The following is a 47,385-nucleotide window of genomic DNA, read 5'->3' as shown; positions in this document are numbered from 1 at the left end:
TCGGCGTGGGGCGCGGGGGGGGGGGGGCGGCGCGGCGGGCCGGGCGGGTCGGTCGGGGCGCGGCCTGCGGCGGGGCTGGCGGGACCCCGGGAGGGGGCCCGCCGGCTCAGATGAGGGTCGGCTTGACCTCGGCGATCCGGGCGAGCAGGCCGTGCACGAAGCGCGGCGACTCGTCGGTGCTCAGCTCGGTCGCGAGCGCCTTGGCCTCGGCGATCGCCACCGACTCCGGGACGTCCGCGGACCACAGCACCTCGAAGGTGCCGATGCGCAGGATCGCGCGGTCGACGTCGGGCATGCGCTCGACGCTCCAGCCCTGGCTGTACGTCGACAGCAGCTCGTCGATGTCCTTCCAGTGCGCGACGACGCCCTCGACGAGCTCACGGGTGTAGTCGGGCAGCGGGTGCTCGGTCACCGGCGTCTCGACCCGCTGCGAGAGCAGCGTCGAGACGTTGAGGCCACGCGACTCGGCCTCGAAGAGCAGGTCGAGCGCGCGCTTGCGGGCCTTGGTGCGAGCCGCCACTCAGCTCACGCGGCCGAGGTAGCTGCCGTCGCGGGTGTCGACCTTGATCTTCGTGCCCTGCTCGACGAAGAGCGGGACCGCGATCTCGGCGCCGGTCTCGACGGTCGCCGGCTTGGTGCCGCCGGTGGAGCGGTCGCCCTGCAGGCCCGGCTCGGTGTAGGTGATCTCGAGGACGACCGAGGCGGGCAGCTCGATGAAGAGCACCGAGCCGTCGTGGCGGGCGACGACCGCCTCCTGGTTCTCGAGCATGTACTTCGCGGCGTCGCCGACGGTCTCGGGCGGGACCGGGATCTGGTCGTAGGTGTCCGGGTCCATGAAGACGTAGTCGGTGCCGTCGTTGTACAGGTACTGCATCGTGCGCTTGTCGACGTTGGCCGTCTCGACCTTCGTGCCGGCGTTGAAGGTCTTGTCGACGACCTTGCCGGTCGTGACGGACTTCAGCTTCGTGCGGACGAAGGCCGGGCCCTTGCCGGGCTTGACGTGCTGGAACTCCACCACCGACCAGAGCTGGTTGTCGATGCGGAGGACCATGCCGTTCTTCAGGTCGTTCGTGCTAGCCACGTGGGGATGCGCCTTCGTGCTCGGGGTCGCGCGGGAGGAGCCCCCGCGCACGGGACGTCGTGCATCCTATCGGCTGCGGGCCGGGGCCCGGACCGCGTGGGCGGGGGACGGGCGGGACGTCCGGGCGTCAGGGCAGGGCGGGGGCCGTCTGCTCGAGCCAGCGGTCGACGGAGGTGCGGGCGTCCTCGAGCACGTCGACGTGCCCCTTGCCGGCGACGCGCCGGTAGGTGAGGTCGACGTCGTCCGCGCGCCACTGCCGGGCGAGGGCGTCGGTGAGGATCACCGGCACCGTCGTGTCGGCCGTGCCCTGGACGACGAGGACGGGCACCTCGGGGGTGAGCGCGCTCGCGTCGTTGTCGGCGACGACCCTCTCGACCTCGGTGAGACCGACGCCCGGTCGGACGAGGTCGCCCGTGCGCACGCCCCCGAAGGAGTCCTGCGCGGACAGCCCCTCGAGGCACCGGTCCTCGAGCTGGGGCAGCAGGGCGACGCCACGGGCGCTGAAGACCCGGTCGCGCGGCACCCCCGCGACAGCGGCGGCGGAGGAGAGCAGCGGGCCGAGGAAGGTCGAGCGGTCGAGGTCGTCCCGTATCGAGGTCGTGAGGGCCCGGCGCAGCTGCGAGGGCGGCGCGATCGCGGCGATGCCCTGCAGGTCGAGGTCGGGGGCGTACCCGTCGACGGACTGCGCGGTGAAGAGCGCGGCCTGGCCGCCCTGCGAGTGCCCGGCCGCCAGCCATGTGCCGGAGACCCGGTCGTCGAGCTCGCGCGCGGCGCTGACGATGTCGGTCATCGCCCGACCCGCGCTCTCGCCGAGCAGGTAGGGGTGCGGACCGGGCGTGCCCAGCCCCTCGTAGTCGCTCGCGACGACGACGTAGCCGCGCTGGAGGTAGGTGTCGAGCACCCGCTGCGTCAGGCTCGTGTAGAAGCGGGCCTGGCCCTGCAGCGTGGTGAGCGAGGGCGCGCACGTGTCGGCCGTCCCCGTCGTGCCGTGCCCCCACGAGATGACCGGCCAGCCGCCCTCCGGCGGCTCGCCGGGCGGCAGGGTGACGGTCCCGGAGACCGCGACGGGCTCCCCCTTCGCCCCCACCGAGCGGTAGAGGACGAGGTGGGTGCGGGCCCCCTCGAGGCCGGTCCCGGCCTCCTCCCGCGACCAGATGAGGCTGCCGTGCTCGCCGTCGCGGATCTCCTGCGCGTCGGCGCGGTAGAAGTCCGCGCCGGCCGGTGCTCCCGAGAGCCCGGCCGCGACGTCGGCGGCAGACCCGTCGTCGCGCGCGACCCACCAGCCGGCGGCGCCCGCGAGCAGGGCCACGGCGAGCAGCGCCGCGAGCAGGACGCGGGTGCGCGCAGGACGATCGGGGGTCGGGCTCACCGTCGGCTGCCTCTCGTCATGGAGATGGACCGGCGCATCGTCCCACGCGCACCTGCGCGGGGGCAGACTGCGGGCATGTCACGCACTCCCCTGTGGGCCGGACTCGGCGGTCTGGGCGCGGTGGCCGCGGTCGCCGCCCGCGACCTCACCCAGCGCACCCATGCGATCCGGCGCAACTACCCCGTCGTGGGCAACCTGCGCTACGCCCTCGAGCGCGTCGGCCCCGAGCTGCGCCAGTACATCGTCACGAGCAACGACGAGGAGCGGCCCTTCAGCCGCGACCAGCGCTCGTGGGTCTACGCGAGCAGCAAGCTCGAGAACAACTACACCGGCTTCGGGACCGACAACGACGTCGAGCGCGGCGAGTCCTACGTCATCATCAAGCACCGGACCTTCTCCGACGTCGCCCCCTCCTCCGCGCTCGCGCACGGGGCGAAGGGGGAGCACGACGACCTCGTCCGCCTCCCGGCCGCCAAGGTCATCGGCCGGCCGCGGGGCCGGCGGCACGCCTTCCGCCCGGAGTCGGTCGTCAACGTCTCGGGGATGAGCTTCGGCTCCCTGTCCGGTCCGGCGATCCAGGCCCTCAACCGCGGGGTCGCCCTCGCCGGCGCCTACCAGAACACCGGCGAGGGGGGTCTGTCGGACCACCACCGCCAGGGCGGCGACCTCATGTTCCAGGTCGGCACCGCGTACTTCGGGTGCCGTGACGAGCACGGCCGCTTCGACATCGAGCGGCTCGTCGACCTGTGCGCCTCGGCTCCCGTGCGCGCCGTCGAGATCAAGCTGAGCCAGGGCGCCAAGCCGGGGCTGGGCGGCATGCTGCCCGCGGCGAAGATCACGCCGGAGATCTCGCAGATCCGCGGCATCCCCCTCGGGCAGGACTGCGCGAGCCCGTCGCGGCACACCGCCTTCACCGACGTCGACTCGATGCTCGACGTCGTCGAGCAGATCGCCGAGCGCACCGGGCTGCCCGTCGGCATCAAGTCCGCCGTCGGCGACCTCGTCTTCTGGGAGCAGCTCGCCGAGGCGATGGTCGACCGGCAGCGCGGGGTCGACTTCGTCACCGTCGACGGGGGCGAAGGGGGGACCGGCGCGGCCCCGCTCATCTTCACCGACAGCGTCGCCCTGCCCTTCCGCCTCGGCTTCGCCCGCGTCTACGCGACCTTCGCGCGGGCCGGGCTCGCCGACGACGTGACCTTCATCGGCGCCGGCAAGCTCGGCCTGCCCGACAACGCGATGGTCGCGATGGCGATGGGGTGCGACGTGCTCCACGTCGCGCGCGAGGCGATGCTGTCGATCGGGTGCATCCAGGCGCAGAAGTGCCACACCGACCACTGCCCCACCGGGGTGGCGACCCAGTCGCCGTGGCTGGCCCACGGCCTCGACCCGCAGCTCAAGGCCGTGCGTCTCGCGAGCTATCTCAACACCCTGCGCCGCGACCTGCTCAAGGTCTCAGAGGCCGTCGGCGTGTGGCACCCGGGGCTCGTCGACGCCGACGACATCGAGCTCGTCAGCGAGGCGCGCACGGGTGTGCCGCTGCGCGAGATCTACGGCTACGAGCACGGGTGGGGCTCGCTCGGGCCGGACCTGACCGACGAGGTCGTCGACCTCATGCGCGGCCTCGTCGAGCCCGAGGAGCGCCGGCCCGAGGACGCCCCGACCTCCTGACCTGGCGCCGCGCCGGGCCACCCCGCGCAGACTCCCGTCGGCAGACCCGTGCGCCCGCCGTCCCCCTGTGGACGACGGGCGCACGGGTGGTTCGATGCGCCGGGCCGGCTCCTACTTCACCTCGCGGGTGAGGACCCGCCACGTGCCGAGCGCCATGGGCAGACCCAGCCACAGCAGGCTCGAGGTGGCCAGACGCCCCCAGTCGTCACCGGCCATCTGCCCGGCGAGCAGCGGCTCCGTGACCCGGCTGAGGTCGAGCCAGCTCGCCGCGGTCTCGAAGCGCTCGTTGAGCGTCGAGACGATCGTCCACACGGTGGGCAGGACGAAGGAGGCGACGATCGCCAGCGGCGTGCTGAGGAAGACCATGCCGAAGGCGAGCCCCTGCAGCAGGTAGATCCCCATGGCGAGGACCACCCCGCCGGCCATCGCTCCCGGCAGGTCCCACGCCTGCGGGCTGGTCGAGAAGAGCGTCGCGACCGCGCAGGCGAGTGCGGCGGCGGCGAGGACGACGACGCCGAGGACGAGCGCGGCGAGCGACTTCGCGAGGACGACCCGGCCGCGCCGCGGCTCGAGGGTGAAGGTCACCAGACCCGTGCGCTGCGTCCACTCCTGGGTCGCGGACATGATGCCGAGGACGGGCAGGAGCAGGGCGAGCGGCAGGGCGGCGAAGGAGAGGTAGGTCTGCAGGCTCTGCTCCTGCGCATCGCCCCAGATCGCGACGGCGGCGACGGCCGCCCCGCCGACCGCGGCCATGACGACGAGCAGCCAGCGGCCCGCCCGGGTGTCGACCATCTTGCGCAGCTCGACGTAGGTGGTCGTGGCGAGGGCGCTCATGCTGCCACCTCCGCCCGGTCCTGGGCCGCCTGGTCGTGCCCGGAGCGGGCCTGCGCCGAGGTGAGCTCGAGGAAGATCTCCTCGAGCGCCCCTTCGCTCGCCGCGGCCAGGGACACGAGCGGCACACCGGCCGCCAGGGCCACCCGTCCGACGACCTCGCTCTCGCCGGCCACCTGCAGCCCCCCTGCGGCTGCGGTGACCTCGAGACCCTGCTCGCGCAGGGCCGCGGCGAGAGCGTCGTCGTCGGCCGAGCGGACCCGGCTCCCGCGCCCGCTGAGCAGCTCCTCGACCGAGCCCTGGGCGACGACCCGGCCGTGGCCGATCATCACGAGCTCGTCGGCGATGACCTGCACCTCGTGCAGCAGGTGCGAGGAGAGCAGCACGGTCCCGCCGTCGTCGGCGAAGTCGCGCAGCAGCGTGCGCATCCAGTGGATGCCCTGCGGGTCCAGGCCGTTGGCCGGCTCGTCGAGGACGAGCACCTCGGGCTCGCCGACGAGGGCCGCGGCCAGCCCGAGACGCTGACGCATCCCGAGCGAGTAGTTGCGCACCCGGCGCGAGGACTCCTTCGAGGTGAGCCCGACGAGGTCGAGCACCTCGTCGACCCGCCCGCGGCGCGCGCCCATCTGGATCGCGGCGAGACGGATGACCTCACGACCGGTGCGGCCGGGGTGCTGCGCGGAGGCGTCGAGCATGACGCCGACGTGACGCCCGGGCTGCTCGAGCAGCCGGTAGGGCCGGCCGTGGACGAGCGCCCGGCCCGAGGTGGGGGGCGTGAGCCCGACGAGCATGCGCATCGCCGTGGACTTGCCCGCGCCGTTCGGGCCGAGGAAGCCGACGACCCGGCCGGGCTCGACGGCGAAGGAGACGTCGTCGACGGCGGTGAAAGAGCCGTAACGCTTCGTGAGGTGCTCGATCTGGATCATGGCTCCACCCTCGCCCGCCGGCCTCCCCCGGCGCATCGGCCGGACGGATGACCCTGTGTCATACCTGGGTATGGCCCGCTCGGCCCGCCCCGAGCCCTGGGTCGCTGCCGCGGACGGTCGGGGCTGCCTAGGGTTGGTCGCGTGCCCAGACCCGCGCCCGTCCAGCAGCCCCGCATCTCGTGGTGGGGCCATACGTGGCGCCTGGCCGTCGTCGGCATCACCTCGATCGTCCTCTTCGCGATCCAGGTCAGCGAGCTCGGCCGCACCCTCCCCGACGGGACCTGGACGTGGGACCCCGCGAACGACGCCCGGCTCTGGCTCGACCTCGTCGTCGGCGTCCTCACCGCCCCGCTCGTCCTCTTCCGCCGGCGCTGGCCTGTCGCCGTCGCGCTCGTCCTCTCGCTCGTCTCGGTCTTCTCCACCGTTGCCGCCGGTCCCGCGATGCTCGCGCTCATGTCGCTGGCGACCCGGCGTCGGTGGCGCGAGGTCGTCGTCGTCCTCGCGCCCACGGGTCTGGCGACCTTCGTCTTCGAGGCCTTCTTCAGCAGCACCGAGCTCGGCATGCCGCTGCTCGTGTACGTGGCACTCAGCCTCGTCATCACCGCGCTCTTCGTCGCGATCGGCTTCTACATCGGCGCACGCCGCGAGCTCGTCGGCTCGCTGCTCGCCCGGGCCGAGGCCGCCGAGCGCGCCCAGCACGCCCGCGAGGAGCAGGCGCGCACGGGCGAGCGCAACCGGATCGCCCGCGAGATGCACGACGTGCTCGCCCATCGCATCTCCGTCGTGACGATGCACGCCGGCGCCCTCGCCTCGCGCACCGACCTCACCCCCGACCAGGTGAGGGACGCCGCGCGCGTCATCGAGGACGGCTCGCGCGCCGCGATGCGCGACCTGCGATCGGTGCTCGGGGTGCTCCGCGACGGCGACCCCGGCGTCGGGGCCGCCGAGAAGGAGCCGCCGCAGCCGACCCTCGCAGTCCTCGACGCGCTCGTCGCCGACGCGCGCGAGCACGGCCCGGTCGACCTCGTGCTCCCCCTCGGCGGACGGGCGCACGACGACACCCTCGTCGCCCAGGTGCCCGAGGAGGTCTCCCGGGCCGCCTACCGCGTCGTCCAGGAGGGGCTGACGAACGTGCGCAAGCACGCCCCCGGCGCGCCGACCGTCGCGCGCGTCGACGTCACGCCCGGGGAGGATGTCCTCGTGAGCGTCGTCAACATCGCCCCGGCGAGCCCTCCCCCGTCCGGCACCCCCTCGGGCCTGGGCCTGCTCGGCATCCGCGAGCGGGCCGAGCTGCTCGGCGGCAGCGCCCGCGCGGGCGCCCGCCCCGGCGGCGGCTTCGCGCTCGAGGTCCGGCTGCCGTGGCCGGCATGAGCAGCGAGGTGGTCCGCGTCGTCGTCGTCGACGACGACCCGCTCGTGCGCGCCGGTCTCACCCTCATGGTCGGCGGCAGCCAGGGCGTCGAGGTCGTCGCCGAGGCCGCCGACGGGCTCGAGGCGCTCGAGGTCGTGCCCCGGCACGAGCCCGACGTCGTGCTCATGGACATCCGCATGCCGCGGATGGACGGCATCGCGGCGACGCAGGCCCTGCTCGCCCGACCCCGTCCGCCGCGGGTGCTCGTCCTCACGACCTTCGACGCCGACGAGCTCGTCCTGCGGGCGCTGCAGGTCGGGGCGGCCGGCTTCCTGCTCAAAGACACCCGCCCCGACGCGCTCGTCGCCGCGATCCACTCCGTCGCGCGGGGCGAGCCCACCCTCTCGCCCACGGTCACGGCCCAGCTCATCGCGGCGGTGACCGACGGCGAGGGCCAGGGCCCGGTGCGCGACCGGGCCCGCGAGCAGCTGGGCCGGCTCACCGAGCGCGAGCTCGACGTGGCCCGCGCGGTCGCGCGGGGACTGTCGAACACCGAGATCTCGCAGCAGCTCTACCTCTCCGTGCCCACCGTGAAGTCGCACGTCGGGCGGATCTTCACCAAGCTCGACGTCGAGAACCGCGTGCAGGTCGCGCTCGTCGTCCGCGACGCCGGCGACGACCGGGTCTGAGGTCAGCCGGAGATCGCGGCGTAGGCCTCGCGCAGCAGCTGCTCCGAGGGCCCCTCGAGACGCGTCGGGCTCGCGAGCGCGTCGAGCACGACGAAGCGCAGGGTCGCTCCCCGCGTCTTCTTGTCACGACGCATCGCCGCGTGCAGCTCGTCGAAGGTCGCCCCGTCGTACCCGGTCGGCAGGTCGAGCGACGTGAGCACCTCGCGGTGGCGCGCGAGCACCACGGCGTCGAGCAGACCGCTGCGGTGCGCGAGCTCGGCGGCGAAGACCATGCCGACGGCCACGGCCTCGCCGTGGCGCATCCGGTAGTGCTCGTGGTGCTCGATCGCGTGGCCGAGGGTGTGCCCGTAGTTGAGGATCTCGCGCAGGTGCGACTCCCGCAGGTCCGCGGCGACGACCCGCGCCTTGACCGCGATCTTGCGCTCGACGACCTCGCGCAGCCGCGCCGAGCTCGGGTCGACGACGTCGACCGGGTCGGCCTCGACGAGCTCGAGGATGCGCGGGTCGGCGATGAAGCCGCCCTTGACCGCCTCCGCGAGACCGGCGCTCAGGTCGGCCGGCGGCAGGGTCCGCAGGGTGTCGAGGTCGCACAGGACCCCGACGGGCAGGTGGAAGGCACCGACGAGGTTCTTGCCCTCGGGGGTGTTGACCCCGGTCTTGCCGCCGACGGCGGCGTCGACCATGCCGAGGACGGTCGTCGGCACGTGGATCACCGGCACGCCGCGCAGCCACGTGGCGGCGACGAAGCCCGCGAGGTCGGTGACGCTGCCACCGCCGACGCCGACGACGACGTCGGTCCGGGTCATCTCGGCCTCGCCCATGAGCGACCACAGCCGGGCCGCCACCGAGATGTCCTTGGCCGCCTCGGCGTCCGGGACGGCGGCGGGCAGCACCTCGAGCCCGAGGGAGCGAAGGGAGGAGATCACCGGTCCGGCGAGCTCGGCGAGCGGCTCCGGGTAGACGACGAGGGCGCGCCGCGCCCCCTTCGGCACGAGGCCGGCGACCTGGTCGCTCACGCCGTGGCCGACGAGGACGTCGTAGTCCTGGCCGACGGGGATCGTCGTGACGCTCACGACGCGTCTCGCACGAGGGCCTCGACCTCGGCGACGACGCTGTCGACGTCGCGGCCGGCGGTGTCGACGACATCGGTCGCGAGCCGCTCGTACGTGGGTCGACGCGTCTCCATCATGGCGATCCAGGAGGCGCGGGGGTTGATGGCGAGGAGCGGACGCGACTGGTTGAGGCCGATGCGCCGCGCGGCGTCGGCGATGCCGACGTCGAGCATGACGACCCGCGCGCCGGCCGACGCGGCGGCGGAGACGGCCTCGTCGACCGCCGGGGTCATGACCGCCCCTCCCCCGAGGCAGACGACGGCGCCGGGCTCGGCGAGGGCCGCGGCGGCCGCAGCGGTCTCGAGACCGCGGAAGTACTCCTCGCCCTCCTCGACGAAGATGTCGGCGATCGGGCGGCCGGCGGCCGCCTCCACGTCGGCGTCGCTGTCGCGCAGTGGGGCGCCGACGCGCTCGGCGAGGAGCGCGGCGACGGTGGACTTGCCGACCCCGGGAGGGCCGACGAGGACGACGAGCGGGGCCGTGCTCACGGCGCTCACAGCGCGTCCTGCTCGTCCCACGAGCGCATGAGCTCGGGGATCGAGTCGAGGTAGGCGCGGTGGTTGCGCGAGGTCTCGGCGAGCGAGTCGCCGCCGAACTTCTCCAGGCAGGCCTGGGCGAGGACGAGGGCGACCATCGCCTGGGCGACGACGCCGGCGGCGGGCACGGCGCACACGTCGGAGCGCTGGTGGATCGCCGTCGCGGAGTCGCCGGAGGTGACGTCGACGGTCTGCAGCGCGCGGGGCACGGTGCTGATCGGCTTCATCGCGGCTCGCACGCGCAGCTCCTCGCCGGTGCTCATGCCCCCTTCGGTCCCGCCTGCACGGCCGGTCCGGCGACGGATGACGCCGTCCTCGCCGCGCACGATCTCGTCGTGCGCCGCCGAGCCGCGGCGACGGGCGGTCGTGAAGCCGTCGCCGACCTCGACGCCCTTGATCGCCTGGATGCCCATGAGGGCGGAGGCCAGCCGGGCGTCGAGACGGCGGTCCCAGTGGACGTGGCTGCCCAGGCCCGGCGGCAGGCCGTAGGCGAGGACCTCGACGACGCCGCCGAGGGTGTCGCCGTCCTTCTTGGCCGCCTCGATCTCGGCGACCATCGCGTCGGTGCCGGGGCGCGAGAGCGAGCGGACCGGGCTCGCGTCGAGCGCGGCCGTGTCGTCGGGGGTCGGCAGGTCGGCGTCCTGCGGCACGGACGCCTCGCCGATGGCGACGGTGTGCGCGACGAGGCGGATGCCGTAGGCCTGCTCGAGGAAGCGCTCGGCGATCTCGCCGAGGGCGACGCGTGCGGCCGTCTCGCGGGCGGAGGCGCGCTCGAGGATCGTGCGGGCGTCGTCGACGCCGTACTTCTGCATCCCGACGAGATCGGCGTGACCGGGCCGAGGGCGCGTCAGCGGCTTGTTGCGCGCGATCTCCTTCTCGGCACCGATGTCGTCGGAGGCGGCGAGGGCGTCGGCCGCGACCGGGTCGGCGCTCATCACCGTCTGCCACTTGGGCCACTCGGTGTTGCCGATCATCACGGCGACCGGGGAGCCGATGCTCGACCCGTGGCGCACGCCGCCGAGGAAGGTCACCTCGTCCTGCTCGAACTTCATCCGCGCGCCCCGGCCGTAGCCCAGGCGTCGACGGGCGAGCGCACCGGCGACGTCGGAGGTGGTCACCTCGACGCCGGCGGGCAGTCCTTCGAGGGTCGCGACGAGCGCCTGCCCGTGCGACTCACCAGCGGTCAACCAACGCAGCATGGGGCCAATCCTCGCACCCGGTGCGGGGTGCTCCGCGCACGTGTCCGTCAGGTGGGGGGCAGCGGGGGCAGCGCGGCCGACATCGCGGCGAGGACGTCGTCGTCGACCGACCGGCCGGTCATGAGCTCGACCTGGCGGGCGGCCTGGTGCAGGAGCATGCGGGTGCCGGGCACGACCGTGGCTCCTCCCCGCGCCGCCGCCCGGGCGAGGGGGGTCGGCCAGTCGGCGTAGACGACGTCGAGGAGGACGCCGTCGGCGATCTCGCTGACCCGGCCGCGGCGCTCGTGATCGCGGCCGGCCCCCGTGACGACAGACGCGGCCGCCTCGTTCGCCGGTCCCCCGGGCAGGGTGCTCACGACGACGTCGGCCGGTGGCCAGTCGTAGACCCAGGTGTCGAGGCCACGGATCTCGACGAGCACGTCGAGATCCATGCTGCGGACGAGACGGGCGGCCTTCATCTCGTCGCGGGCGGCGACCATGACCTCCTGCACGCCGAGCTCCTGCAGGGCCGCGAGGGCCGAGCGAGCGGTCGCCCCGGCGCCGAGGACCCGGGCCCTGCGTGCGCCGGCGGCTCCCCCTTCGCGCAGCGCGGCGACGACGCCGTGCACGTCGGTGTTGTCACCCGACCACCCAGTCTGCGTGCGCACGAGGGTGTTGATCGCGCCGGTGGCCCGGGCGAGCGGGCTCACCTCGGTCGCGACGTCGAAGGCGGCGACCTTGAGCGGCATCGTCAGGCTCAGCCCGGCCCACGACGGGTCGAGGCTCGCGACGAAGGGGGCGAGCCCCCCTTCGTCGACCTCGTGCCGCTCGTAGGCCCAGTCGTCGAGGCCGAGCGCCGCGTAGGCCGCGTGGTGCAGCGCCGGTGAGAGCGAGTGCGAGACCGGCGAGCCGAGGACCGCCGCCCGCCGGGTCACCGGCCGCGTCACTCGCAGCTGCCCGTGTTGCGGCAGAACTCCTGGACGTTGCGCTCGTGCTGCGCGGTCGTCGTGGCGAACTTCGTCTCGCCCGTGTCGGGGTCGACGGTGACGAAGAAGATCCACTTCCCCGGCTCCGGGTCGGCGGCGGCCTCGATGGCCGCGGCGCCCGGGTTGTTGATCGGGCCGGGGGGCAGCCCCTTGTTCTTGTACGTGTTGTACGGGCTGTCGGACTCGCGCTCCTTGTCCGACGTCGTGATCGTGCCGCGCTTCTTCAGCAGGTAGTGGATCGTGCTGTCCATCTGGAGCATGCCGACGGTCGGCCCGGTGGGGTCGGCCAGGCGGTTCTCGACGACGCGGGCGACCTTGCCGCGGTCCGCGGCACCGGACTCGCCCTCGACGATCGAGGCGACGGTGAGCGTGCGCTCCCAGCGGGCGCGCGGCACATCGGCCTTCTGCAGCTCCTCCTGGGTCTTGGCGATCATCGTGTCGAGCTGCTGGACGGGGGTGGAGTCCTTGGGGAACTCGTAGGTCGAGGGGAAGAGCCAGCCCTCGATCGAGCCGCCGGCCTCCGTCGGGAGCTTCAGCTGCTCCGACGTCGCCGCGGCCTCGTAGCGGGCGACGGGGATCTTCGTCGCCTTGGACAGGCGCTCGTAGATCTCGACCGCCCATAGACCCTCGGGGATGGTCACGCCCTGGGCGACGCGGTTGGCGTTGTCGGCGAGCCAGGTGAAGGCGTCGGAGGCCTTCATCTCCTTCTTCAGCTCGTAGGTGCCGGGCTGGATCTTCGCGGCCTTGTCGGGCTCGGCCGCGGCGGCCTGGACGAAAGCGCCGGAGGACTTCACGACCCCGGCCTCCTCGAGCGCCGACCCGATGTCGGAGCCGGTCGCGCCCTCCTCGACGGTGATCTCGACCTGCCCGGCGCCGGGGCCGGCGAAGTCCTCGACGGCCTCGGAGCCGAAGGAGGGGACGATGCCGCGTAGCGAGCCGAAGGCGAGGTACCCGCCGCCGGCGATGACGGCGACCGCCAGGAGCAGCGCGACGGCGGTCCGTCCGCGCCGCTTCGGCCGACGGGCGCGGGATGCGTCGCGGCGGCTGCGGTGGGAGTGGTGGTGCCGGTCGTCGTCGAAGATGTCGTCCTCGAGATGGGCGTTCATGCTCGTCGTTCCTTACGTCGCGGCTTGCGAGCAGGGGGTCCGGCGAAGAGCTCCCCGAGGGGCTCGCCCAGGCTGCGCTCGCGATCGATGGCGGCCTGGAGGATGAGGACGGCGGCCGCCTGGTCGACGACCCGGCGGTGCGCGCGCCCCGGCAATCCGCTGGCGTGCAAACCACGGTGAGCATCCACCGTCGTCAGGCGCTCGTCCACCAGGCGGACCGGCGTGTCCGGGATGCCGCCCGGTCCGGTGAGGGCCTGGTGCAGCTGTGCGCACCACGCCCGGACGTGCTCGGCGGCCGGTCCCTCGGTCCCGTCGAGGGACCGGGGCAGGCCGACGACGACCTCGACCGCCTCGCGCTCGCGGACGATCTCGACGAGCTCACGCACGTCGGACCCGGTCTCCATGTCCCGGGCCAGGGTGGCGACCGGGGTGGCGAGGACGCCGTCCCGGTCGCACGCGGCGACGCCGACCCGGGCAGCGCCGACGTCGACGCCGACCCGGGTCCCCGGTCGCCAGGCGGCACTCAGGAGAGCGCCCCGATCTCGCGCTCGACGGCGGCGAGCGCGTCCCCGACCTTCGCCGGGTCCGCGCCACCGCCCTGGGCGATGTCGTCCTTGCCGCCGCCACCGCCGCCGAGGGTCTGGGCGGCGACGCGCACGAGCGCGCCGGCCTTGATCCCCCGCCCCCGGGCCGACTCGTTCGTCGCGACGACGACGACCGGCTTCGCGCCGCCGTCACCGGTGAGGGCGACGACGACCGGACGCTCCTCGCCGAGCTTGCCGCGCGTGTCGAGCACCATGCGGCGCACGTCGTCGGCGCCTCCCCCGGCGACATGGGCCGCGACGACGGTGACGCCGGAGATGTCCTTCGCGTCGTCGGTGAGCGAGCCCGCGGCCGCGGTCACCTGGTCACGACGCATGCGCTCGAGCTCGCGCTCGGTCTCGCGCAGCCGCGCGACGAGCTCGGCGACCCGCTCGGGCAGCTGCGGCCCGGGGGCCTTGACGATCTCGGAGAGCTCGGCGACGAGCGCGCGCTCGGTCGCGAGGTAGGACAGCGCGTTCATGCCGACGAAGGCCTCGACGCGGCGCACCCCGGAGCCGACGGAGGACTCACCGGTGAGGGTGATCGCCCCGATCTGGGCGGACCGACGCACGTGCGTGCCACCGCACAGCTCGCGCGACCACGGGCCGCCGATCTCGACGACGCGGACCTTCTCGCCGTAGGTCTCGCCGAAGAGCGCGAGCGCGCCCTGCTCACGGGCCTCGGGGAGGGTCATGTAGGCCGCGGAGACGGGCAGGTCGTCGCGCACCGCGAGGTTGGCGACGTGCTCGATCTCGGCGCGGGCGTCGGCCGAGAGCGCCTGGCCCCACGCGAAGTCGAGCCGCAGGTAACCGGGCTTGTTGTACGAGCCGGACTGCAGGGCCGTGGGGCCGAGCACCTGGCGCAGCGCCGCGTGGACGACGTGGGTGCCCGAGTGCGCCTGGCAGGCGTCGACGCGCCACTGCGGGTCGACCTCGGCGAGCACCTGGCCACCGACGCGCAGCGGACCGGTGACGACCTCGACGGTGTGCGCGACGAGGCCCTTGACCGGGCGCTGGACGTCCTTGACGACGAGGTGGCTGCCGTCGCCGCCGATGACTCCTGCGTCGGCGACCTGGCCGCCGGACTCGGCGTAGAAGGGGGTGCGGTCGAGGACGACCTGGCCGGACTCGCCCGGCAGCAGCTCCTCGACGCTCTCGCCGTCGCGCACCAGGCCGACGACACGGGCCTCGGAGCTCAGCTCCTCGTAGGCACGCCAGTCGGTCTCGCCGGCGGCGCGCAGCTGCTTCCACACCTCGGTGTTCGCGTGACCGCCCTTCTTGGCGCGGGCGTCGGCCTTCGCGCGCTGGCGCTGCTCGTCCATGAGGGCGACGAAGCCCTCGCGGTCGACGGACAGCCCCTGCTCGGCCGCCATCTCGAGGGTGAGGTCGATGGGGAAGCCGTAGGTGTCGTGCAGCCGGAAGGCCTCGCCGCCGGACAGGGTGTCGCCGCCGCCCCCCTTCGTGCTCTCGACCGCCGTGTCGAGGATCTGGGTGCCCTGCGCGAGGGTGCGCCGGAAGGCCTCCTCCTCGGCGTAGGCGATCTGGGCGATCCGGTCGAAGCCGGTGCGCAGCTCGGGGTAGGACGCGCTCATCCGCTCCATCGAGAGGGGCAGCAGGTGCGGCAGCGCCGGCTCGTCGTAGCCGAGCAGGCGCATCGAGCGGACCGCGCGGCGCAGCATGCGGCGCAGGACGTATCCGCGGCCCTCGTTGCCCGGGGTGACGCCGTCACCGATGAGCATGAGCGAGGAGCGGACGTGGTCGGCGACGACGCGCAGCCGCACGTCGTCAGGGTGCGACTCGCCGGCGGTCTTCGCGCCGGTCGCGCCGTAGGTCTTGCCGGTCATCTCGGCCGCCTTGGCCAGGACCGGCGCGACCTCGTCGATGTCGTAGAGGTTGTCGACGCCCTGGAGGATGCTCGCGATGCGCTCCAGACCCATCCCGGTGTCGACGTTCTGCGCCGGGAGCGGGCCCGCGACGTCGAAGTCGTCCTTCGCGCGGACCGCGGACAGCTCGTACTGCATGAAGACGAGGTTCCAGATCTCCATGTAGCGGTCCTCGTCGACCTCCGGACCGCCCTCCTGGCCGTACTCCGGCCCGCGGTCGTAGAAGATCTCCGAGCACGGCCCGCCCGGACCGGGCACGCCCATGTGCCAGTAGTTGTCCTTCTTGCCCCGGCGCACGACGCGCTCGGCGGGGATCGACGTGTGCTCGAGCCACAGCGCCGCCGCCTCGTCGTCGTCCTGGTACACGGTCGCCCACAGGCGCTCGGGGTCCAGGCCGTAGCCGCCGTCCTCGAGGCTCGAGGTGAGCAGCTCCCACGCGAAGGTGATGGCGTCGCGCTTGAAGTAGTCGCCGAAGGAGAAGTTGCCGTTCATCTGGAAGAACGTGCCGTGACGCGAGGTCTTGCCGACCTCCTCGATGTCACCGGTGCGCACGCACTTCTGCACGCTCGTGGCGCGCTGCCAGGCGGGCGTCTCCTGCCCGAGGAAGTAGGGCTTGAAGGGCACCATGCCGGCGTTGACGAAGAGGAGATTCGGGTCCTCGTGGATGAGCGGGGCGGACGGCACGACCGTGTGCCCCTTGCTCTCGAAGAAGGCGAGCCAACGACGTCGGATCTCGGCAGTTTCCATCTCGGGTTTCAGTCCTTGTCTGGTGCAGGCGGTGAGGGGTTCGGTGAGGGTGCGAGCAGGGGCGAAGGGGGTCAGCGGACCGATCCGGGTCCGGCGACCCCCGTCATAGCTCGCGCGGCGCTCGCCGCACCGGGGTGCACAGTCATCCACGACAGGGTACTCGGCGTGCTCGGCCGGGCGGTTGCCCATTCGGGCACCACCGGCCCGACCTGGGTCAGCCGGTGTCCTGCCACCAGGTGTCGGTCCACTCGTCGTCCCACTCGTCCTGCCAGACGTGGGGCTCCGCTCCCTGCTCATCCCCCTCACGCGCCCGGGACTCCTCGTCCCTCCACGAAGCCTCGCCGCGCCGGAGGTCGTCGTCCTGCTGCCGGCCCCCACGCCACTGCGCCAGCTCCGTGACCGGGGGCACCGGGCTGCGGTAGTGATGTCCCGTCGGGGTCGTCGTCACGACGACGGCCTCGGTGCCCGACGCGGACACCACCGCGGCCCAGCCCGGGAGCGCCTTGACGAGGTTGTGGCGGGCGCACAGGCCCTGGCCGTTGGCGGCAGAGGTCGACCCGCCGAGCACGACACCGACGACATGGTCGGCGTGGCGGACCGGTGCGTCGCAGAAGGGGAAGCGGCAGACGCCGTCACGCACTCGGAGCAGGCGCTGCACCGCGGCGGGGAAGAGCCGTCGGCGGCTGTCGACGTCGCAGACCCGACCCATCTCGTCCGTGAAGACCCGCCGCAACCAGACCCTGGCTGCAGGACGTCCGCCCCAGACCTCGCCAGGGTCAGCCGCGTCTGTGTCTGCGTCTGGCTCCGCGTCGATGTCTGCGCGGGGGCCAGCGTCGGTGCCTGCATCTCTCCCCGCGCGGGCACCTGCTCTCCCCGCGCGAGTGCCTGCGTCTCTCCCCGCGCGAGTGCCTGCGTCTCTCCCCGCGCGAGTGCCTGCGTCTCCCCCCGCGTGGGTACCTGCTCTCCCCGCGCGGATACCTGCGTGAGTGCCTGGGGGCACGTCGTCGCCGAGCACGAGGACCCGGGCCACCTCCGCCGGGAGCAGGCCGTGCCCCGGCAGATCGGCGGGGGCGTCCGAGAGGCCGAGCAGGGTGCCCGGGGTCATGACGAGCTGCACCTCGACGGGGACGGCGTCGGCCGTGCCCTGCCCGGTCACCCGCTCGACGAGGAGGTCGGCCATGAGCTGACCGATGCCACGGTCGTCGCCCGCCGCCTTGCGGGCCTCTGCGTCGCGCCGCAGCACCGCCCAGGCGGCGACCCCCTGCTCCATCGGGACGAGCCCGGTGAGCGAGGCCATGGCGTCCGGCTGCGGCCGAAGGGAGACCCGCCGCTCGGCGACCGCGCGAGCGCGTCGGCGGACCACTGCCGCCGCGTCGAGCGCCTGCGCCCTGGCACGAGTGGCCCGCTCGACCTGCCGCGGGGTCATCTCGGACAGACGACCGGCGAGCTCGGCGTCGACCTGACGTCGGTCGTCGGGCTCGAGCACGGCCGTCTCGCGGGCCATGACGGTCGCCGTCCACTCGCTCGTGGTGCCGGTGGCGAGGTGGTCGAGGGTGCGCGGCAGCTCCTCGACGAGGGCCCGTGCGAGGCCGAGATGACGCGAGCCCCGGCTCGGGTGCTCGCGCCGGGCCAGGGCGATCTCGTCGGCCAGACCCCGGCCGCGCTGGTCGGCCGGCACCCCCGCGTCGGTCTCACGAGCGACCCGTGTCTGCCACAGGGTCGCGGTGACCCGCGCCTGGGCAGCCGCCGCCGCGGACTTCAGGCGCTCGAGAGCGGCGACCTGCTCGATCGCCTCGTCCTCGGGGACAGGCTCGCCGAGGACGCGCAGCGCCTCGCACCACGACGCCACCACGGTCGCGTCGATCGCGTCGAGCGGTGGCCGCGTCGCCACCGGCACCCTCTCCACCAGGTCCATGTCACGACGCTACGGGTGACCACCGACAACGCTGCGCCGCCGCTCCGATGCTGCTCCGACATGGTGTCCGGAGCCTGCTCCGGACACGGGTACGGGTACGGGTACGGGTGGAGGTGATCGTCGCAAGCGGTCCGTCGCTCAGCCGGCACCAGATGAACGGTGGTCCTCGGGAGACGACCCCGCCGTCGGTGCCAGCTCGGGACGCTCGCCGGAGACGGACCGCCCGCTCCACCGGTGCCGACCCACGACGGTTGCCGCAGACGGACCACCCGCGCTCCCGCAGCCTCGGACCCTGACGGCGGCGGTCGCCGGAGACGCCCCCGAGCCGCCGCTGCCACCCGACGCCGGGTCAGCGGTGGTCGCCGGAGCCGGCGACGGACAGACCCACCCCGATGATGCAGGCGCCGCCGGCTCGACCCACGGTCGTCATCCGCCGCGGTGACCGCGCCAGCCACGTGCGGGCACGACCCGCCGCGAGCGCCCACGTCGTGTCCGTGACGAGCCCGATGAGCATCGGGACGACGCCCAGGACGAGCATCTGGACCGCGGTGCCCCCCGCTGCGGGGTCGACGAACTGGGGCACGACCGCGGTGAAGAGGACGAAGGTCTTGGGGTTGGTCACCCCGACGACGACGCCGGTGTGCACGGCGCCCCAGGCGCTGCGGTCACGGGGGCGGACCGCGCGCCCGTCGTCCTCCGTCAGCGGCCCGGCGTGGCGGATCGCCTGCACGCCGATGTAGAGCAGGTAGGCGATGCCCACCCACTTGATCGCCTGGAAGAGCAGCTCGGAGCGCTCCAGCAGGGGCCCCAGACCGACAGCGATGGCGATGCCGGCCAGGTAGCAGCCGGCCGTGTTGCCCACGACGCTCGCCAGGGCGTTGCCACGGCCGTGGCTCAGCGCGCGACCGACGACGAACATCACGGACGGCCCCGGGACGGCGATGAGGACGACGCTCGCCAGCGCGATGCCGACGACCTGCTCGATGGTCACCATCTGGGCACTCTAGGACCCCGCCCCGGCTCAGTCCCCGTCCGTGGCGGTGTGGCAGACCGCCTCGACGTTGTTGCCGTCCGGGTCGCGCACGAAGGCGCCGTAGTAGTGCTCGTGGTACTCGGGCCACATCCGTGGTGCGTGGAGGCTTTCGGCGCCGTGCCGCAGGGCCGCGTCGTGGAAGGCGCGCACCGCCGCCGCGTCGGGCGCCGAGAAGGCGACGTGCACCTCACGGACCGGCCCGTCGCCCTCGGCACGAGCGACCCAGAAGGCCGGCTGGTGCGTGCCGTACCCGATGGCGACGCCGTGGTCCATGAGCCGGCGGTGACCGAGGACCGCGAGGACCTCGTCGTAGAAGGCAGCCACGGCCGGGAGGTCCGCGCAGGTGATCCCGAGGTGGTCGATCATCTGCCGACCGTAGGGCGAAGGGGTGACAGCCCGGGCAGGATCGGTGCATGAGCGACGAGACGGGCCCCGAGGAGACCACCGACCTCGCGCGACGGTGCGCCGAGGCCGCGCAGGACCTCGTGACCAGCCCGCCGACGGACGGCTGCGTCGTCGACGAGGTCCGTGCCGAGGGCGAGCAGGTGGCGATCGTCTTCCGCTGGCACGACGCGCCCCACCCCTTCGTCATCCGGCTGGCGACTGACAGCTGGGCCTACGGGCTCGACCTGGACGGGGCGAAGACGCACGAGATCGGCTGGCCCGCCGCCTGGGCAGACGACGTGCGCTTCTGGCTCATGGAGGAGCTCGCGACCGGCTACGTCGGGCGGGCCAGTCGGCGTGCCGACGGCGACCGGGTCGAGCTGGTGCCGCCCGACCCGGCATCCGGCGAGCGCACGACCACCGGCGCTCCCGTCTACGTCACGGACGTGCCCCAGTACCCGCCGTCGCCTCCCGCCGAGATCGTCGAGCGGTGGGACCGCATGGTCGAGTCCGGGGTCGACACACCGACGTCCTTCGGCTGGATCTCGTACGGGCGGGGAGAGCCAGGTGACGGCCTCACCGACGGAGCCCACCTCACCGAGGCCGGTCTCGACGCGGCGGCCGCCCGCCGGCTTCGGCAGGAGGGTGAGCTGGGTGCCTGGCTGCAGGCGATGCCCGACGACGAGCACGCCGGGTGGGCGGGGCACGTCGTCCTCGGCACGGTGCGCGACGGCGTCGTGCCCGTGCTCCTCCTCGAGACGACCCCCGGCGCGCCGCAGGGCACGCATGACGCCCTGCTCGCCGGCGCCGTGGTGCAGGCGGAGATGCTCGGGGGCCGCACCCTCGTCGTCGACGACGAGGACGGCCACCGCGAGATCAGCACCTCACGGCTCGACGGCTGAGCCGGGGCGCCTGGGGGCCCTACCGCCCCCGCAGCCGTCCGCGCAGCCAGCTCCACCGCTCCTGCAACCGGGCCTCGAATCCCCGGTCGGTCGGCCGGTAGTACGAGCGGTCGGCGAGCTCGGCGTGCAGCTCGTCGGGCAGGTACTGCTGCGTGGCGACGCCGTCGGTCTCGTCGTGCGAGTAGACGTAGCCGGCCACCTTCTGGCCGCCGCTCGCCCCCTTCGCCCGGTCCGACGCCTGGGTGTACCCGCTCCCCCGCAGGTGCGGCGGGACCGCGCCGACCTTGCCGGCGCGCACGTCGGCGATCGCCTCGTTGATGCCGGTGTAGGCGGCGTTGGACTTCGGCGCGAGGGCGTTGTGCACGACCGCCTGGGCGAGGATGATGCGCGCCTCGGGCATGCCGATCTGGGCGACGGCGTGCATCGCGGCGACGGCGGTCTGCAGCGCCGTCGGGTCGCCGAGACCGACGTCCTCGCTCGCGGAGATGACGACCCGCCGCGCGATGAACCGGGGGTCCTCGCCGGCCTCGAGCTGGCGTGCGAGGTAGTGCAGCGCGGCGTCGACGTCGGATCCGCGCATCGACTTGATGAAGGCAGAGGCGACGTCGTAGTGCTGGTCGCCGGTGCGGTCGTAGCGCACCGCCGCCCGCGCGACGGCCTGCTCGACGTGGGCGAGCGTGATCGGCAGAGCGGTGGAGGTGTCGAGGCGCACCCCGGCGTCGTCGAGGGCCACCCCGGCCGCGGCCTCGAGGCTCGTCAGGGCGCGGCGTGCGTCGCCCCCGGCGACGGCGACGAGGTGGTCGCGGGCGTCGTCCTGCAGGACGTACTCGCCCTCGAGCCCGCGCTCGTCGGCCACCGCTGAGTCGAGCACCTCGGCGACCTCCTCGCGGGTGAGCGACTCGAGGGTGACGAGGATCGAGCGCGAGAGCAGCGGCGCGATGACGGAGAAGGACGGGTTCTCCGTCGTCGCCGCGACGAGGATGACGTCGCGGTTCTCGACGCCGGGCAGCAGCGCGTCCTGCTGCGCCTTGGTGAAGCGGTGGATCTCGTCGAGGAAGAGGACCGTCGCCCGCCCGTAGAGGGAGCGCGACACCGCCGCGTCCTCCATGACCTTGCGGACGTCCTTGACGCCGGCGGTCACCGCGGACAGCTCGACGAAGTCGCGGTCGGCGGCCGTCGCGACGAGGTGGGCGAGGGTCGTCTTGCCCGTCCCCGGAGGCCCCCAGAGGATCGCGGAGATGGGGCCGGCCGACCCGGACGCCCCCTCGATGAGACGGCGAAGGGGGGACCCGGGGCGCAGCACCTCGGCCTGGCCGCGGACCTCGTCGATGGAGCGCGGCCGCATGCGCACGGCGAGCGGGGCGCGCAGGTCGCTGCGGCCACCGGTGTCGTCCGCGGCGGCGGCGAAGAGGTCGTCTGGCACGTCCCGCAGGCTAGCCGCCGGCACCGACGGCCCGGGCGGGCCGTCCCCTTCGCACCGGGCGGGCCGTCCCCTTCGCCCTGGCGTCGTCGGACCTCGGGCGTAGCGTCGCCGCATGCCCCGCACGAGCGCCGGACTCCTCCCCTACCGTCACGACGGCGAGCGCACGCTCGTCTTCGTCGCCCGGATGGGCGGACCGCTGTGGGCCCGCCGAGAGCGTGCCTGGAGCGTCGTCAAGGGCGAGCACGACGCCGACGAGGAGCCGTTGGCCGCCGCCGAGCGCGAGTTCCGCGAGGAGGTGGGCGTCGACCCACCGCCCGGTCCCCGCACCGACCTCGGCGAGGTCCGTCAGTCCGGCGGCAAGCGGGTGCACGTCTGGGCGGTCGAGGCGGGCGCCGAGCTCGCCTTCGTCGCGAGCGAGACCTTCGAGATGGAGTGGCCGCCCCGCTCCGGTCGACGCCAGTCCTTCCCCGAGGTCGAGACCGCGCAGTGGCTCGACCTCGACGCCGCCCGCGAGTGCCTCGTCGCGGCACAGACCGACTTCCTCGACCGGCTCCCGCGCTGAGCCGCCAGCGCCGAGCCACCCGCGCCGAGCCACCCGCGCCGGGCGACCCCCGCCCACCTGGCACGATGTCCCGGTGACGCGCACCCCCACCCGCCGCTCGGCGCTCTACCGGTGGGGCGTCCTCACCGGCCGCCGCCCCTGGGCGGTCGTGACGACCTGGCTGGTCCTCGTCGTCCTCTCCTTCGCCACCGCGCTCGGCGCGGTGACGGGCGAGGGCCTCTTCGACCGGCTGCACTCCGGCGACATCGTCGCCCCCGGCGAGGCCGACCGGGCGAGCGCCCTCCTCGACAGCGCGGGCGGGGGCGGCTTCACGACCGACACCCTCCTCGTCGAGGGCGTCGCCGACCTCGACGACCGTGAGGTCGCCCGCGGCAACGCCGACGCGGTGCAGGCCATCGCCGACGTCGACGGCGTCGCCTCCGTCGTCAACCCCTTCGTCTTCGAGCAGGGCCCGCGCGACCCGGCGGCCGCCCCCTTCGTCACCGGCCCGGCCGACGACCCCGACGGCTTCGCGACGGTCGTCACCTACGACGACGGGCTCGGCGACGCCGAGCTCGAGACGGCCCGCGCCGAGGTGAGCACCCAGCTCGACGAGGTCGTCAGCGCGTCGCGGGCCACCGACAGCCAGCGCGGCAGCGTCCAGGCTCTCGTCGACGCGATCATCGGCCAGGTCGGCTCGGACATGAAGACCGGCGAGGGTCTGGCCCTGCCCGTCTCCTTCGCGATCATGGTCGTCGTCTTCGGCGGCTTCCTCGCCGCCGGGCTGCCGATCCTCGGCGCGGTCGCCTCGATCGGCGGCGCGCTCGCCACCCTCTTCGGCTTCGCCCACGTCATCGACCTCGACGCGACGGTCGTCAACATCGTCACCGTCCTCGGTCTCGGTCTGTGCATCGACTACGGGCTGCTCGTCGTCTCACGCTTCCGCGAGGAGGCGCGCGGGGTCCTCGACGGCGCCCCCGCCGACACCCTCACGCCCGCCGACGTCGCCCACATCACCGGGCTCACCCTCGACCGTGCCGGACGGACCGTGATCTTCTCCGCGGTCACGGTGGCGATCTCGCTCACCGGCCTGCTCTTCTTCCCCGTCGTCTTCATGCGCGCGTCCGGCGCCGCCGGCGTCTCCATCGTCGTCCTCGCGCTGCTCGTCGGCGTCAGCCTCATCCCGGCGCTGTGCGCGCTCTCCGCGCGCCGCCTCCTGCGCCGCGGCACCGAGCAGGCTCCAGACGAGGGTGTCTTCTCCCGTCTGGCGAGCGGGGTCCAGCGGGTGCCGTGGGCGGTCATCGCCGTCGTCCTCTCCCTCCTCGTCACCCTCGCCCTGCCGGCCCTGCGCCTGCACCTCACCTCCTCGGGCCCGGAGATGCTGCCGAAGGGGGCGCCCGAGCGGACCTTCTTCGAGACCTTCCGCGAGGACTACCCCGACCTCGCCGGCGCCGACGTCACCTACGTGACGACGGCCCCCGAGGCGGAGGTCACCCGGTGGGCGAAGGGGGCGGCGAGCGACCTGCCCGGCCTCGTCACCGACCCGGTCGTCGAGACCGTCGGCGAGGCGGGCTCCGGCACCCAGGTGCGCGTCGTCGAGCTGCGCACCGGCGACGGCGGGCTGGGCGACGCGAGCCGAGACCTCGTCGACGCCCTGCACGAGGAGCGGCCCCCCTTCGCCGGGCACATCGGCGGCCAGGCCTCGGGGCTGCACGACTTCACCGACGTCATCGCCGAGCGGGCGCCCTACGCGGTCCTCACCGTCGTGCTCGCGACCTTCCTGCTCCTCTTCCTCATGACCGGCTCGCTCGTCGTGCCGCTCAAGGCGCTCGTCATGAACGTCGTCTCCCTCGGCGCCTCGCTCGGCGCGCTCGTGTGGGTCTTCCAGGACGGCCACCTCGAGGGGCTCCTCGGCTTCAGCTCGACGGGCGGGGTGGAGGCCTCGATCCCGATCCTCGCCCTCGCCTTCGGCTTCGGGCTGTCGATGGACTACGAGGTCTTCCTGCTCTCGCGCGTCGTCGAGCTGCACGAGCAGGGGCACCCGACGGACGAGGCGGTGCGGCTGGGCCTGCAGCGCTCCGGGCGCATCATCACGAGCGCCGCGCTGCTCATGGTCGTCGTCTTCTCCGGCTTCGTCCTCGCGCAGGTGCTCGCCGTCAAGCAGACCGGCGTCGCCCTCGTGCTCGCCATCGTCATCGACGCCACGCTCGTGCGGATGCTCCTCGTGCCCGCGACGATGTCGGTGCTCGGCGAGTGGAACTGGTGGGCGCCGCGGTGGATGAAGGGCCTGCACGAGCGCGTCGGGATCACCGAGTGAGCCGGGTGCAGGACATCGGCTCGAAGCCCGATCTGCTCGCGCTCACCGACGACCTGCCCTACGTGCGCTGGGACACCGACCCGCGCGTGGAGGCGAAGGGGGTGCGCACACCGGCCGGGTGGGCGGCAGCCTTCGTGCGGCCGACCCATGCCCACGGCACGGCGATGAACCTCGTCGCGAGCTGCGACGAGCTCGCCGTCGAGGTCATGACCGACCCGGCGACGAGCCGGTGGCTCGACCGCACGGGCTGCACCGGTGTGACGATCCAGACCGAGCGGGCCGCGGCGGTCGTCGCCGGGCTCGGGGGCGACCTCGGCGACTTCGTGCAGTGGGAGTGGATGGTCACCACCGAGGTGCCCCCGGCGCCGAGGGTGCAGGTGGTCGACCTGCCCGAGGAGCACGCCGCGGAGATCACCGACTTCATCATGCGCGAGAACCCTCGCACCGACGGGCGACCCTTCGCCTGGCCCGGGCAGCGGTGGCTCGGGGTGCGGGACGACGCCGGCGAGCTGCTCGCCGCGGGCTGCCGCGCGCACACCGGAGCCGGTCACCCGCTCCTCACCGGCATCGTCGTGCGCGGCGATGCGCGGGGGCAGGGCCTGGGTCGCGAGCTCACCGGCGCGCTCACCCGCCTCGGGCTCTCGGAGGCGCCCGTGTGCACCCTCGAGCTCTACAGCGACAACGCCGTGGCGCGCCAGCTCTACACCGATCTCGGCTACGGGCAGACCGCGGCCTGGACCTCGGGCGCGAGGCCCTGACCTGGGCAGACGCGACCCTGGACAGGGGGCCTCACCCATCCAGGGGCGAGGCCGGCGCCGAACTAGCGTCGTCAGAGCACCGCCCCGCACCCTCTGCCCTAGGAGCACCTGCATGCCCGACATCACCGTCGACAAGCGCACGATCCGCCCCGACGTCTCCGTGCACGTCGAGGACACCGGAGGGACCGGCCGGCCCGTCGTCCTCATCCACGGCTGGCCCCTCTCCGGAGCCTCCTGGTCGGAGCAGGTCCCCGCGCTCACCTCGGCCGGGTACCGCGTCATCACCTACGACCGCCGCGGCTTCGGGCAGTCCGACAAGCCCAAGACCGGATACGACTACGACACGCTCGCCGGCGACCTCGACGCGCTGCTCGTCGAGCTCGACCTGCGTGACGTCACCCTCGTCGGCTTCTCCATGGGCGGCGGCGAGGTCGCCCGCTACGTCGCCAATCACGGCGAGGAGCGGCTGCGCAGCGTCGTCTTCGCGGCGGCGGTGCCCCCGATGATGATGAAGACCCCGGGCAACCCCGACGGGCCGCTCGAGCCCGCCGAGGCGGCGAAGATGACCGCCTCGCTCACGGCTGACAAGGACGCCTTCTTCGACCAGTTCACCACCGACTTCTTCTCGGTCGACGGCGAGCTCAAGGTCACCGAGGAGCAGCGCCAGGAGGCGATCGCGCTGTGCCAGCAGGCCGACAAGGTCGCCGCGCTCGAGGCGATGCAGTCCTTCGGCATCAGCGACTTCCGCGAGGACCTGCCGAAGGTCACGGTGCCGACCCTCGTCGTCCACGGCGACGGCGACGGCACCGTCCCCTTCGAGGGCTCGGGCGCCCGCACCCACGCGGCGATCCCGCACAGCGAGCTGCACGTCATCAGCGGTGGGCCGCACGGCATCAACGTCTCGCACGCCGACGAGCTCAACCGCGTCCTCGTGGACTTCCTCTCGCGCTGACGCGACTCGCACGAGGCCCGGTCACCGCTCCCGGTGGCCGGGCCCGCGCGCGTCAGGCTCCCCGTGGACGAAGGGCGGTCGCGACCTCCTCGACACCGCGCACCCCCGCCTCGACGAGGCGGGACGAGCCGCCCCGGGCGGCGAGGTCGACCCGCTCGAGGACGTCGACGTCGTGGGTCGCGCCGAAGAGCCGCTCGACCTCCTCGACGGGCACGCTGAGCGGCGGGCCCTCGAAGGACCCCTCGTCGTACTCGAAGGTGATGACGAGCATCGGCACCGGGGCGGGCAGCACCGAGCGCAGGTGCTCGGCGTACCGGTCGCGCAGCGTCTCGGGCAGCGCGACGAGGCTGGCCCGGTCGTAGACGGCGGCGACGCCCTCGACGTCGTGCGGCGTGAGCTCGAAGTGGTCGCCCTGGTAGATCGTGATCCCGGGCGCCGCGTAGACCTGCCGCTCCCCCACCTGCTCGACCCGGGGCTCGAGGCCGCGCGTGGCGAAGAAGGAGTCGACGGCGATCTCGCTCAGCTCGGTGCCGACGACCTCGTGGCCGGCCGCGAGCAGGTGGTCGAGGTCGACGCTGCGACCGCACAGCGGCACGAGGACCCGCGAGCCGGGCGCGAGGTCGAGCGCCGGCAGGTGCTCGACGAGCAGGTCGTTCGGACGCGGCTGGTCGAAGGCCGTGCGGCCCTCGGCCCACGCCTGGCGCCAGAAGTCGAGGTCGATCTCCACCTGCTCATGCTCCCACCGCGACCAGCCCCGGCACGAGGGGCTCGAGGTCGCGTCGCAGCCCGGCGGCCCCGGTCGCGGGGTCGTGGCGCACGGCGCGGATGCCGAGCGCGGCCGCCGCCTCGACGTTCGCCGCGACGTCGTCGACGAAGCCGACGTCGTGGGCGGGCACGCCGAGCGCGTCGAGGACGCGCTCGAAGAAGACCGGGTCCGGCTTGGCCACCCCGAGCAGCGAGGAGTAGAAGGAGCCGTCGACGAGCGCGTCGTACCCCATGACCTCGCGCATGTGGCGCACGCGGTGGTCCTGCTGGTTGGTCGCCAGGTGGCAGCTCACGCCGCGCGAGCGCACCTGCTCGAGCACCTCGACGGCCTGCGGGTCGAGCTCCACGCTCTCCCACATGGCGAGCAGCTCGGGCACCTCGACCGGGCGCGACCCGGTCGCGCCCTCGTGCTCGACGAGGGCGATCTCGAGCGCGGCGGCGAGGGTGGTCTCCCCGCGCAGGGCCGGACCCTCTGCCGCGAAGACCCGGCGGGCCAGACCGGGGCCGCCGCGCTCGTCGAGCGCGGCGCCCCAGTCACGGGCCGTGTGCTGCAGGACCCCGTCGCAGTCCCACAGCAGGACCGAGATCACGACTGCGTCGGCGACACCTCGGGCGCACCGAGCGGGGCCTCGTCGCTCTCGGGGGTGGCGTCGATGCCGGCCTCGGCGCGCTGCTCCGGGGTGATCGGGGCGGGCGCGTCGGTCAGCGGGTCGTAGCCGCCGCCCGACTTCGGGAAGGCGATGACGTCGCGGATCGAGTCGGCCCCGAGGAGCAGCATGCAGATCCGGTCCCACCCGAAGGCGATGCCGCCGTGCGGAGGGGCGCCGAACTTGAAGGCCTCGAGGAGGAAGCCGAACTTCTCCTGGGCCGACTCCGCGTCCAGGCCCATGACGGAGAAGACGCGCTCCTGGACGTCGCGGCGGTGGATACGGATGGACCCGCCGCCGATCTCGTTGCCGTTGCACACCATGTCGTAGGCGTAGGCGAGCGCCTCACCGGGGTTGGTGTCGAAGGTGTCGAGGTACTCCGCCTTCGGGCTGGTGAAGGCGTGGTGGACCGCGGTCCAGGCACCCCCGCCGACGGCGACGTCACCGGCGGCCACGGCCTCGCTCGCGGGCTCGAAGAGGGGCGCGTCGAGCACCCACACGAAGGCCCACGCCGACTCGTCGATGAGTCCGCAGCGCTTGCCGATCTCGACGCGGGCGGCGCCGAGCAGGGCGCGGCTGCTCTTCGGGGCACCGGCGCCGAAGAAGATCGCGTCGCCCGGGGCCGCACCGACGTGCGCCGCGAGACCGGCCTTCTCCTCCTCGGAGATGTTCTTGGCGACGGGACCACCGAGCTCGCCGTCCTCGCCGACGGTGACGTAGGCCAGCCCCTTCGCGCCGCGCTGCTTGGCCCACTCCTGCCACGCGTCGAACTGACGACGAGGCTGGCTCGCGCCGCCGGGCATGACGACGGCGCCGACGTACTCGGCCTGGAAGACCCGGAAGGGCGTGCCGGCGAAGTACTCGGTGCAGTCCGTGAGCTCCTGGCCGAAGCGCAGGTCGGGCTTGTCGCTGCCGTAGCGCGCCATCGCGTCGGCGTAGGTCATCCGGGCGAAGGGGGTGCTCAGCTCGACCCCGATGGTCGCCCAGACCGCCTTCGCCACGGCCTCGCCGAGCTCGAGGACGTCGTCCTGCTCGACGAAGCTCATCTCGATGTCGAGCTGGGTGAACTCCGGCTGGCGGTCGGCGCGGAAGTCCTCGTCGCGGTAGCAGCGCGCGATCTGGTAGTACCGCTCCATGCCGGCGACCATGAGCAGCTGCTTGAAGAGCTGCGGGCTCTGCGGCAGCGCGTACCACTCGCCGGGCGCGAGGCGCGCGGGGACGAGGAAGTCGCGGGCGCCCTCGGGCGTGGAGCGGGTGAGCGTCGGGGTCTCGATCTCGACGAAGTCGCGCTCGGCGAGGACCGAGCGGGCCGCGGCGTTGACCTTGCTGCGCAGGCGCAGACCGGCGCCGGCGGAGGTCGCACCAGGGCGGCGCAGGTCGAGGTAGCGGTGCTTGAGGCGCGCCTCCTCGCCGACGGTGACGCGCTCGTCGATCTGGAAGGGCAGGGGCTCGCTGGCCGAGAGGACCTCGATGGTGCTCGCGACGACGTCGACCTCACCGGTCGGCAGGCCGGGGTTGACGTCCTTGGGCTCGCGCGGGGTGACCTCGCCGACGACCTTGATGCAGTACTCGCCGCGCAGGCCGTGCGCCGCGCCGGTGAGCACCTCGTCACGGGCGACGACCTGGACGACACCGCTCGCGTCGCGCAGGTCGACGAAGGCGACGCCGCCGTGATCGCGGCGCCGGGCCACCCATCCGGTGAGGGTGACGGTGGTCCCGGTGTGCTCGGCGCGCAGCGTGCCGGCCTGGTGGGTGCGAAGCATGTCGTCCTTGTCGAGGCGGAGGGTCCTGACCGCGGTCGCGGGCAGCACCGGCCAGTCTACGGACAGCGCGAAGGGGTTTTCGGCCACGCCTGACCGCCCACCGCACGGGGCCGTCCCGCTGCGGCGGGGCGCCGACGCCAGGCCCCGGCCGCATCGTTAGCGTGGGCCCGTGACCTGGCCCGACACCGCATCCCCGTCCGCCCGGCCGACCCGACGAGCCGTGCTCGGCTGGGTCGCCGGTGCCGGCGCGGTCGGCGCTGTCGGCCTCGCCGGCTGCACCTCGGTCGACCTGCCCGGTGGCTCGCCCGACGACGAGGCCGCCGCGGGAGCGGTGCCCGTCCCCGACCCGACGTGGCCCGTCGTCGCCGCCGGCGACGCGGCCGCGAGCGCGATCGCGGTGTCCGCGGCCCTGCTCGACTCCTCCCCCGCCGCCGTCGTCCTCCACCCGGACGCACCGGAGCAGGCCGTCACCGACGCAGCCGCGGCAGCGGTCGCCGCCGGGGTCCCCTGCCTCGTCGACGGCCCCGACCTCGGGGCCGAGCTCGACCGGCTCGGCGTCGAGTCGGTCCTGCGGATGGGTGCGCCGGACGAGGAGGCGGGCGGGACCCCCTTCGGGCCGGCCGTGACATCCCGGGAGGGCGTCGACGACCTGCCCCCGGTGACCCGTGACGCCCCGCTGCGCGTCGTGGTGACGACGCCCGACGAGCCCGCCCACGCCGCTGCGCTCGCCACCGTGCGCGCCGTGCTCGGCCAGCACGGGGACAGCGAGGTCCTCACGGCCGACGATCCGCGCGAGGACGAGGTCATGACCTCCCTTCGCCGCCTCGACGACACCCCCCTCGTCGTCCTCGGCGAGGGAGACGACCTCGGTGGCGACGCGCTCGTCGTCGCCGCGGCGATGGCGACCCGTGCCACCGAGCTGCCGACCGGCGGGGTGCTGCCGCTCGGCGGCGACCGCCGGATGATCGCGCTGTACGGCCACCCCGGTGTGCCCGGCCTCGGGCTGCTCGGCGAGCAGGACGTCGACGCCTCGGTCGAGCGGGTCAGCGACCTCGTCGAGGAGTACGCGCAGACGACGGGCGACACCTTCCTACCGGCCTTCGAGATCATCGCGACGATCGCCGACTCCTCCCCCGGCGCCGACGGCGACTACTCCTCCGAGGGCGACCCGTCGACCTACCGGCCCTGGGTCGACGCGGCCCACGACGACGGGGTCTACGTCCTGCTCGACCTCCAGAGCGGGCGGGCCGACTTCCTCAGCCAGGCGAAGCGCTACGAGGAGCTCCTGCTCGAGCCGCACGTCGGTCTCGCCCTCGACCCCGAGTGGCGCCTCGAGCCCGGGCAGCGGCCGCTCGAGCAGATCGGGCACGTCGAGGTCGACGAGGTCGAGGAGGTCGCCGACTGGCTCGCCGAGCTCGTGCGCGAGCACGACATGCCGCAGAAGGTCTTCATGCTCCACCAGTTCCAGCTGCAGATGCTGCGCGACCGCGACCAGCTGCGCACCGACCGCCCGGAGCTCGTCACCGTCGTGCACGCCGACGGGCACGGCACCCCCGAGCTCAAGCAGCAGACGTGGGACGCCGTGCGGGCCGAGCTGCCCGACGGGGTCGAGCTGGGGTGGAAGAACTTCATCGACGAGGACACCCCGACCTTCACCCCGCGGCAGACGATGCTCGACGTCCGGCCGCGCCCCCGCTTCGTGTCGTACCAGTAGACGCGCTCGACTCCTGGCGCGTGCTCACGCGTCGGCGATGAGCCCGCTCCAGAAGTCGACCTGCATCCGCTCGAAGGCCAGCCCGAAGCGCAGCGTGCGACGCGGCCCGGGGTCGAGCCCCTCGGCCTGGCCGGCGATCTCCTCGTACCGGGCCAGCAGCTCCTCGTGGGCGGTGAGCTGCTGGCGGGCCAGACGCTCCGGGTCGGCCTCGAAGTACAGCTTGAGCAGCGCGATGTCGCGCGCCTCGACCTGGGTGTCGACGCCGCTGTCCGCCCAGTCGCGCAGCGCCGCCTGCCCCTCGGGCGTCACGGTGAGCAGCCGGCGGCGGCGGCCGTGCTCCTCCTGCTGCTCGTCGAGGTAGCCCACGGACACGAGCCGCGTGCACTGCACGTAGATCTGCGTGTGCGGCAGGGCGAAGAACGCATTCGTGTGCTGCGCCGCCTGCTTGACGTCATAGGGGGTCGCCTCGCCCAGTCGGTCGATCAGACCCAGGACGAGGTATCCCGCGGTCGAGACCTTCTCCACGCCGTCAGCCTAGGACGGGTGATCCCCTCCGCGTGGCGGGTTTGGACAAAGTCGAGACGACCCGTGACGACGGGCCCGTCAGGCCTGCTCCGCGAGCGCCCCGACGTACACCCATCGCCCGCCGCGGCGGGCGAAGTCCGAGCGCTCGACGAGCTCGCCGTCCTGGCGGTGCTCCCCCTCGCCGGTCGTCCACCGGGCGACGAAGGCGACGACCCCGTGGTCGTCCTGCGGGCCGCCGGCCCGGGTCTGCGTCACCTCGAGGCCGACCCAGCGCAGACCCGGTCCGGGCTCGACGACCTCGGGCCGGGTGCGCGGGTGCCAGGTCCGCCACAGGTGGTCGGCAGCGCGCTGGTCACCCTGCTGCAGCAGGACGTAGGCGGTGTAGCGCGACCGCATGAGGGCCTCGGCGGTGGCCGCGGGCGTGCCGTCGAGGACGGGCCCGCAGTGCTCGGCGAAGGGGGTGCCCGCCCCGCACGGGCAGGCCTGGGCCTGGTCCGCGGCCGGGGTCATCGGCGGCCCGGGTGCTCCGGCCACGGGCTGTCAGCCGGGCGCAGCCCGCTCCAGCCCTGGGCCCGTTGCGCATGGGCCGCGAGGACGGCGATCATGAGCGTCGAGTTGTGCACCGTCCCGGCGAGGACCGCGGCGTGGACCTCGTCGAGGTCGACGCGGCGCACGACGAGGTGGGCCTCTTCGTGCTCGCGCTCGAAGCGCTCGGCCTCGGGCACGGGTCGCAGACCGCGCGCGAGGTAGATGCGGATCGCCTCGCTCATGCCGCCCGGCGAGGTCCACAGGTCGGTGAGCACCGCCCACTCGTCGGCGACGAGGTCGACCTCTTCGGCGAGCTCTCGGCGCGCGCCGACGACGGGGTCCTCGTCGGCGACGTCGAGCAGCCCGGCCGGGATCTCCCAGTCCAGCGCGGCGACGGGGTGGCGGTACTGACGGATGAGGACGACCTGGTCGTCGTCGTCCACGGCGAGCACGGCGACCGCCCCCGGGTGGTCGACGACCTCCCGGGTCAGCTCCTGGCCCTCGTAGACGAAGGTGTCGGCCCGCACGTCCCACACGGCGCCGTCGTGCAGCACCTCGCTGCGCCGGACGTCGGGCGTGACGAGCTCGTCGTGCAGGCCGGGGCCCGCGCCGTCCGTGCTCACGCGGGGGTGACCTCGGCGTCGTCCTCGCGGGCGGCGCCCTCGTCGCGACGGGGGCGCTCGACCTCGACGAGCCGCGCATCGCGCTGCGCCTGGACGGCGGCGCCGACGAGCCCGGCGAAGAGCGGGTGCGCGGCGTCGGGACGGGACTTGAACTCGGGGTGCGCCTGGGTCGCGACGTAGTACGGGTGCACCGAGGTCGGCAGCTCGACGAACTCGACGAGACCGAGCTCGGGGTGCGTGCCGCTGACGACGAGACCGGCCTGCGTCAGCTGGTCGACGTACTCGTTGTTGACCTCGTAGCGGTGACGGTGGCGCTCGGTGACCGACGTGGCGCCGTAGGCGGTCGCCGCGACCGAGCCCTCGAGCAGCTGCGCCGGGTAGGAGCCCAGGCGCATCGTGCCGCCGAGGTCGCCCGCGCCCTCGACGAAGCTCTTCTGCTCCTCCATCGTCGACACGACGGGAGCCGGGGTGCCGGGGTCGAACTCCGTCGAGCTCGCGCCCTCGATGCCGGCGACGTCGCGGGCGTACTCGATGACCATGCACTGCAGGCCCAGGCAGATGCCGAGCGTGGGCACCTGCTGCTCGCGGGCCCAGCGCAGTGCGCCGAGCTTGCCCTCGATGCCGCGCACGCCGAAGCCGCCGGGCACGAGGACGGCGTCGACCCCGCCGAGCGCCTGCTGGGCACCCGCCGGCGTCTGGCAGGTGTCGGAGGCGACCCAGCGGATCGAGACCCGCGCGTCGTGGTGGAAGCCGCCGGCGCGCAGCGCCTCGGTCACCGACAGGTAGGCGTCGGGCAGGTCGACGTACTTGCCGACGAGGGCGACCTCGACCTCGTGCTCGGGCTCGTGGACGCGGCGCAGGAGCAGGTCCCACGACGCCCAGTCGACGTCCTTGAAGGGCAGGCTGAGCCGGCGGATGACGTAGGTGTCGAGCTGCTCCGCGTGCAGGACCTTCGGGATGTCGTAGATGCTCGGCGCGTCGATGCACGCGGCGACGGCATCGGTGTCGACGTCGCACATGAGCGAGATCTTGCGCTTGATGTCGGCGGGGATCTCGCGGTCGGCGCGCAGCACGAGGGCGTCCGGCTGGACGCCGACCTGGCGCAGCGCGGCGACGGAGTGCTGGGTGGGCTTGGTCTTCAGCTCGCCGCTCGGCGCGAGGTAGGGCACGAGCGAGACGTGGAGGAAGAAGGAGTTGTCACGCCCGATCTCGTGGCGCACCTGGCGCGCGGCCTCGAGGAAGGGCAGCGACTCGATGTCGCCGACGGTGCCGCCGATCTCGGTGATGATGATGTCGGGCGCGTCGACGTCGGAGATCCCCGGGCTGCCCGCTGCCGCGGCTCGCATCCGGTCCTTGATCTCGTTGGTGATGTGCGGGATGACCTGCACGGTGTCACCGAGGTACTCGCCGCGACGCTCACGGGCGATGACGCGGTTGTAGACCTGCCCCGTCGTGACGTTCGCGCTGCCGAGCAGGTCGACGCCGAGGAAGCGCTCGTAGTGGCCGATGTCGAGATCGCACTCCGCACCGTCCTCGGTGACGAAGACCTCGCCGTGCTGGAAGGGGTTCATCGTCCCCGGGTCCACGTTGAGGTAGGGGTCGAGCTTCTGCATCGTCACGCTCAGACCGCGAGCGCGGAGCAGATGTCCCAGGCTTGACGCCGTCAGACCCTTGCCGAGGGAGGAGGCTACGCCTCCGGTCACGAAGATGTGCTTGGTGAGTGCCGCCACGGGCTTCCACCTTACGGCACGTCCGGGCCGCCCTCGTACCAGGTGTGCCAGCGGGCCGCCCGCTCGTGCGTGCTCGGCCACGTGCGCGCCCGCTCGCGTCCCCGCTCCCCGGCCTCACGCCGGGCCTGCGTGTCTCGCAGCAGGTCTCGGACGCGGGCGGCGAGCGCGTCGACGTCGCCGACGGGGGCGAGCGCACCGACCCCCTCGACGAGACCGGGCAGCCCCCCGGTGCGGGTGGCGACGACGGGCAGACCGGCCGCCATCGCCTCCTGCACGACGAGGGCCCGAGCCTCCCATTCGCTCGTGAGGAGGAAGAGGTCGGCCGCGAGCAGCCAGCCGACGACGGAGTCGCTCGGCCCGAGGAGGTGGACGTCGGGTCCGGCCGTGGACACGAGGCGACGGCGCAGGTCGTCGTCGCCCCCGCCGACGACGACGAAGGGGGACCCTCCCCGACCCCCGGACCGGCGCGCGACGAGGTCGGCGACGGCGAGGACGTCCTCGAGCCGCTTCTGCGGCGCGACGCGGGCGACGGTGAGCACGACGGGCCGGTCGGTCGGCAGGCCGTGGGCACGCAGGAGAGCGTCACGACGGGCCGCCCGCCACTCCCCTCGGTCGGTGGCGAGGAGGCCCGGCACGAGGGGCGAGGGCACCTCGTCGATCGCGGCACGCCGGGCGCCGAGCTGCTCGGCGAGGTCGACGAGGTCGGTGGACGCCCCGGTGACGAGGTCGGCGCGCAAGAGAGCGGTCCGCACCGCCAGGGTGCCGAGCCGGTGCCGGGCGGAGCGCGGGTCGCCCCGCAGCTCGTTGTGCAGGCTCGTGGCCAGCCGTGGCCTGGCACGGCCGACCCCCGCGAGCAGTGCGGCCGCGACGACGCCCGCCTGGTGGCCGTGGGCATGGACGGCGTCGGCACCTGAGAGCAGCCGGCGCACGGCCGTCGTGCTCTGGACGGTGGGGCCCGCGCCCGTCCGGCCGGGCCACCACGGCACGGCACCGGGCAGGTCGAAGACCGCGTGGGTGCTCTCGGGAGCCACGACCCGCACGTCATCGCCCAGGGCGAGGAGCTCGGCGGCGAACGAGCGCACGTGCGCCCCGATGCCCCCGGCGCTGCGGCCGAGCACGAGGACGACCCGGCTCACGGGCGCCTCCTCACGGCCTCGCGCAGCGTGGGGTCGACCGCGAGGGCCAGCGCCGCGCACACGGCGGCGCAGACGACGCCCAGGCCCGCCGCGGCCCCGACCTGGGCGGCGCCGGTCAGGTCCGCTCGCACGAGCGCCAGCGCGCACACGCCGCCGAGCACGACACCGGCGGCGACGGCACCGGTCAGCCGCAGCAGGCCGCTCGTGCTCTCCTCGCCCCACGCCCGCCGTACCCCGTGGAGGAGCAGCGCGGCCGACAGGGTCATCCCGACGGCAGACGACGCGCCGATGACGGTGAGGGTCTCGGCCGGTCCGTCGGCACGGCTGAGCCACAGCGCGGGCACGACGGCGAGCACGGCCCACCCGGCGGCGACCGACCAGCCGGCGCGCCGGGCGCTGCCGCGCACGAGGAGGGCCCGCAGGGCGAGCGCGACGAGGCTGAAGCCGACGAGACCGACCGCGGTCGTCGCGAGGGCCTGGGGCATCGCCTCGAGCGGCGCGCGACCCGGCTCGCCCCGGCCGGCGCTGCGGTCGAGCATGCCGAAGACCGTGCCGACCCCGGGGGCGCCGGCGACGAGCGCGGCCGCGGCGGCCCCGGACAGCGCGAGGACGACGCGCAGCGCGCGGTTGAGCGTGCGCGCCGCCCCCTCGCCCTCCGGGTCGCCGGCGAGACGGGCGAAGGCCGTGGTGGCGACCGGCACGGCGAGCACGGCGTAGGGCAGGAGGTAGACGGTCTGCGCGTACTGGTGCACGACGAAGGTGCCGTCACCGCCCGAGCGGTTCGCGACGCGCAGGACGGCGAGGAGGGCGAGCTGCTGGGCGACGAGCCCGACGAGCCCGGCACCGGCGAGCTGGCGGGCCCGCGTGCGGTCCTGCGGGGTGAGCGCCCAGCGCGGCCGCAGCCTGATCCCGGCGCGGGCGGCGACGACGAGCAGCGGCAGCGACAGGGCGACCACGCCGAGGGTCGTCCCGATGCCGAGGACCAGCCATCCGGCAGTGGGCAGGACCGCGGTGTCCGCCGGGGTGCTCTCGACACCCCAGGCGTAGGCGAGATAGGTCCCGATGACGACGAGGCTGGACAGCAGCGGCGCGAGCGCGGCGGCGAGGAGGCGCTCGTGCGCCTGGAGCACACCGGCGACGACGACGCCGATGCCGTAGAGCACGACCTGGGGGCTGAAGAGGACGAGCAGCCGGGTGCCGAGCTCGGCGGCCCCGGGCGCCTCGACCCCGTCGAGCAGGACCCTGCTCAGCCACGGCGCGCCGAGCGCGAGGACGAGCGTGACGGGCAGGAGCAGCACGACGGCGAGCGTCAGCAGGCTCGAGCCGACCTCGTCGGCCCGACCGGTGCGTCGGGCGGAGGCGACGAGCGGCACGACGACCGCGGCGAGGACGCCCCCGGCGACGACCTCGTAGACGAGGTTCGGCACGGCGTTGACGCTCTGGTAGACGGTGCCGACGCCGGAGGCCCCGACGGCCAGGGCGAAGGCCACCCAGCGCAGCAGGCCGGCCACGCGAGCGGCGACGGTGACGAGGGCGACCTGCGAGGCGGTGCGCCGCAGCCCCGGGGCCGTCCTCACCTCGGTCACGGCGTGACCGGTGTGACCGGTGCAGGGGTGGGGCGCCCCCACGCGTCGAGCGCCCGCAGCGCGGGCGTGCGGTCGATGACCCGGCTGAAGCTCACCCGCTCCGAGGCCAGGGTGAGCGCCGTCACCGCGGCGAGCACACCGGCGCGTCCGGCGAGCGGCAGCGAGCGCACGAGACCCTGGCCGACGAGGGCGCCGGCGGCGTTCGCGCCGCAGTCACCGAGCATCGAGCGACCCGCGAGGTCGCCCGGCAGCGCTGCGGCCGTCGCGGCGAGACCGGCGACGAGGGCGGGCCGGGCACGGCCCGGAGCGGCGACGAGCAGCGGCGCCCCGATCAGCGCCGCGACCTTGAGCGCCCGGCCGGGGCGCAGGTCGAAGAGGTTGAGGAGGTTCGCGGTGCCCGCGACGACGCCGGCGTCGACGACGAGAGCCGGCAGCCGCGAGGTGAGCGGGGCGTCGTGGTCGTGCTCGACCACCGCGACGACGAGGGCGGTCGCGCCGAGGACGGCGACCTTGACCGCACCGCTCGTGACCCGGCCGCGCCGCAGCGCGCCGAGGTGACCTCGGATCCCCTTCGTCGAGCGGTCGCCCACGAGGTCGTCGACCAGGCCCACCGCACCGGGCACGGCGACGGCGGCCGCGGCCACCGGGTCGGCGGCGAGGAGGGCGCCGAGGGCGACCCCGCCGACCCACGCGGGGCCCTGCGCCAGGGTGACCGGGTCACCCGCGAAGTTCGTGCGGCCGAGCGCGCGTCGCACTCGGGCCGGACCGCGCTCGACCGCGCGCAGCACCCCGTGCACCCCCAGCACCGCCGCCCCGGCGGGCAGGGCCAGGGAGCGCAGGTCGGTCACGGGGCCTCCGGGATGGCGGCGCTGGCGTCGTCGGCGAGGCCGTAGTGGCCCGCGTCGCCGCGGGTCTGCTCGTCGAGGCCGAGGACGACGTCGGCGCGACCCACGGCGCTCTCCGGGGTGTCGACGGTGCTCAGCCCCTCGCTGAGACCGCTGTCGGCGCGTGCGACGGTGACCGGCGAGGCGTCGCCGGAGCCGTAGGTCACCGGACCGGACGTGAGGACCGCCCCCGCGGATCGGGCGTCGAGCGCTGCGGCGAGCTCGACCCACCGGGTCGCCGAGGCGGTGGCTGCTGGATCGGCGTCGGCCGGGGAGTCCTGGGGGTCGCCCGCCACCGGACCGGCGACGACGAGGACGACGTCGGCGGCCGAGGTCGGGGCGTCGCCGCTCACGAGACCGGCGTCGGAGAGCCGCTCGAAGGCGTCGGTGCGCTGGCTGTCGGTCGGTGCGGGCATCCCGTCCTCGCCGCGACCGCCGAGCACGGCGCCGAGCGCCTCGTCCAGCCCCGCGCCGTCGGCGTCGCTGCGCCCGAGCGCGGAGAGCGCCTCGGAGGCGGCGCGCTCTCGCGAGGCCTGGGCATCCTCTCCGCCGGCGACCCAGGAGGCGGCGACGGAGACCGTCGGCTCGACGCTGGCCCCGGAGAGCTCGAGGGTCTCGCGCAGCTCGGCGACCTCGGTGTCGTCGGACTCGGGCAGGCGCACGACGGCGACGGACGTGCCGTCGAGCACACCGGAGACGAGCTGGGGCAGGACCTCCTCGCCGAAGGACTCCTGGGCCTCCCCCGTGCGCTGCTCCTGGGTCAGCTGACGACGCAGGTCGTCCTTGTCCTGGCGCAGCCGCGTGACCTCGTTGGTCAAGGTGTTGCCGATGTCGTCGTTGAGCGGCCCGGCGCCGAGCACGACGCCCATGGACAGCGCGATGAGCACGGCCGCGAGCGAGACCATGTGGTAGCGGAAGTCGATCATGTGACGATCCCCGAGAGTGCGGCCCAGAGGTCGTCCCACCAGGCACCGATGATCTGGAGCAGAGCACGCCCGGTGGGCGTGGCGGACATCGCGACGAGCACCGCGAGCAGCCCGACGAGTGCGAGCCCGACGATCGACCAGGCGGAGATCCTGCTCCGGTAGAGCCGGCTCACCCCCTTCGCGTCGATGAGCTTGCCGCCCACCCGCAGCCGGGTGAGGAAGGTGCTCGACATCCCCGCCCGCCCCTTGTCGAGGAACTCGACGAGGGTGGCGTGGGTGCCGACGGCCACGATGAGGCTGGCCCCGCAGTCGTCGGCGAGGAGCATCGCGATGTCCTCGCTCGTGCCGGTCGCGGGGAAGACGACGAAGTCCTCGACGCCGAGCTGCTCGACCCGCTCGACGCCGGGCGCGCGGCCGTCGCGGTAGGCGTGGACGACGACCTCGGCGCCGCACGTGAGCGTCGCGTCGGAGACCGAGTCCATGTCGCCGACGATCATGTCGGGGCGCAGCCCGAGCTCGAGGAGCGCGTCGGCGCCGCCGTCGACGCCGATGAGCACCGGCTTGTACTCGCGGATGTAGTGGCGCAGCGCCTGCAGGTCTTCCTTGTAGTGGTAGCCGCGGACCACGACGAGAGCGTGCCGGTCGGTGAAGTCCGTGCGCACGTCGGGGATGCCGACGCCGTCGAAGAGGAGGTCGCGCTCCTTGAGCATGTACTCCATCGTGTTCTCGGCGAAGGCCTCGAGCTGGGTGGTGAGGCCGGCGCGCGCGGCGACCATCGCGTCGGCCACTCCGCTGCTCGTGAGGAGCGTTCCGGGGATCTCGACGTCGCCGCAGCGCAGCACCCCGTCGACGACCTGCCCCTCGTCGCCCTCGCTCACCTGGTCGAGCACGTCGCTGCCGACGTCGTCGAGCAGCGGGATGCCGGCGTCGACGATGACCTGGGGACCGAGGTTCGGGTAGCGCCCGGTGATCGACGGCGAGGCGTTGACGACGGCTGCCGGTCGGCACGCGACGAGGGCCTCGCCGCTCACGCGGTCGATGTCCTCGTGGTCGATGACGGCGATGTCGCCGGGGCGCAGCCGCTTCGTGAGGTTCTTCGTGCGGCGGTCGACCCGCACCGTGCCGTGCAGACCGGAGGGGTCCACGTCACGGGAGCGAGATCGGTTCGGGCGCAGCGTCATCCCGGGCATCGTCCCACGAAGGGGGACCGTGCCCGTCCAGGCTCGCGCGCGCAGGGCGAGGGTGTGCGGCCTCACCCTGCGGGACGGCGGCAGGCGTCGAGCAGCTCCTCGGCGTGGCGCAGACCGGCGGAGGTGCCGGCCCCGCCCATCATCCGCGCGAGCTCGGCGAGGCGGTCCTCGCCGCTCACCTCGCTGACGTCGCTCGACGTCACCTCGCCGTCGGTCGACTTGCGCACGACGAGATGGCGGTCGGCGTGGGCGGCGACCTGGGCGAGGTGGGTGACGACGAGCACCTGGGCGTTGCGGGCCAGGGCCTGCAGGCGGGCGCCGACGTCGATCCCGGCCTTGCCGCCGACGCCGGCGTCGACCTCGTCGAAGACGAAGGTGGGCACGCTGGCGCCCGCGTCGGCGACGGCGACCTCGAGGGCGAGCATGATCCGGGAGAGCTCTCCGCCCGACGCGGCCTGGGTGACTGGACGGGCCGGGCTGCCGGGGTTGGCGGAGAGGCGGATCTCGACGACGTCGACGCCGTGGGCGCCGACGACGACCCGATCCCCCGGCTCGAGATCGGCGGCCGGGACGCTGTCCGGACCGTCGCCCGTCGTCGGCGTCACCGAGACCTCGACGACCGCCTGGGGCATGCCGAGGCGGCGCAGCTCCTCCTGCACGCGGGCGCCGAGCCGCTCGGCCGCGGCCGTGCGGGCCGCGGTGAGGTGGGCAGCGCGGCGGGCGACCTCGGCGGCCGCGGACTCGACCTGCTCGGCCATGCCACCGAGACGGTCGTCGGCCTGCTGCAGCTCGAGGACGCGGGCGCGGGAGCGGTCACGACGGGCGAGCACCGCGTCGACGTCGCCCCCGTAGCGCCGGGTGAGCTCGGTGAGGGCGGCCCGGCGGGTGTGCACGGCGTCGAGCCGGGCGGGGTCGACCTCGATGGAGGCCGAGTAGGAGCTGAGATCAGCGGCGACGTCGGCGACGAGCGCGCGCAGCTCGACGAGACGGTCGCGCAAGGGGGCCAGCCCGGGGTCGGCGTCGACGAGCGGGCCGAGCGACTGCTCCGCGGTGGCGAGCAGGGCGAGGGTGTCGGGTCGCTCCGGCAGCTCGCCGTCGGCGAGGGCGGCATGGGCCCGGGCGGAGCCCAGACGCAGGTCGTCGGCGTGGGCCAGGCGCTCGCTCTCGGCGCGCAGCTCGAGGTCCTCGCCCGGGCGGGGGTCGACGGCGTCGACCTGCTCGAGCTGGTAGGTGAGGGCGTCGAGCTCCTGCGCCCGGGCCTGCTCGCTCGTCGTCAGCTCGTCGAGCTCACGGCGCGCGTCGACCCAGGCCCGCCGCGCCTTCGCGAAGGCGGTCGCTGCCTCCCGCACCGGGTCGCCGCCGTAGGCGTCGAGCACCTCGCGGTGCTGGGCGCTCTGGCGCAGCCGCCACTGGTCGGCCTGGCCGTGCAGGGCGACGAGGCCCTGGGTGATCTCGCCGAGCGTGCCGACGGGCACGGTCCGCCCGCCGGCGTAGGCCCGGCTGCGTCCGGTCGAGCGCAGGACACGGCTCACGGTGAGCTCGCCGTCCTCGACCGAGGCGCCGGCGTCGTCCGCGGCGCGCGCCAGCTCGGGGTCGGCGACCTCGAGGACCGCGTCGATCGCGGCCTCCTGCGCCCCGGTGCGCACGAGGGCCGCGTCGGCGCGCGAGCCGAGGAGCAGCTCGATGCTCGAGACGAACATCGTCTTGCCGGCCCCGGTCTCACCGGTGAGCACGGTGAGCCCCGGGTGGAGCGAGACCGTCGCCTCCTCGATGACCCCGAGGTCACGGATGCGGATCTCCTCGATCACTGCGCGCTCTGCCGTCCTCGCCAGCCGGCGACGCTGAGGTCGAACTTCGCGACGAGCCGGTCGGTGAAGGGCGAGCTCGTGAGGCGGGCGAGGCGCACCGGCACGCTGGAGCGGGTCACCTCGACCCGAGCGCCCGGGGGCAGGTCGACGGCCCGACGACCGTCGCACCACAGCACCCCGTGACCCTCGGTGCCGGCGACGAGGTCGACGGCGAGGTGGGCCTGCGGGGCGAGGACGAGCGGCCGGGCGAAGAGGGCGTGGGCGCTGATCGGCACGACGAGGACGGCCTCGACACCTGGCCACACGACCGGACCGCCGGCGCTGAAGGCGTAGGCGGTCGAGCCCGTGGGGGTCGCCATGACGACGCCGTCGCAGCCCCACGTCGACAGCGGACGGCCGTCGATCTCGACCGTGAGGGTGAGCATCCGCTCGCGCGAGGCCTTCTCGACCGTCACCTCGTTGAGCGCCCAGCTGCTGCACAGCAGCTCGCCGTCGAGAGTCCCGGTGACCTCGAGGGCCATCCGCTCCTCGACGGTGTAGGCGCGCCGCACGATGTGCTCGACGGTCGCCTCGAGGTCGTCGCGCTCGGCCTCGGCGAGGAAGCCCACGTGGCCGAGGTTGACCCCGAGCAGGGGCGCCTCGCTCCCCCGGGCGATCTCGGCGCCGCGCAGGATCGTGCCGTCGCCGCCGAGGACGACGACGAGCTCGACGCCGGCCGCGCAGCCCCCGGGCTGGTCGGCATCGGCGGGCACGACGTCGTGGTCACGGCCGAGGGGTCCGTCGAGGAGCTCTCCCGTGGGCAGAGCCACCTCGATGCCCGCCTCGCGCAGGCGGTCGATGACCTGGCCGGCGATCTCGAGCGCCTCCGGCCGGCCGGGGTGGGCGACGAGGAGGATGCGGCGCGTGCTCATCGGGCTCCCTTCGTGTCGGTGCGGGTACGGGTGCCGGTGAGGGCGGCGACCTGCTCGAGCTGAGCCTGCCACGGCATGCCGACGTCGGCCCGCGCGCTCAGCCACAGCAGGTACTCGACGTTGCCCACTCCCCCGGCGATCGGGCTCTGCGCGATGCCGAGGACGCCCAGGCCGAGCTCCGCGGCGTCGGTGAGGACGCCGTGCAGGGCGTCGGCCCGTGCTCGGGGGTCGGTGACGACCCCGTGCTTGCCGAGCCGGGCGCGTCCGACCTCGAACTGCGGCTTGACGAGGAGCATCGCCTCGCCCGCGCCGTCGAGGCAGTCACGGACGGCGGTCAGCGCCAGGCGCAGGGAGATGAAGCTGAGATCGGCGACGACCCGGTCGACCCGTCCGTCGATGTCCGCGGGGACGAGGCCGCGCACGGTGGTCCCGCTGAGGTCGACGACCCGGGGGTCCGCGGCGATCTCGGGGTCGAGCTGGTCGTGCCCGACGTCGAGCGCGAGGACCTCGGCGGCCCCCTGCTCGAGGAGCACCTGGGTGAAGCCCCCGGTGCACGCCCCGAGGTCGAGGCAGCGAGCCGAGGTCACCTGCCAGCCCTGCGGCCCGAAGGTGGTGAAGGCGCCCTGCAGCTTGTGCGCGGCTCGGCTCACGAGGCGGGCGTCGTCGCCCTCGACGAGGATCTCCTCGTCGGCGCGGACCCGCAGGGAGACCTTCGTGGCGGGCCGACCGGCGACGGTCACGGCGCCGCGCGCGACGAGATCGGCCGCCTGACCACGGGACCGGGCCAGCCCCCGGGCGACGAGCGCGACGTCGAGCCGCGCGTCGGCTGGGCTCGTCGGCTCAGTCACCGATGTCGCGCAGCCGGTGCTGCAGGGTCGCGAGCACCGACTCGGCGCTCGAGAGCACCGCGTCGAGATCGGCCGGGTCGGCGGCGTCGAGATCGGCCAGCGCCGCGTCGACGGCGGCGTCTCCCTCACCGGGCGGGGCGACGTCGGCCGGGCTCGGCACGCCGGGCGGCCGTGGCGTCGGCGGCCCCGGCACCGGGTGCGAGCTCATGCCTGGCTGTCGGCACCCGTCGACGGGGCGGCCGACGAGGTCGTGGTCGTGGAGGTGCTGGGGGTGGAGGTGCTGGGGGTGCTGGGTGCGGAGGAGGCCGTCGCCGCGGCGGACGAAGGGGGCGCGCCCGCCCCGGTCTTCGTGGTGGGGGCCGTCGACGTCGAGGCCTTCGTGGAGGTGGCCTTCGTCGAGGCGGCCTTGGTCGCCGGAGCCTTCTTCGCGGGACGGTTCGCCGTGGACGTCGTCGCCGACGCCTTCGAGGCGGAGCGCTTGGCCGGGGTGGACTTCGCCGGGGTGGTCGCCGACGCCGGAGCCTTCTTCGCAGTGCTCTTCGTGGCAGAGCTCTTCTTCGCGGTGCTCTTCGTCGACGGCGTGGCCGGGCTGGTCGTCGTCGCAGCGCTCTTCTGGGCCGTGCTCTTCCTGGCCGTGCTCTTCTTCGGCGTCGTCGTCTTCGGCGTCGTCGTCTTCGGCGTCGTCGTCTTCGGCGTCGTCGTCTTCGCCGGGGTCGTCGCCGCCGCCCGAGCCCGCCGGGGGGTGCTCGAGCTCGTCGTCGTGGCGGCGCGCCGCGCCGGGGTGCGGACCGGTCGGGCCGGTCGCGCCGACCCGTCGGCACTGGCAGAGGAGGGCTCGATGCGGGTCCGCAGCGCCGCCGACGCCCCCGCGAGGTCGCCCTGCTCCTCTTCCGGCCAGCGTCGCACGGACTGCTCCCGGGACGAGGCGGCGTTGGCCTGGGCGCCCGAGACGAGCAGGCCGTCGACGAGTCGGACGACGTCGAGGGTGCGGGAGAGCACCCCGTCCGCCACCGTCAGCGAGAGGTGTACGAGCTGTCGAGCGGGATCCACCGGTCATCTCCTTCGTCGGTCGCGGCACCCGGGCGGGCACGTCGTGCGATCACGCTACCCCGCGGTACCGACGAGCTCGGCCATGGAGTCCCGGCACCACTGCTCGCTCGCTCCTGCGTCTCGAGCGGCCCAGATCGCGTCGAGCGCGGCGCGGAGCGCGTCGACCCCGTCGCCCTCGACATGCAGCTCGCCGCCGTGGACGGCAGCCACGGCCGAGCCCCGGTGATGCCGGCCGTCCTCCACGCGTCCGTAGGGGTAGGGCTCGAGCAGGCCGCGCAGGTCCTCGACGACGTGGTCCGGCCGGGTGGACGGCCCGGCTGCAGCGGCATCGGCCCACCCGTGGACACCGGTGAGGACGAGCAGACCAGCCGTACCAGCAGCCACGGCCCCGCCGAGATCTGTCTCGAGCCGGTCGCCGACGGCGAGCACCCGGTCGGGCGAGATCTCGAGGGACCGGGCAGCGATCGTGTACATCGGGGCGGCGGGCTTGCCCATCACCTCGGGCTCGACGTCGACGGCCAGACGGACGGCACCGACGAGCGAGCCGTTGCCCGGGGCGACACCGCGATCGGTGGGCAGCGTCCGGTCGACGTTCGTCGCGACCCAGCGTGCGCCGTCCTGGATCGCGTAGGCAGCCTCGGCGAGGTCCGCGGCCGTGACGTCGGGGCCGTAGCCCTGCACGACCGCGGCGACGTGCCGTCCTGCACGAGCCGACGGCGCCACGGGGACGAGCCCGGCAGCGGTCAGCGCGTCCGCGACCCCAGGACCCCCGACCGCGAGCACCAGGGCTCCCGGGTCGAGCTCTACGGCCAGCACTCCCGCGGCGGCGGTGGAGCTCGTGACGACGGCGTCGTCCAGAGCGCTGAGCCCTAGCTCCCGCAGGTGCGCCGCGACGTCAGCCGGTGTGCGCGAGGCGTTGTTCGTCGCGTAGACGACCGGCTGGCGCAGCGACTCGAGGACGTCCACCGCGTGCGGCACGGCGATCGCGCCCTTGTAGACCACCCCGTCGAGGTCGCAGATGAGTGCGTCGTACCGCTCGACGAGGGGACGCGCGTCGGTCATGCCGGCGAGCTGTCCTCGTCGACCTCGACGCCGGCCTCGACACCGTCCTCGATGACCTGGATGCCGTCGAGCTCGTCGAGGCGCTCCGCGGCGTCGGTCTCGCCGTCGGCGTCGGCGACGGCTGCCTTGCCGAACCACTCACGAGCCTCGTCACGACGGCCGGCGTCGAGCAGGGCGTCCGCGTAGGCGTAGTAGAGACGGGCCGACCACGGGCGGGGCGGTCCGGCGAGCTTGCCCTGGAGGGCGAGCACCGCAGCCTGGGGCGCGCCCATGTCGCGACGGATGCCGGAGCCGATGATGAGCATCTCGACCTGGTCCTCCGGGCCGAGCGCACGAGCCTCCGGGGAGCGGAGCAGCTCCAGGGCTCGCTCGGGCCGTCCGAGACCACGCTCGCAGTCGACCATGAGGGGCAGGAGGTGGGAGGACCCGCTGAGCCGGCGCACCGTGCGGAACTCGGTGAGCGCACGGGCGTAGTCGCCGGAGCGGTACGCGACGAAGCCGAGGGCCTCACGAGCCGCGGGCACCCGGCCGGCACGACGCACGACCGTCTCGGCGTGCGCGAGAGCTCCGACGTAGTCCTCCTCCTCGAGGCGACGGGCCACCATGACGAGGTGCTGGGCCACCCCTTCGGCGTTCTCCTTGCTCAGGGTGCGCAGCTGACCGCGCACGGAGCGGTCGAGCTCGCCACCGGTGACGTCGTCGTCGATGGCCGGCTCGGGCCTGCGCCCCTGCTTGGGCACGAGACGAGGGCCGCTCTCCCGTGCGTCGCGGTCCGCCCCTCCGCGAGAGGGACGACCGTCGCGATCACGCTGGGCGTCACGGCCACCCGGGCGGTCTGCGCCCGTGCGGCTGTCACGACCCCGGCCCTGGTCGTCGCGTCCGCGACGATCCGAGCCCGGTCGGTCGCCACCGGGCCGACCACTGCTGGGTCGGCCGCTGCCAGGCCGTCCGCCTCCGGGTCGGCCGCTGCTGGGTCGACCGCCGCCGGCTCCGCGCGGCCCGCCGTCCCGATCGCCTCGACCTCGCTCGGGACCGCCTTCACGCCGCTGATCGCTCACCAGCTCACTCCTTCGTCTACCTGGGGCCTTCAGACTAGCCGTGGCCCGGACATGCAAGAAACGCCCGGCAAGACCATCGCTTCTTCGTGAAGAAGAAGGGGTCTCGCGGGGCGTTTCTTGTCCACCCGCAATGGGGGTGGTGAATGGTTGTCCGGCTGCGTCCTACTCTCCCACACCGTCACCAGTGCAGTACCATCGGCGCTGAAGGGCTTAGCTTCCGGGTTCGGAATGGAGCCGGGCGTTTCCCCTTCGCTATGACAGCCGAAACTCTATGGAGATGTATCGGTTGTTTGTTTCCCGACCGTATCTCGGGAACTGGACAGTGGACGCGAAGACTTCTTCTTTTACACCCACCCACGAGGG

At 74.0% G+C, this 47,385-nt stretch carries 44 protein-coding genes and 1 rRNA gene; 9 read left to right on the top strand and 36 right to left on the bottom strand.

Features of this window, described 5'->3' with window-relative positions; translation table 11 throughout:
• Positions 1–106: 106 nt before the first annotated feature.
• From nusB to LIV55_RS17065, 3 genes are all read right to left on the bottom strand, one after another.
• Positions 107–520: a transcription antitermination factor NusB gene (gene nusB / locus LIV55_RS00225; protein WP_123091625.1), complete on the bottom strand. Its 414-nt coding sequence runs from the start codon at positions 518–520 to the stop codon at positions 107–109.
• Complete coding sequence (gene efp / locus LIV55_RS00220; protein WP_068276228.1) at positions 521–1,081, bottom strand: elongation factor P; 561 nt, start codon at positions 1,079–1,081, stop codon at positions 521–523.
• A gap of 127 nt (positions 1,082–1,208) precedes the next feature.
• Positions 1,209–2,450: a lipase family protein gene (locus LIV55_RS17065; RefSeq protein ID WP_229298843.1), complete on the bottom strand. Its 1,242-nt coding sequence runs from the start codon at positions 2,448–2,450 to the stop codon at positions 1,209–1,211.
• Between the two features lie 75 nt (positions 2,451–2,525).
• Here LIV55_RS17065 and LIV55_RS00210 point away from each other — a divergent pair, with 75 nt between their 5' ends.
• Positions 2,526–4,118, top strand: coding sequence for an FMN-binding glutamate synthase family protein (locus LIV55_RS00210; protein WP_229298842.1), 1,593 nt, complete (start codon positions 2,526–2,528; stop codon positions 4,116–4,118).
• Between the two features lie 111 nt (positions 4,119–4,229).
• Here LIV55_RS00210 and LIV55_RS00205 read toward each other — a convergent pair whose 3' ends face one another.
• Both LIV55_RS00205 and LIV55_RS00200 read right to left on the bottom strand, forming a co-directional pair.
• Positions 4,230–4,952: an ABC transporter permease gene (locus tag LIV55_RS00205; protein ID WP_229298841.1), complete on the bottom strand. Its 723-nt coding sequence runs from the start codon at positions 4,950–4,952 to the stop codon at positions 4,230–4,232.
• Positions 4,949–5,875: an ABC transporter ATP-binding protein gene (locus LIV55_RS00200; RefSeq protein WP_229298840.1), complete on the bottom strand. Its 927-nt coding sequence runs from the start codon at positions 5,873–5,875 to the stop codon at positions 4,949–4,951. The genes LIV55_RS00205 and LIV55_RS00200 overlap by 4 nt, the downstream gene beginning before the upstream one ends.
• 141 nt (positions 5,876–6,016) lie before the next feature.
• On the opposite strand from LIV55_RS00200, the gene LIV55_RS00195 reads away from it, so the two are divergent.
• The gene (locus tag LIV55_RS00195; RefSeq protein WP_229298839.1) at positions 6,017–7,246 is read left to right on the top strand and encodes a sensor histidine kinase; all 1,230 of its coding nucleotides are present in this window, start codon (positions 6,017–6,019) and stop codon (positions 7,244–7,246) included.
• A complete protein-coding gene (locus LIV55_RS00190; protein ID WP_123091956.1) occupies positions 7,243–7,914 on the top strand; it encodes a response regulator transcription factor in 672 nt (223 codons plus the stop codon). Before LIV55_RS00195 ends, LIV55_RS00190 begins: the two co-directional genes overlap by 4 nt.
• Positions 7,915–7,916: 2 nt before the next feature.
• Here LIV55_RS00190 and aroB read toward each other — a convergent pair whose 3' ends face one another.
• The 10 genes from aroB to LIV55_RS00140 all read right to left on the bottom strand — a co-directional run bounded on the left by aroB (position 7,917) and on the right by LIV55_RS00140 (position 19,357).
• Positions 7,917–8,987, bottom strand: coding sequence for a 3-dehydroquinate synthase (gene aroB / locus LIV55_RS00185; RefSeq protein ID WP_229298838.1), 1,071 nt, complete (start codon positions 8,985–8,987; stop codon positions 7,917–7,919).
• Positions 8,984–9,523 carry a shikimate kinase gene (locus LIV55_RS00180; protein ID WP_308012848.1) on the bottom strand — a complete coding sequence of 180 codons (540 nt, stop codon included), beginning with the start codon at positions 9,521–9,523 and terminating at the stop codon, positions 8,984–8,986. Before LIV55_RS00180 ends, aroB begins: the two co-directional genes overlap by 4 nt.
• Entirely contained in the window at positions 9,520–10,761 is a 1,242-nt protein-coding gene (aroC, locus tag LIV55_RS00175) for a chorismate synthase (RefSeq protein ID WP_068276251.1), read from the bottom strand. The genes LIV55_RS00180 and aroC overlap by 4 nt, the downstream gene beginning before the upstream one ends.
• A 47-nt stretch (positions 10,762–10,808) precedes the next feature.
• A complete protein-coding gene (locus LIV55_RS00170) occupies positions 10,809–11,675 on the bottom strand; it encodes a shikimate dehydrogenase (RefSeq protein WP_229298837.1) in 867 nt (288 codons plus the stop codon).
• 8 nt (positions 11,676–11,683) lie between these two features.
• Positions 11,684–12,832, bottom strand: a complete 1,149-nt coding sequence (mltG, locus tag LIV55_RS00165; protein ID WP_229298836.1) for an endolytic transglycosylase MltG — start codon at positions 12,830–12,832, stop codon at positions 11,684–11,686.
• The gene (gene ruvX / locus LIV55_RS00160; protein ID WP_229299533.1) at positions 12,829–13,359 is read right to left on the bottom strand and encodes a Holliday junction resolvase RuvX; all 531 of its coding nucleotides are present in this window, start codon (positions 13,357–13,359) and stop codon (positions 12,829–12,831) included. Before ruvX ends, mltG begins: the two co-directional genes overlap by 4 nt.
• Positions 13,356–16,043 (bottom strand): alanine--tRNA ligase, encoded by a 2,688-nt coding sequence (gene alaS / locus LIV55_RS00155; protein WP_229298835.1) that lies wholly within the window; start codon positions 16,041–16,043, stop codon positions 13,356–13,358. Before alaS ends, ruvX begins: the two co-directional genes overlap by 4 nt.
• A gap of 214 nt (positions 16,044–16,257) precedes the next feature.
• Positions 16,258–17,958: an HNH endonuclease gene (locus tag LIV55_RS00150; RefSeq protein WP_229298834.1), complete on the bottom strand. Its 1,701-nt coding sequence runs from the start codon at positions 17,956–17,958 to the stop codon at positions 16,258–16,260.
• Between the two features lie 349 nt (positions 17,959–18,307).
• The gene (locus LIV55_RS00145; RefSeq protein ID WP_229298833.1) at positions 18,308–18,952 is read right to left on the bottom strand and encodes a LysE family translocator; all 645 of its coding nucleotides are present in this window, start codon (positions 18,950–18,952) and stop codon (positions 18,308–18,310) included.
• 27 nt (positions 18,953–18,979) lie between these two features.
• Positions 18,980–19,357, bottom strand: coding sequence for a VOC family protein (locus tag LIV55_RS00140; RefSeq protein ID WP_229298832.1), 378 nt, complete (start codon positions 19,355–19,357; stop codon positions 18,980–18,982).
• 47 nt (positions 19,358–19,404) lie between these two features.
• Between LIV55_RS00140 and LIV55_RS00135 the strand changes: the two genes are divergently transcribed.
• A complete protein-coding gene (locus LIV55_RS00135) occupies positions 19,405–20,277 on the top strand; it encodes a hypothetical protein (protein ID WP_229298831.1) in 873 nt (290 codons plus the stop codon).
• A 19-nt stretch (positions 20,278–20,296) separates the two neighbouring features.
• Here the strand turns inward: LIV55_RS00135 and LIV55_RS00130 are convergent, their stop codons facing one another.
• A complete protein-coding gene (locus LIV55_RS00130) occupies positions 20,297–21,700 on the bottom strand; it encodes a replication-associated recombination protein A (RefSeq protein WP_068276273.1) in 1,404 nt (467 codons plus the stop codon).
• Between the two features lie 112 nt (positions 21,701–21,812).
• Between LIV55_RS00130 and LIV55_RS00125 the strand changes: the two genes are divergently transcribed.
• The 4 genes from LIV55_RS00125 (at position 21,813) to LIV55_RS00110 (ending at position 26,268) form a co-directional block, all read left to right on the top strand.
• A complete protein-coding gene (locus LIV55_RS00125) occupies positions 21,813–22,262 on the top strand; it encodes an NUDIX hydrolase (protein ID WP_229298830.1) in 450 nt (149 codons plus the stop codon).
• Positions 22,263–22,335: 73 nt separating this feature from the next.
• Positions 22,336–24,558: an MMPL family transporter gene (locus LIV55_RS00120; RefSeq protein WP_229298829.1), complete on the top strand. Its 2,223-nt coding sequence runs from the start codon at positions 22,336–22,338 to the stop codon at positions 24,556–24,558.
• Positions 24,555–25,316, top strand: coding sequence for a GNAT family N-acetyltransferase (locus tag LIV55_RS17060; RefSeq protein ID WP_229298828.1), 762 nt, complete (start codon positions 24,555–24,557; stop codon positions 25,314–25,316). The genes LIV55_RS00120 and LIV55_RS17060 overlap by 4 nt, the downstream gene beginning before the upstream one ends.
• 112 nt (positions 25,317–25,428) lie before the next feature.
• Positions 25,429–26,268: an alpha/beta fold hydrolase gene (locus tag LIV55_RS00110; RefSeq protein WP_229298827.1), complete on the top strand. Its 840-nt coding sequence runs from the start codon at positions 25,429–25,431 to the stop codon at positions 26,266–26,268.
• Positions 26,269–26,320: 52 nt separating this feature from the next.
• On the opposite strand, the gene LIV55_RS00105 is transcribed toward LIV55_RS00110, so the two are convergent.
• Genes LIV55_RS00105 through aspS form a run of 3 tightly spaced genes read right to left on the bottom strand, consistent with a single transcriptional unit; the run spans position 26,321 to position 29,443 of the window.
• A complete protein-coding gene (locus LIV55_RS00105; protein ID WP_229298826.1) occupies positions 26,321–26,995 on the bottom strand; it encodes a thiopurine S-methyltransferase in 675 nt (224 codons plus the stop codon).
• Between the two features lie 4 nt (positions 26,996–26,999).
• A complete protein-coding gene (locus LIV55_RS00100; RefSeq protein ID WP_229298825.1) occupies positions 27,000–27,623 on the bottom strand; it encodes an HAD family hydrolase in 624 nt (207 codons plus the stop codon).
• On the bottom strand, positions 27,620–29,443 hold the full coding sequence (gene aspS, locus LIV55_RS00095) for an aspartate--tRNA ligase (protein ID WP_123091952.1): 1,824 nt from the start codon (positions 29,441–29,443) through the stop codon (positions 27,620–27,622). Before aspS ends, LIV55_RS00100 begins: the two co-directional genes overlap by 4 nt.
• A 169-nt stretch (positions 29,444–29,612) precedes the next feature.
• On the opposite strand from aspS, the gene LIV55_RS00090 reads away from it, so the two are divergent.
• Positions 29,613–31,157 carry a hypothetical protein gene (locus LIV55_RS00090; RefSeq protein ID WP_229298824.1) on the top strand — a complete coding sequence of 515 codons (1,545 nt, stop codon included), beginning with the start codon at positions 29,613–29,615 and terminating at the stop codon, positions 31,155–31,157.
• Positions 31,158–31,181: 24 nt separating this feature from the next.
• Here LIV55_RS00090 and LIV55_RS00085 read toward each other — a convergent pair whose 3' ends face one another.
• The 17 genes from LIV55_RS00085 to rrf form a co-directional block, all read right to left on the bottom strand.
• On the bottom strand, positions 31,182–31,682 hold the full coding sequence (locus tag LIV55_RS00085) for a PadR family transcriptional regulator (protein WP_123091604.1): 501 nt from the start codon (positions 31,680–31,682) through the stop codon (positions 31,182–31,184).
• A 78-nt stretch (positions 31,683–31,760) separates the two neighbouring features.
• Positions 31,761–32,192, bottom strand: coding sequence for a YchJ family protein (locus LIV55_RS00080; protein WP_123091951.1), 432 nt, complete (start codon positions 32,190–32,192; stop codon positions 31,761–31,763).
• Positions 32,189–32,833, bottom strand: coding sequence for an NUDIX domain-containing protein (locus tag LIV55_RS00075; protein ID WP_123091603.1), 645 nt, complete (start codon positions 32,831–32,833; stop codon positions 32,189–32,191). Before LIV55_RS00075 ends, LIV55_RS00080 begins: the two co-directional genes overlap by 4 nt.
• Positions 32,830–34,563, bottom strand: a complete 1,734-nt coding sequence (gene pyrG, locus LIV55_RS00070) for a CTP synthase (RefSeq protein ID WP_229298823.1) — start codon at positions 34,561–34,563, stop codon at positions 32,830–32,832. Before pyrG ends, LIV55_RS00075 begins: the two co-directional genes overlap by 4 nt.
• 11 nt (positions 34,564–34,574) lie before the next feature.
• Positions 34,575–35,699, bottom strand: coding sequence for a glycosyltransferase family 4 protein (locus LIV55_RS00065; RefSeq protein ID WP_123091601.1), 1,125 nt, complete (start codon positions 35,697–35,699; stop codon positions 34,575–34,577).
• Positions 35,696–37,285 carry a lipid II flippase MurJ gene (locus tag LIV55_RS00060; protein ID WP_163562363.1) on the bottom strand — a complete coding sequence of 530 codons (1,590 nt, stop codon included), beginning with the start codon at positions 37,283–37,285 and terminating at the stop codon, positions 35,696–35,698. Before LIV55_RS00060 ends, LIV55_RS00065 begins: the two co-directional genes overlap by 4 nt.
• On the bottom strand, positions 37,282–38,133 hold the full coding sequence (locus tag LIV55_RS00055; RefSeq protein WP_191563661.1) for a hypothetical protein: 852 nt from the start codon (positions 38,131–38,133) through the stop codon (positions 37,282–37,284). Before LIV55_RS00055 ends, LIV55_RS00060 begins: the two co-directional genes overlap by 4 nt.
• Positions 38,130–39,095, bottom strand: coding sequence for a copper transporter (locus LIV55_RS00050; protein WP_123091599.1), 966 nt, complete (start codon positions 39,093–39,095; stop codon positions 38,130–38,132). The genes LIV55_RS00055 and LIV55_RS00050 overlap by 4 nt, the downstream gene beginning before the upstream one ends.
• Entirely contained in the window at positions 39,092–40,276 is a 1,185-nt protein-coding gene (gene steA / locus LIV55_RS00045) for a putative cytokinetic ring protein SteA (protein ID WP_123091598.1), read from the bottom strand. Before steA ends, LIV55_RS00050 begins: the two co-directional genes overlap by 4 nt.
• A 71-nt stretch (positions 40,277–40,347) precedes the next feature.
• Entirely contained in the window at positions 40,348–42,093 is a 1,746-nt protein-coding gene (gene recN, locus LIV55_RS00040) for a DNA repair protein RecN (RefSeq protein ID WP_229298822.1), read from the bottom strand.
• A complete protein-coding gene (locus LIV55_RS00035; protein ID WP_068276314.1) occupies positions 42,090–43,004 on the bottom strand; it encodes an NAD kinase in 915 nt (304 codons plus the stop codon). Before LIV55_RS00035 ends, recN begins: the two co-directional genes overlap by 4 nt.
• Positions 43,001–43,852, bottom strand: coding sequence for a TlyA family RNA methyltransferase (locus LIV55_RS00030; protein ID WP_229298821.1), 852 nt, complete (start codon positions 43,850–43,852; stop codon positions 43,001–43,003). The genes LIV55_RS00035 and LIV55_RS00030 overlap by 4 nt, the downstream gene beginning before the upstream one ends.
• Complete coding sequence (locus LIV55_RS00025; RefSeq protein ID WP_229298820.1) at positions 43,845–44,060, bottom strand: hypothetical protein; 216 nt, start codon at positions 44,058–44,060, stop codon at positions 43,845–43,847. Before LIV55_RS00025 ends, LIV55_RS00030 begins: the two co-directional genes overlap by 8 nt.
• Positions 44,057–44,902, bottom strand: coding sequence for a hypothetical protein (locus LIV55_RS00020; RefSeq protein ID WP_229298819.1), 846 nt, complete (start codon positions 44,900–44,902; stop codon positions 44,057–44,059). Before LIV55_RS00020 ends, LIV55_RS00025 begins: the two co-directional genes overlap by 4 nt.
• A 54-nt stretch (positions 44,903–44,956) precedes the next feature.
• Positions 44,957–45,964, bottom strand: a complete 1,008-nt coding sequence (locus LIV55_RS00015) for an HAD-IIA family hydrolase (protein WP_229298818.1) — start codon at positions 45,962–45,964, stop codon at positions 44,957–44,959.
• Positions 45,961–46,704 carry a tetratricopeptide repeat protein gene (locus tag LIV55_RS00010; protein ID WP_191563667.1) on the bottom strand — a complete coding sequence of 248 codons (744 nt, stop codon included), beginning with the start codon at positions 46,702–46,704 and terminating at the stop codon, positions 45,961–45,963. The genes LIV55_RS00015 and LIV55_RS00010 overlap by 4 nt, the downstream gene beginning before the upstream one ends.
• Before the next feature lie 467 nt (positions 46,705–47,171).
• Positions 47,172–47,288 (bottom strand): 5S ribosomal RNA (gene rrf / locus LIV55_RS00005).
• Positions 47,289–47,385: the final 97 nt, after the last annotated feature.

It is taken from the genome of Janibacter melonis, assembly GCF_020567375.1.
GTDB classification, from domain to species: Bacteria; Actinomycetota; Actinomycetes; order Actinomycetales; family Dermatophilaceae; genus Marihabitans; species Marihabitans melonis.
The sequence above is the reverse complement of the archived record's forward strand: the minus strand, read 5'-3'. Positions and strand labels throughout refer to the sequence as shown.

Excerpts from the sequence above, each read along its gene's own strand:
- LIV55_RS00210 (WP_229298842.1), top strand. The coding sequence starts at position 2,526 with ATGTCACGCACTCCCCTGTGGGCCGGACTCGGCGGTCTGGGCGCGGTG.
- LIV55_RS00205 (WP_229298841.1), bottom strand. The coding sequence starts at position 4,952 with ATGAGCGCCCTCGCCACGACCACCTACGTCGAGCTGCGCAAGATGGTC.
- LIV55_RS00200 (WP_229298840.1), bottom strand. The coding sequence starts at position 5,875 with ATGATCCAGATCGAGCACCTCACGAAGCGTTACGGCTCTTTCACCGCC.
- LIV55_RS00190 (WP_123091956.1), top strand. The coding sequence starts at position 7,243 with ATGAGCAGCGAGGTGGTCCGCGTCGTCGTCGTCGACGACGACCCGCTC.
- aroC (WP_068276251.1), bottom strand. The coding sequence starts at position 10,761 with ATGCTGCGTTGGTTGACCGCTGGTGAGTCGCACGGGCAGGCGCTCGTC.
- mltG (WP_229298836.1), bottom strand. The coding sequence starts at position 12,832 with ATGAACGCCCATCTCGAGGACGACATCTTCGACGACGACCGGCACCAC.
- alaS (WP_229298835.1), bottom strand. The coding sequence starts at position 16,043 with ATGGAAACTGCCGAGATCCGACGTCGTTGGCTCGCCTTCTTCGAGAGC.
- LIV55_RS00150 (WP_229298834.1), bottom strand. The coding sequence starts at position 17,958 with ATGGACCTGGTGGAGAGGGTGCCGGTGGCGACGCGGCCACCGCTCGAC.
- LIV55_RS00145 (WP_229298833.1), bottom strand. The coding sequence starts at position 18,952 with ATGGTGACCATCGAGCAGGTCGTCGGCATCGCGCTGGCGAGCGTCGTC.
- LIV55_RS00140 (WP_229298832.1), bottom strand. The coding sequence starts at position 19,357 with ATGATCGACCACCTCGGGATCACCTGCGCGGACCTCCCGGCCGTGGCT.
- LIV55_RS00135 (WP_229298831.1), top strand. The coding sequence starts at position 19,405 with ATGAGCGACGAGACGGGCCCCGAGGAGACCACCGACCTCGCGCGACGG.
- LIV55_RS00125 (WP_229298830.1), top strand. The coding sequence starts at position 21,813 with ATGCCCCGCACGAGCGCCGGACTCCTCCCCTACCGTCACGACGGCGAG.
- LIV55_RS00110 (WP_229298827.1), top strand. The coding sequence starts at position 25,429 with ATGCCCGACATCACCGTCGACAAGCGCACGATCCGCCCCGACGTCTCC.
- aspS (WP_123091952.1), bottom strand. The coding sequence starts at position 29,443 with ATGCTTCGCACCCACCAGGCCGGCACGCTGCGCGCCGAGCACACCGGG.
- LIV55_RS00080 (WP_123091951.1), bottom strand. The coding sequence starts at position 32,192 with ATGACCCCGGCCGCGGACCAGGCCCAGGCCTGCCCGTGCGGGGCGGGC.
- LIV55_RS00050 (WP_123091599.1), bottom strand. The coding sequence starts at position 39,095 with ATGATCGACTTCCGCTACCACATGGTCTCGCTCGCGGCCGTGCTCATC.
- steA (WP_123091598.1), bottom strand. The coding sequence starts at position 40,276 with ATGACGCTGCGCCCGAACCGATCTCGCTCCCGTGACGTGGACCCCTCC.
- LIV55_RS00035 (WP_068276314.1), bottom strand. The coding sequence starts at position 43,004 with ATGAGCACGCGCCGCATCCTCCTCGTCGCCCACCCCGGCCGGCCGGAG.
- LIV55_RS00025 (WP_229298820.1), bottom strand. The coding sequence starts at position 44,060 with ATGAGCTCGCACCCGGTGCCGGGGCCGCCGACGCCACGGCCGCCCGGC.
- LIV55_RS00015 (WP_229298818.1), bottom strand. The coding sequence starts at position 45,964 with ATGACCGACGCGCGTCCCCTCGTCGAGCGGTACGACGCACTCATCTGC.